General features: G+C 66.5%; 54 protein-coding genes, 1 tRNA gene and 1 pseudogene. 37 read left to right on the forward strand and 19 right to left on the reverse strand.

Annotated elements, in window-relative coordinates:
• Positions 1-114: 114 nt before the first annotated feature.
• Positions 115-423 (forward strand): hypothetical protein, encoded by a 309-nt coding sequence (locus DL899_RS19420; protein ID WP_162685575.1) that lies wholly within the window; start codon positions 115-117, stop codon positions 421-423.
• 342 nt (positions 424-765) lie between these two features.
• Here the strand turns inward: DL899_RS19420 and DL899_RS12900 are convergent.
• Positions 766-842: transfer RNA gene (locus tag DL899_RS12900), tRNA-Arg, on the reverse strand.
• A gap of 139 nt (positions 843-981) precedes the next feature.
• On the opposite strand from DL899_RS12900, the gene DL899_RS12905 reads away from it, so the two are divergent.
• The 8 genes and pseudogenes from DL899_RS12905 to pnp all read left to right on the forward strand — a co-directional run bounded on the left by DL899_RS12905 (position 982) and on the right by pnp (position 8401).
• Positions 982-2010, forward strand: a complete 1029-nt coding sequence (locus DL899_RS12905) for a LacI family DNA-binding transcriptional regulator (RefSeq protein WP_111734774.1) — start codon at positions 982-984, stop codon at positions 2008-2010.
• Positions 2011-2119: 109 nt separating this feature from the next.
• A pseudogene (locus DL899_RS19890) lies at positions 2120-2514 on the forward strand (NAD(P)-binding domain-containing protein); the annotation flags it as partial.
• A gap of 90 nt (positions 2515-2604) precedes the next feature.
• Positions 2605-3057, forward strand: a complete 453-nt coding sequence (locus tag DL899_RS19895; protein ID WP_239494703.1) for an NAD-binding protein — start codon at positions 2605-2607, stop codon at positions 3055-3057.
• 103 nt (positions 3058-3160) lie between these two features.
• Positions 3161-4273: a calcium-binding protein gene (locus tag DL899_RS12915; RefSeq protein WP_111734775.1), complete on the forward strand. Its 1113-nt coding sequence runs from the start codon at positions 3161-3163 to the stop codon at positions 4271-4273.
• 151 nt (positions 4274-4424) lie between these two features.
• Positions 4425-4694 (forward strand): 30S ribosomal protein S15, encoded by a 270-nt coding sequence (gene rpsO, locus DL899_RS12920; protein ID WP_111734844.1) that lies wholly within the window; start codon positions 4425-4427, stop codon positions 4692-4694.
• A 145-nt stretch (positions 4695-4839) separates the two neighbouring features.
• Positions 4840-5538 carry an ArsR/SmtB family transcription factor gene (locus DL899_RS12925; RefSeq protein ID WP_111734776.1) on the forward strand — a complete coding sequence of 233 codons (699 nt, stop codon included), beginning with the start codon at positions 4840-4842 and terminating at the stop codon, positions 5536-5538.
• Between the two features lie 81 nt (positions 5539-5619).
• Positions 5620-6063: a YqfO family protein gene (locus DL899_RS12930; protein WP_239494701.1), complete on the forward strand. Its 444-nt coding sequence runs from the start codon at positions 5620-5622 to the stop codon at positions 6061-6063.
• A gap of 205 nt (positions 6064-6268) precedes the next feature.
• On the forward strand, positions 6269-8401 hold the full coding sequence (pnp, locus tag DL899_RS12935) for a polyribonucleotide nucleotidyltransferase (protein ID WP_111734777.1): 2133 nt from the start codon (positions 6269-6271) through the stop codon (positions 8399-8401).
• Between the two features lie 54 nt (positions 8402-8455).
• Here the strand turns inward: pnp and DL899_RS12940 are convergent, their stop codons facing one another.
• A complete protein-coding gene (locus DL899_RS12940; protein WP_111734778.1) occupies positions 8456-10051 on the reverse strand; it encodes a GMC family oxidoreductase in 1596 nt (531 codons plus the stop codon).
• A gap of 57 nt (positions 10052-10108) precedes the next feature.
• The gene (locus DL899_RS12945; RefSeq protein WP_111734779.1) at positions 10109-10567 is read right to left on the reverse strand and encodes an Lrp/AsnC family transcriptional regulator; all 459 of its coding nucleotides are present in this window, start codon (positions 10565-10567) and stop codon (positions 10109-10111) included.
• 150 nt (positions 10568-10717) lie between these two features.
• On the opposite strand from DL899_RS12945, the gene ald reads away from it, so the two are divergent.
• From ald to DL899_RS12995, 10 genes are all read left to right on the forward strand, one after another.
• Positions 10718-11836 (forward strand): alanine dehydrogenase, encoded by a 1119-nt coding sequence (gene ald / locus DL899_RS12950; protein WP_111734780.1) that lies wholly within the window; start codon positions 10718-10720, stop codon positions 11834-11836.
• 182 nt (positions 11837-12018) lie between these two features.
• Complete coding sequence (hutI, locus tag DL899_RS12955; protein ID WP_111734781.1) at positions 12019-13209, forward strand: imidazolonepropionase; 1191 nt, start codon at positions 12019-12021, stop codon at positions 13207-13209.
• Positions 13206-14741, forward strand: a complete 1536-nt coding sequence (gene hutH / locus DL899_RS12960) for a histidine ammonia-lyase (protein WP_111734782.1) — start codon at positions 13206-13208, stop codon at positions 14739-14741. Before hutI ends, hutH begins: the two co-directional genes overlap by 4 nt.
• A 37-nt stretch (positions 14742-14778) precedes the next feature.
• Entirely contained in the window at positions 14779-15573 is a 795-nt protein-coding gene (hutG, locus tag DL899_RS12965) for an N-formylglutamate deformylase (RefSeq protein WP_111734783.1), read from the forward strand.
• Entirely contained in the window at positions 15570-17240 is a 1671-nt protein-coding gene (gene hutU, locus DL899_RS12970) for a urocanate hydratase (RefSeq protein ID WP_111734784.1), read from the forward strand. Before hutG ends, hutU begins: the two co-directional genes overlap by 4 nt.
• A gap of 85 nt (positions 17241-17325) precedes the next feature.
• On the forward strand, positions 17326-17769 hold the full coding sequence (locus tag DL899_RS12975; RefSeq protein ID WP_111734785.1) for a DUF1810 domain-containing protein: 444 nt from the start codon (positions 17326-17328) through the stop codon (positions 17767-17769).
• A 197-nt stretch (positions 17770-17966) separates the two neighbouring features.
• Entirely contained in the window at positions 17967-20024 is a 2058-nt protein-coding gene (locus DL899_RS12980; protein WP_111734786.1) for a hydantoinase/oxoprolinase family protein, read from the forward strand.
• Positions 20021-21757: a hydantoinase B/oxoprolinase family protein gene (locus DL899_RS12985; protein WP_111734787.1), complete on the forward strand. Its 1737-nt coding sequence runs from the start codon at positions 20021-20023 to the stop codon at positions 21755-21757. The genes DL899_RS12980 and DL899_RS12985 overlap by 4 nt, the downstream gene beginning before the upstream one ends.
• An 87-nt stretch (positions 21758-21844) precedes the next feature.
• Positions 21845-22957 (forward strand): DUF2793 domain-containing protein, encoded by a 1113-nt coding sequence (locus DL899_RS12990; protein WP_111734788.1) that lies wholly within the window; start codon positions 21845-21847, stop codon positions 22955-22957.
• A gap of 126 nt (positions 22958-23083) precedes the next feature.
• Positions 23084-25570: a calcium-binding protein gene (locus tag DL899_RS12995; RefSeq protein WP_111734789.1), complete on the forward strand. Its 2487-nt coding sequence runs from the start codon at positions 23084-23086 to the stop codon at positions 25568-25570.
• A 15-nt stretch (positions 25571-25585) separates the two neighbouring features.
• Here DL899_RS12995 and glmM read toward each other — a convergent pair whose 3' ends face one another.
• Positions 25586-26926: a phosphoglucosamine mutase gene (gene glmM, locus DL899_RS13000; protein ID WP_111734790.1), complete on the reverse strand. Its 1341-nt coding sequence runs from the start codon at positions 26924-26926 to the stop codon at positions 25586-25588.
• Positions 26927-27095: 169 nt separating this feature from the next.
• Between glmM and smpB the strand changes: the two genes are divergently transcribed.
• Positions 27096-27572, forward strand: a complete 477-nt coding sequence (smpB, locus tag DL899_RS13005) for an SsrA-binding protein SmpB (protein WP_111734791.1) — start codon at positions 27096-27098, stop codon at positions 27570-27572.
• Positions 27573-27585: 13 nt separating this feature from the next.
• On the opposite strand, the gene DL899_RS13010 is transcribed toward smpB, so the two are convergent.
• Positions 27586-27912 carry an AzlD domain-containing protein gene (locus DL899_RS13010; protein WP_111734792.1) on the reverse strand — a complete coding sequence of 109 codons (327 nt, stop codon included), beginning with the start codon at positions 27910-27912 and terminating at the stop codon, positions 27586-27588.
• The gene (locus DL899_RS13015; RefSeq protein ID WP_111734793.1) at positions 27909-28616 is read right to left on the reverse strand and encodes an AzlC family ABC transporter permease; all 708 of its coding nucleotides are present in this window, start codon (positions 28614-28616) and stop codon (positions 27909-27911) included. Before DL899_RS13015 ends, DL899_RS13010 begins: the two co-directional genes overlap by 4 nt.
• A gap of 59 nt (positions 28617-28675) precedes the next feature.
• Here DL899_RS13015 and DL899_RS13020 point away from each other — a divergent pair, with 59 nt between their 5' ends.
• The 4 genes from DL899_RS13020 to DL899_RS13035 all read left to right on the forward strand — a co-directional run bounded on the left by DL899_RS13020 (position 28676) and on the right by DL899_RS13035 (position 32057).
• On the forward strand, positions 28676-29560 hold the full coding sequence (locus DL899_RS13020) for a formate dehydrogenase accessory sulfurtransferase FdhD (protein WP_420820981.1): 885 nt from the start codon (positions 28676-28678) through the stop codon (positions 29558-29560).
• Positions 29557-30201, forward strand: a complete 645-nt coding sequence (gene mobA, locus DL899_RS13025) for a molybdenum cofactor guanylyltransferase MobA (protein WP_111734795.1) — start codon at positions 29557-29559, stop codon at positions 30199-30201. The genes DL899_RS13020 and mobA overlap by 4 nt, the downstream gene beginning before the upstream one ends.
• Positions 30198-30689, forward strand: coding sequence for a molybdopterin-guanine dinucleotide biosynthesis protein B (gene mobB, locus DL899_RS13030; RefSeq protein WP_111734796.1), 492 nt, complete (start codon positions 30198-30200; stop codon positions 30687-30689). The genes mobA and mobB overlap by 4 nt, the downstream gene beginning before the upstream one ends.
• 81 nt (positions 30690-30770) lie before the next feature.
• Positions 30771-32057 (forward strand): molybdopterin-binding protein, encoded by a 1287-nt coding sequence (locus DL899_RS13035; RefSeq protein WP_111734797.1) that lies wholly within the window; start codon positions 30771-30773, stop codon positions 32055-32057.
• Positions 32058-32203: 146 nt separating this feature from the next.
• On the opposite strand, the gene DL899_RS13040 is transcribed toward DL899_RS13035, so the two are convergent.
• On the reverse strand, positions 32204-33466 hold the full coding sequence (locus DL899_RS13040; protein WP_111734798.1) for an RsmB/NOP family class I SAM-dependent RNA methyltransferase: 1263 nt from the start codon (positions 33464-33466) through the stop codon (positions 32204-32206).
• 71 nt (positions 33467-33537) lie between these two features.
• On the opposite strand from DL899_RS13040, the gene DL899_RS13045 reads away from it, so the two are divergent.
• Complete coding sequence (locus tag DL899_RS13045) at positions 33538-33714, forward strand: DUF1674 domain-containing protein (protein WP_111734799.1); 177 nt, start codon at positions 33538-33540, stop codon at positions 33712-33714.
• 68 nt (positions 33715-33782) lie between these two features.
• Here the strand turns inward: DL899_RS13045 and dapB are convergent, their stop codons facing one another.
• A complete protein-coding gene (gene dapB / locus DL899_RS13050) occupies positions 33783-34601 on the reverse strand; it encodes a 4-hydroxy-tetrahydrodipicolinate reductase (RefSeq protein ID WP_111734800.1) in 819 nt (272 codons plus the stop codon).
• An 87-nt stretch (positions 34602-34688) separates the two neighbouring features.
• Between dapB and rbfA the strand changes: the two genes are divergently transcribed.
• The 4 genes from rbfA (at position 34689) to DL899_RS13070 (ending at position 37379) form a co-directional block, all read left to right on the forward strand.
• Complete coding sequence (gene rbfA, locus DL899_RS13055; protein ID WP_111734801.1) at positions 34689-35084, forward strand: 30S ribosome-binding factor RbfA; 396 nt, start codon at positions 34689-34691, stop codon at positions 35082-35084.
• A 4-nt stretch (positions 35085-35088) separates the two neighbouring features.
• The gene (locus DL899_RS13060; protein WP_111734802.1) at positions 35089-35832 is read left to right on the forward strand and encodes a phosphodiester glycosidase family protein; all 744 of its coding nucleotides are present in this window, start codon (positions 35089-35091) and stop codon (positions 35830-35832) included.
• A gap of 61 nt (positions 35833-35893) precedes the next feature.
• Positions 35894-36814: a tRNA pseudouridine(55) synthase TruB gene (gene truB, locus DL899_RS13065; protein WP_111734803.1), complete on the forward strand. Its 921-nt coding sequence runs from the start codon at positions 35894-35896 to the stop codon at positions 36812-36814.
• Position 36815: 1 nt separating this feature from the next.
• Positions 36816-37379, forward strand: coding sequence for a DUF1643 domain-containing protein (locus DL899_RS13070; protein ID WP_111734804.1), 564 nt, complete (start codon positions 36816-36818; stop codon positions 37377-37379).
• A gap of 141 nt (positions 37380-37520) precedes the next feature.
• On the opposite strand, the gene DL899_RS13075 is transcribed toward DL899_RS13070, so the two are convergent.
• Positions 37521-38771 carry a glycerate kinase type-2 family protein gene (locus DL899_RS13075; RefSeq protein ID WP_111734805.1) on the reverse strand — a complete coding sequence of 417 codons (1251 nt, stop codon included), beginning with the start codon at positions 38769-38771 and terminating at the stop codon, positions 37521-37523.
• A 113-nt stretch (positions 38772-38884) separates the two neighbouring features.
• Between DL899_RS13075 and crcB the strand changes: the two genes are divergently transcribed.
• From crcB to DL899_RS13115, 8 genes are all read left to right on the forward strand, one after another.
• Positions 38885-39262 carry a fluoride efflux transporter CrcB gene (gene crcB, locus DL899_RS13080; protein ID WP_111734806.1) on the forward strand — a complete coding sequence of 126 codons (378 nt, stop codon included), beginning with the start codon at positions 38885-38887 and terminating at the stop codon, positions 39260-39262.
• Positions 39259-40305, forward strand: a complete 1047-nt coding sequence (locus tag DL899_RS13085) for an RluA family pseudouridine synthase (protein WP_111734807.1) — start codon at positions 39259-39261, stop codon at positions 40303-40305. The genes crcB and DL899_RS13085 overlap by 4 nt, the downstream gene beginning before the upstream one ends.
• Complete coding sequence (locus tag DL899_RS13090) at positions 40302-40985, forward strand: HAD-IA family hydrolase (RefSeq protein ID WP_111734808.1); 684 nt, start codon at positions 40302-40304, stop codon at positions 40983-40985. The genes DL899_RS13085 and DL899_RS13090 overlap by 4 nt, the downstream gene beginning before the upstream one ends.
• Positions 40982-41698, forward strand: a complete 717-nt coding sequence (locus tag DL899_RS13095; RefSeq protein ID WP_111734809.1) for an ATP12 family chaperone protein — start codon at positions 40982-40984, stop codon at positions 41696-41698. The genes DL899_RS13090 and DL899_RS13095 overlap by 4 nt, the downstream gene beginning before the upstream one ends.
• A 223-nt stretch (positions 41699-41921) precedes the next feature.
• Positions 41922-42941 (forward strand): amino acid ABC transporter substrate-binding protein, encoded by a 1020-nt coding sequence (locus tag DL899_RS13100; protein ID WP_111734810.1) that lies wholly within the window; start codon positions 41922-41924, stop codon positions 42939-42941.
• Positions 42942-43077: 136 nt separating this feature from the next.
• The gene (locus DL899_RS13105; protein WP_111734811.1) at positions 43078-44346 is read left to right on the forward strand and encodes an amino acid ABC transporter permease; all 1269 of its coding nucleotides are present in this window, start codon (positions 43078-43080) and stop codon (positions 44344-44346) included.
• A gap of 1 nt (position 44347) precedes the next feature.
• Entirely contained in the window at positions 44348-45670 is a 1323-nt protein-coding gene (locus tag DL899_RS13110) for an amino acid ABC transporter permease (protein WP_111734812.1), read from the forward strand.
• A gap of 15 nt (positions 45671-45685) precedes the next feature.
• Positions 45686-46477, forward strand: a complete 792-nt coding sequence (locus DL899_RS13115) for an amino acid ABC transporter ATP-binding protein (protein ID WP_111734813.1) — start codon at positions 45686-45688, stop codon at positions 46475-46477.
• Positions 46478-46555: 78 nt separating this feature from the next.
• Here DL899_RS13115 and DL899_RS13120 read toward each other — a convergent pair whose 3' ends face one another.
• From DL899_RS13120 to DL899_RS13165, 10 genes are all read right to left on the reverse strand, one after another.
• The gene (locus tag DL899_RS13120; protein ID WP_111734814.1) at positions 46556-47047 is read right to left on the reverse strand and encodes a SixA phosphatase family protein; all 492 of its coding nucleotides are present in this window, start codon (positions 47045-47047) and stop codon (positions 46556-46558) included.
• Entirely contained in the window at positions 47044-47676 is a 633-nt protein-coding gene (locus DL899_RS13125; RefSeq protein ID WP_111734815.1) for a ferredoxin, read from the reverse strand. Before DL899_RS13125 ends, DL899_RS13120 begins: the two co-directional genes overlap by 4 nt.
• Positions 47673-48536: an acetylglutamate kinase gene (argB, locus tag DL899_RS13130; protein ID WP_111734816.1), complete on the reverse strand. Its 864-nt coding sequence runs from the start codon at positions 48534-48536 to the stop codon at positions 47673-47675. The genes DL899_RS13125 and argB overlap by 4 nt, the downstream gene beginning before the upstream one ends.
• Positions 48537-48584: 48 nt before the next feature.
• Positions 48585-49094, reverse strand: coding sequence for an RNA pyrophosphohydrolase (locus tag DL899_RS13135; protein WP_111734817.1), 510 nt, complete (start codon positions 49092-49094; stop codon positions 48585-48587).
• Positions 49091-51103, reverse strand: coding sequence for a M3 family metallopeptidase (locus tag DL899_RS13140; RefSeq protein ID WP_111734818.1), 2013 nt, complete (start codon positions 51101-51103; stop codon positions 49091-49093). Before DL899_RS13140 ends, DL899_RS13135 begins: the two co-directional genes overlap by 4 nt.
• Positions 51104-51155: 52 nt before the next feature.
• The gene (locus DL899_RS13145; RefSeq protein WP_111734819.1) at positions 51156-52208 is read right to left on the reverse strand and encodes a HesA/MoeB/ThiF family protein; all 1053 of its coding nucleotides are present in this window, start codon (positions 52206-52208) and stop codon (positions 51156-51158) included.
• Entirely contained in the window at positions 52208-52663 is a 456-nt protein-coding gene (dut, locus tag DL899_RS13150; protein WP_111734820.1) for a dUTP diphosphatase, read from the reverse strand. The genes DL899_RS13145 and dut overlap by 1 nt, the downstream gene beginning before the upstream one ends.
• 52 nt (positions 52664-52715) lie before the next feature.
• Positions 52716-53912: a bifunctional phosphopantothenoylcysteine decarboxylase/phosphopantothenate--cysteine ligase CoaBC gene (coaBC, locus tag DL899_RS13155; RefSeq protein ID WP_111734821.1), complete on the reverse strand. Its 1197-nt coding sequence runs from the start codon at positions 53910-53912 to the stop codon at positions 52716-52718.
• 70 nt (positions 53913-53982) lie between these two features.
• Complete coding sequence (locus DL899_RS13160) at positions 53983-54756, reverse strand: ChaN family lipoprotein (protein ID WP_111734822.1); 774 nt, start codon at positions 54754-54756, stop codon at positions 53983-53985.
• A complete protein-coding gene (locus tag DL899_RS13165) occupies positions 54753-55631 on the reverse strand; it encodes an RNA polymerase factor sigma-32 (RefSeq protein ID WP_111734823.1) in 879 nt (292 codons plus the stop codon). Before DL899_RS13165 ends, DL899_RS13160 begins: the two co-directional genes overlap by 4 nt.
• Positions 55632-55738 lie beyond the last annotated feature (107 nt).

Below are 55738 nucleotides of genomic sequence, written 5' to 3' on the forward strand. Positions count from 1 at the left end.
TCAGCGCCGTGTTGTACGAAGGCCAGTTCCTGGTCTTGTACTTCGTAGGTGACCAACTGCTCATGACAGCCAGCTATCACGCTGGATTCAAACAGTGAATCCCTCAGCCAATTTGTGCAACAAAGCCGTGACAAGGGCCGCTTTCTGGCGCTGATCGCGGCGGGGCACACCCCGGCGGGAACGGTTCCCCATGCGGGAACCGGAAAACCTGTGCCGTACGTGACGCCGGGCGACATTGCAGCGTTTCGCCGGCGTTTCATGACATCCAGCATGATGGAGAGGGAGTTTGGTCTTCACAAGCGAACCTGTCTCGCCCGGCTGAGAGCGGCCGGTGTTACCCCCTTTTCCCCCGACGGTCAGGATTACGGCTTTCTGTACGAGCGTCAGGACGTGGAGAAGGTGCTACGCTCCGTCGATTCGTGACCCCGGATGTCCCAAGAGCATTCGTGACTGCGCCTGACCGCCCTTCAATGGGACGTGTCGTCCGAGCAAGATCAGGCCCCCGAGCCTGCCGGCCGAAATCGCAGAAAGCAACTATTGTCGAAAGTCGCGGTGTCATGGCCGAATGATACTGACTTCGCCGCCCCCCCTAACTGTGTGAAGTGGTCAAGAAGGCCCCAGAAAAAAGCGTTCGTAAGAACTTAACGCAGATTCCATGAAGGTAGAACTTCCAGGAAGAATATCTCTTGACAGCCTATGCGCATGCTTATGCTTTCGTTTGCGCACTCATCTGCTTATTTTGACTCCATATTTTTCAGGTGGTTTTGGCGACCCCGGCAGGATTCGAACCTGCAACCTGCCCCTTAGGAGGGGGCTGCTCTATCCAGTTGAGCCACGGGGCCGCGTGCGCCCCTCTTTAGCGGCAGTGTTGCGGCTTGTCATCGCCGAGTTCCGCTTTGACGTCAGGAAATTCGCAACGCTTGAACTGGTATCGGTGTTTGCGATAACGCTTGATCATATTCGCTGAAGGACGATCCCGCCTTGGCCAAACCTGTCAACCGCCCCCTGACCCTGCGCGATGTCTCCGAGGCGTCAGGCGTTTCCGAAATGACCGTCAGCCGGGTGCTGCGCAATCGCGGCGACGTTTCGCAGGCTACGCGGGAGAAGGTGCTCGAGGCCGCAAGGGCGCTGGGCTATGTGCCCAACAAGATCGCCGGCGCGCTGGCGTCGAACCGGGTGAACCTGGTGGCGGTGGTGATTCCGTCGATTTCCAACATGGTCTTTCCCGAGGTGATGAGCGGGATCAGCGACGCGCTGGAGGAAACCGCCCTGCAGCCGGTGGTGGGGATCACGGGTTATAGCCCGGAAAAAGAGGAAAAGGTTCTCTACGAGATGCTGTCGTGGCGGCCTTCGGGGGTGATCGTGGCCGGGCTCGAACATTCCGAGGGCAGCCGGGCGATGTTGCAGGCTGCTGGTATCCCGGTGGTCGAGATCATGGATGTGGACGGCACGCCGATCGATTCGGTGGTCGGCATCTCGCACCGGCGCGCGGGTCGAAAGATGGCGCAGGCGATCCTCAAGGACGGTTACGAACATATCGCCTTTCTCGGCACGAAGATGGCGCAGGACCACCGGGCGCGCAAACGCTTCGAGGGGTTTACCGAGGCGCTGGCCAAGGCCGGGGTCGAGATCGAGGACCGCGAATTCTATTCCGGCGGTTCGGCGCTGGCCAAGGGGCGCGAGATGACCAAGGCCGTTCTTGAGCGTTCGCCCGACCTGGATTTCTTCTATTATTCCAATGACCTGATCGGCGCGGGTGGGCTGCTTTACCTGCTTGAGGCGGGCTATGACATCCCCGGCCGGATGGGGCTGGCCGGGTTCAACGGGCTGGACCTGTGCAAGGGGCTGCCGCGCGAACTGGCGAGCATGGATTCGTGCCGCTACGAGATCGGGCGCAAGGCGGCCGAGATCATCGCCGGCCGGGTCGACGAGGACGACGGCGAAGCCGAGCCAGAGCGTATCGTTCTGGAGCCGACGATCAGCCACGGGGATACGCTGCGGCGAAGGTAGCCGCAAAGACGCCATTTCTGTCGCAGATGGAACAGACCCTCTCGCCGGTTTCTGACCGGTTTCGGGAAATGGCGCCATGCCTCGCAACACCCAGGGAGAGGGACAGGGAATGAAGGTCGGATTCATAGGTCTGGGAAATGTCGGCGGCAAGCTGGCCGGCTCGCTGCTGCGCAACGGTATCGACTTGTCGGTGCACGATCTTGACGCGGGGCTGGTCGGCAGTTTTGTCGAACGCGGGGCCAAGGTGGGCGACAGCCCTGCCGAGATGATGCGCGCGTGCGATACGGTGATCACGTGCCTGCCGCCGTGCTGGACGAGATGCTGCCCGAGGTCGGGCCGGACAAGATCTGGCTGGAAATGTCCACTACGGAAGAGGCCGAGGTGCGCCGCCTGGGCGCCGAGGTGATCGCGCGCGGTGGCACGGCGGCCGATTGCCCGGTTTCGGGCGGGTGCCACCGCGCCGATACCGGCAACATCTCGATCTTTGCGGGCTGCGATCGCGCCAGTTTCGAGCGTGTGTTGCCGCTGTTGACGGTGATGGGGCGGCGCGTGCTGCATACCGGCGATCTTGGCACCGCCTCGACCCTGAAGGTGATGACCAACTACCTGGCCACCGCCAACCTGCTGACCTGCTGCGAGGCGCTGGTGACGATGAAGGCCGCCGGTATCGACCTGGCCACGACCTATGACGCCATCGCCATCAGTTCCGGCACCTCCTTCGTGCATGAGACCGAAAGCCAGGTGATCCTGAACGGCAGCCGCAACATCAATTTCACCATGGACCTGGTGAAAAAGGATATCGGCCTCTTCCAGGAGATTGCCGATCGCGCCGGCGTGCCGCTGGAAATATCGCCGCTGATGATCGAGATATTCAGGGACGGCATCAGCCGCTATGGCGAACGGGCGCAGTCCGACGATATCATCCGCCGGCTGGAAGAGGCGACAGGGCTGAACATCACTGCGCCCGGCTTTCCTGCCGAGATGACGGATGACGAACCCGAAGAGCCGGGATACGAGGTCATCCCCCACGGGCGCACCGCGTCGTAGGCCTGCCCGCCGCAACTGTATGTTAACCCTGCCGCCCCGATTCTGTTGATTTCGGGAGTGCGGTCCTGCCAAAATCCGACTGGGGAATTGTGGGATCGGTGCGATGCTTATGCTGGTGGGCATGATGGGTATGTTGGCCGTCGGGGCCGTCGCCTTTATGGGTGCGGATGACGAAGATGAAGCTCTTGCCCGCGGTTCGGTCGAGGGCGAAGCCGGCAATGGCGCGGATGCGGCCGGTGGCGGGATGACCGATGTCGGCGCGTTGCTGGACGGCGGGCCGGAAATGCCCGCGGCAGGCATGGATCAGACCGCGGACGGACCCGCCGCCGGCCCTGACCAGGGTGACGACACGCAAGGCGCCGTCGGGGACGGGGACATTGATGCCACGGACGATGCCGGCCAGGATGCGGACCCCGAAACATCCGTTGACTGGGGCATCACCACCGGCGGCGATGAGGACGACACCCTGACTGGCACCGGGAGCAATGATTTCCTGGTCGCCTATGGCGGTGACGACATGGCGTCCGGCGGTGAAGGCACCGACCAGATCGAGGGCGGCGAAGGTGACGACAGCCTGTTCGGCGAGGCCGGCGACGACACTCTGCACGGACAGGAGGGCGATGACCTGGCCGAGGGCGGCAGCGGCGATGATGACCTATACGGCCATGGCGGCGACGATACCCTGCTGGGGGGCGAAGGCGATGACAGCCTTGCCGGCGGCATGGGCGATGACATGGCGGATGGCGGTGCGGGCGATGACGCGGTACATGGCTATTACGGCAACGACACGCTGACTGGCGGTGACGGGGCGGATACGCTATTCGGCGGGTATGGCGACGATCTGGTGAACGGGCTTGGCCCCGACGGAGAGGATGACGGCATGACTGATTACCTGAACGGTGGCGACGGGGCAGATAACATCATCGCCGGGGCGGCGGATGTCGTGACCGGCGGCGCCGGGGCCGACACCATGCTGCTGGGCGGCGATACCGGCACCGGCCCGGTGATCGAAATCATGGATTTCGTTTCCGAAGAGGACAGCCTGCTGATCGAGTATGACCACAATGGCGAGATGCCCGAGGTCGATCTTGTCCGCGACGAGGATCAAGAGGGGCTGTTTCGGGTTCTGCTCGACGGGGCAGAGGTGGCATTGGTGCACAGCGCCGGAGGAATGGGCCTTGACGATATCGCGCTGGTACCGCGCGGCGTGATCTGACGCACCGGGCGCGGGATTTTCCCTTTCCATTTCGTGCGATTCCTCCTATACGCGCCCATCTGCCGCAGAGTCGGCTGATATCTCCCACAGGACCTTGCTGGACGACATCCCGGCTTGTGCCCTTCACATCTGTTCCGAAAAGGAGACCCCGATGTCGATCACTGCCGAAGAAAAGGCCCGCGTCATCAAGGAATACGGCACCAAGGAAGGCGACACCGGTTCGCCCGAGGTGCAGGTTGCGATCCTGACGTCGCGGATCACCACGCTGACCGAGCATTTCAAGATCCACAAGAAAGACAACCACGGTCGCCGTGGTCTGCTGATGCTGGTGGCCCAGCGCCGCAAGCTGCTGGATTACCTGAAGGGCAAGGATGAGGGCCGTTACCAGGACCTGATCAAGCGCCTCGGCATCCGCCGCTAGGAATTTCGATCCGGATGGATCGGGAAGCGCCCGCCTCGGACAGAGGCGGGCGTTTTGTTGTTGGGGGGATCGGCCTGGAACCTTTCGCCCACGACCGCATCGTTCCTTGTGGGCGCGGGGGCGATATGGCGGTATCATTGCTATCATGACCGTTGAACCGAGGCTGGATATCATTGGCGCGGCGCTGGCCGATCCCAGCCGCACGCGCATATTGTGCGAGCTGATGGGCGGGCGGGCGTTCACCAACAAGGAACTGGCCTGCGCCGCCGGTATCGCGCCGCAGACCGCAACCGCGCATCTGAAGCAGCTTGAAGCGGCCGGCCTGACGGTATCGTTGCGCAGCGGGCGGCATGTCTATCACCGGATTGCCGGCGCGGAGGTCGCTGCCGTGCTGGAACGGCTGGCCAGCCTGTCACTCACAGATCACCTGGCCCGGCCGGGGAGCGCTGGCGCGGACACACGCCTGGCGCGCAGCTGTTACAACCACATCGCCGGGCGACTTGGTGTCCTGATGTCAGACCGCTTGATTGCCACGGGGGTATTGAGCGTTACGGGCGATGCCGTAACGCCCGGGCCGCGGTATGGAGAATTCCTCGGCGATATCGGGATAGAGCCCATTCGCGGGGCAAAATCCCCGGCGAAACTCTGCCTCGACTGGACGGAACGGCGGCATCATATCGCCGGCCCGCTGGCCACGGCAATTCTGCAAAGGGCGCTGGAGGCCGGGTGGCTGGAACGCCGCACCGGCAGCCGTGCCCTGACCGTCACCGACAGCGGTTTCGCGGCGCTCGATCGCTGGTTCGGTATTGCTGGCGACGAACTCGGCTCCGTTCACGCCGTGTGAGTTCGACCGATAGCGAACCGTCTTTCCCCTCGGGAGGGAGTTTCCGCGCTAGTGATGGCGGGCAACCAGACGGGGGATGCCATGCCGCTGCCACAGCTGAAGAACGACAGGTTCATTCCCGAAGGAGGGCTGAGGATCGTCGTGCAGGTACCGGATGCGCATGTTCAACGGATCATCGACGCAGTTCTCACTGCCGCCCCGCTTCGATATGGCGGCTATGACCGCGTGATTTTCAGGACAGCACCGGGCATCCAGCAATTCAGGTCATTGGGCACCGGGCGCAACGTGGCGACCGAAACAGCGGTCGAGGTGCCCTGCGCAGAGCTTTCGTTCTTTATCGCCCGCGATGACGCCGCGACGGTGCAGGTTCTCAAGGCGGTCTATGCGGCCCATCCCTATGAGGAGCCGCTGATCCATGTCATCCCGTGCCTGCGCACGCTGCACATCCACGGACTGGACGAGGACAACCCCAACCGGTTCTGGAACCGGGAACCAGAGGACTGGGTGCCTGAACCGCACCGTTAGCCGTCCGGTCCTATCCGTGAGCCGCGCGACTGCGAAACATCGCCGCTTTCAATTGTGGCCAATCTCCTCTATAGGGGCGCATCCGAGACGTGATGCCCCTGACCCCGGGCGCATGAACAGGATAAGGGGTCGGCGGCAATGGGGCCGCCATTGAAACGGAGGACTTGGGATACGCCCAAGAGTGCCTCCAGACAGGAAACGACATATGTTCAACGAAGTTAAGAAGACCATGCAGTGGGGCGAAGAGACGCTCACACTGGAAAGCGGGCGTGTCGCCCGACAGGCCGATGGTTCGGTCATCGCCACCCTGGGTGAAACCACGGTCATGGCAGCCGTGACCTTTGCCAAGGAACCCAAGGAGGGGCAGAGCTTTTTCCCCCTCACTGTCCACTACCAGGAAAAATACTATGCTGCGGGCAAGGTGCCCGGCGGCTTTTTCAAGCGCGAGGCGCGTCCGACCGAGAAAGAGACGCTGACCGCGCGCCTGATCGACCGGCCGATCCGGCCGCTGTTCGCACCCGGTTTCAAGAACGAAGTGCTGGTGATGTGCACCGTGCTGAGCCACGACCTGGTCAACGACCCGGATATTGTGGCGATGATCGCGGCCAGCGCCGCGCTGACCATCTCGGGCGTGCCTTTCATGGGGCCGATCGCCGGCTGCCGTGTCGGGTACTCGGATGGCGAATACATCCTCAACCCCGAGGTCGAGGACATGCACCAGCTGCGCCTCAATCCCGATCAGCGGCTCGACCTGGTGGTCGCCGGTACGCGGGATGCGGTGATGATGGTCGAATCCGAGGCTTACGAGCTGTCCGAGGAAGAGATGCTGGGCGCCGTCACCTTTGCGCATGAGCAGATCCAGCCGGTGATCGACCTGATCGTGTCGCTGGCAGAGGAATGCGCGAAGGAACCCTTTGACTATTCCCCGCCGGATTACAGCGAGCTGTTCGAAGCGGTCCGCGCAGCGGGCGAAGAGGGGATGCGCGCGGCTTATGCAATCCTCGACAAGCAGGAACGCCAGACCGCCGTTGCCAACGTCAAGGCCAAGGTCATCGAGGCGCTGAGCGAAGAGCAGCAGGCAGACGCCAACCTGTCGGCGGCGCTGAAAAAGCTCGAGTCGACGGTTCTGCGCGGTGACGTGGTCAAGTCGGGCAAGCGGATCGACGGCCGCGCACTGGACGAGGTTCGCCCGATCGTGTCGGAAACCGGCCTGCTGCCGCGGACCCACGGTTCGGCCCTGTTCACCCGTGGCGAGACGCAAAGCCTGGTGGTGACCACGCTGGGCACTGGCGACGATGAACAGATCATCGACGCGCTGCACGGTAATTTCCGCTCGAACTTCCTGCTGCACTACAACTTCCCGCCCTACTCGGTGGGTGAGGCGGGGCGCGTTGGCCCTCCGGGCCGGCGTGAGGTTGGGCATGGCAAACTGGCCTGGCGTGCGTTGCAGGCGGTTCTGCCGGCGCCGACCGATTTCCCCTATACCATCCGTGTGGTCAGCGAGATCACCGAATCGAATGGCTCATCCTCGATGGCCTCGGTTTGCGGCGGTTCGCTGTCGATGATGGATGCGGGCGTGCCGCTCAAGGCGCCGGTTGCCGGCGTTGCGATGGGCCTGGTTCTGGAAGAGGATGGCTCCTACGGTATCCTGACCGACATCCTGGGCGACGAGGATCACCTCGGCGACATGGATTTCAAGGTTGCGGGCACCGAAAATGGCATCACCTCGCTGCAGATGGACATCAAGGTCGCGGGCATTACCCCCGAGATCATGAAGAACGCTCTGGCGCAGGCCCGCAATGGCCGCTTGCACATCCTGGGCGAGATGGCCAAGGCGCTGACCGAGGCTGGTGATTTCTCGGTTCACGCACCGCGCATCGAGACGATGACCGTTCCGACCGACAAGATCCGTGAAGTGATCGGTTCGGGCGGCAAGGTGATCCGCGAGATCGTCGAGGTTTCGGGCGCCAAGGTCGACATCAACGACGATGGCGTCATCAAGATTGCATCGCCCAACGGCGACGCGATCCAGAAGGCGTATGACATGATCCACGCCATCGTGGCTGAGCCCGAAGAGGGGCACATCTACAAGGGCACCGTGGTCAAGATCGTCGATTTCGGCGCCTTCGTGAACTTCTTCGGCAAGCGCGACGGGCTGGTGCATGTCAGCCAGATCGAGAACCGCCGCCTGAACCACCCCTCGGACGTTCTGAAAGAGGGCCAGGAGGTCTGGGTCAAGCTGCTGGGCTTTGACGACCGCGGCAAGGTGCGCCTGTCGATGAAAATGGTCGACCAGGAAACCGGCGAAGAGATGAAGAAGGAAGACGCAGAGGACTGAGTTTGTGGTCAGTCCTGACGCTATTTGGCCCCGGCGGAAACGCCGGGGCCTTTTTCATGCCCGGTTGCGCGCGTCCTCCAAAATCATGTCGGCGGCCTTTTCCGCGATCATGATCGTGGGCGCGTTGGTGTTGCCGCTGGTGATGGTCGGCATAACCGAGGCATCGACCACGCGCAGGCCGTCGACCCCGCGCAGGCGCAGGCGCGCATCAAGCGGGGTGTTGTCCTCTGCCCCCATTCGGACGGTGCTGACCGGGTGAAAGATGGTGGTGCCGATGTCGCCCGCGGCGCGGACAAGCTCCGCATCCGACCGGGCGTCTGAACCCGGCATGATCTCGGTGGGCGCGAAGTGCTGCATCGGCTCTTGTTCGATGATCCGGCGGGCAAGGCGGATCGACGCCGCGGCAACCTGTCTGTCCCCTTCGGTTGACAGGTAGTTGGGGGCGATGACCGGCGCGGTCTGCGGGTCGGGTGATGCGATGGAGACATGCCCGCGCGCCTCGGGGCGCAGGTTGCAGACGCTGGCGGTGATTGCAGGGAAATTGTGCAGCGGCTCGCCAAAGGCGTCGAGCGAAAGCGGCTGAACATGGAACTCCAGGTCGGGCGTGGCCAGTTCCGGCCGTGACTTGGCAAAGGCGCCCAACTGGCTGGGTGCCATCGCCATGGGGCCGGAACGCTTGAATGCGTATTCCAGTGCGATGGCCATCTTCCCCCAAAGCGAGTTGGCCATGGTGTTGAGCGTCTTGGCGCCCGACAGCCGCCACGCGCAGCGCAGTTGCAGGTGGTCCTGCAGGTTGCGGCCGATGCCGGGAATGTCGCGCACGACGTTGATGCCGTGTTCGTGCAGCAGCTCACCGGGTCCCAGCCCCGACAGTTGCAACAGTTGCGGGCTGCTGATCGCCCCGGCGGACAGGATCACCTCAGCCCGGGCGCGTGCGGTCCGGCGTTCGCCGTTATGCGAATACTCGACCCCCACGGCGCGGCCAGCCTCAACAATGATGCGCTGTGTATGGGCATGGGTTTCCACCTTCAGGCCCGGCCCGGTGCCCGCGCGCAGGAACGCCTTGGCGGTGGTCATGCGCCAGCCGTTGCGCTGGTTGACCTTGAAATAGCCGACGCCCTCGTTGTTGCCGGTGTTGAAGTCCGTTGTCGCGGGCAGCCCGGCGGCCACGGCGGCATCGCGCCAGTGGTCGAGCACGTTCCAGTGCAGGCGCATGTTTTCCACCCGCCATTCACCGCCTTCGCCGTGATGTTCTGACGCGCCGTCGACGTAATCCTCTGATCGCTTGAAATAGGGCAGAACGTCATCCCAGCCCCAGCCGGGCAGGCCCATCTGACGCCAGCCGTCATAATCGGCGGCCTGGCCCCGCATGTAGATCATGCCGTTGATGGCGCTGCACCCGCCCAGCACCTTGCCACGGGGGTATAGCAGCGAGCGGCCGTTCAGGCCGGGTTCTTCGGCGGTGCGAAAACACCAGTCAGTGCGCGGGTTGCCGATGCAGTAGAGATACCCGACAGGGATATGCACCCAGTGATAATTGTCGCGCCCGCCGGCCTCTAGCAGCAGCACGGAATGCCCCGCCCGGCTAAGGCGGTTGGCCAGAACGCAACCGGCGCTGCCGGCACCTACGATGATGTAATCTGTTTCCATGACGGCAATTTGACCGCAGCCGGATGGGTTGGCAAGTGGATCGGTGTTGTCCGCCGCTCAGAGAGGCAGGGCAGTGGTGCTGGAAACGGTGCGCAGTGAAAAGCTGGACTGCATCTTGGCCACGCCGGGCAGGCGGGCAAGGTGCTGGCGGTGGATGCGGGCGAAATCCTCGGTGCTGTCGGCCACGACCTTGAGGATGTAATCCGCCGCGCCGGCGGTGTGGTGGCATTCCAGCACGTCGGGGATGCGGCGCACAGCCTTCTCGAACGCTTCGAGCACGTCATCGGCCTGGGTCGAAAGGGTGATCTCGACAAAGATCGTCGCCGAAACCCCCAGCTTGTGCGAATCGAGCAGGGCGACGTAGCCGCGGATGTAGCCGTCTTTTTCCAGCCGGCCGACACGGCGGTGGCAGGCGCTGGCGGACAGGTTCACCGCCTCGGCCAGGTCGGCGTTGGAAATCCGGCCGTTGCGCTGAAGCACCGACAGCAGGCGACGGTCTGTTGCATCGAGTGTCATATTCGCAATAATCTTCGATAACTACAGTAGTACCTCGAAGAACCCGCGCAGATTTGTCAAGGAGAGGGAGAATATTTCAACCCAATTCCGTTCGGGTTGGGGCATTCTGGCCCAATGATTATGACAACATGCCACAGGGAGGAACGGCGCATGAAGATCGGATGCCCGACAGAAATCAAACCGCAGGAATATCGTGTCGGCCTGACGCCCAACGCCGTGCGCGAAGCGGTGGCGCATGGTCATCAGGTGATGATGCAGGCCGGCGCGGGCGAAGGTGCCGGCTTCACGGATGCGACCTATGAGGCCGCCGGTGCCCGGATTGCCGAGACCGCCGAAGAGGTATTCGCCGAGGTAGATATGATCGTGAAGGTCAAGGAACCGCAGGCGGTCGAACGCAAGATGCTGCGCGAGGGGCAGGTTCTGTTCACCTACCTGCACCTGGCCCCCGACCCCGAACAGACCAAAGACCTGCTTGCGTCGGGCTGTACCGCCATCGCCTATGAAACCGTGACCGACGCGCGCGGCGGGCTGCCGCTGCTGGCGCCGATGTCAGAGGTGGCGGGCCGGCTGGCGCCGCAAAGCGGGGCCTGGGCGCTGCAAAAGGCCAATGGCGGCAGCGGTGTGCTGATGGGCGGTGTGCCCGGTGTGCGCCCGGCCAACGTGGCGATCATCGGCGGCGGCGTCGTCGGGGCGGCGGCGGCGCGGGTGGCTGTCGGCATGGGGGCCAATGTCACCGTGCTGGACCGGTCGGTGCCGCGGCTTTCCTATCTCGATGACGTGTTCATGGGGCGGCTGACGACGCAGTATTCCGACGCCGCCGCGCTGGAGGAGCTGATCCCGCGGATGGACATGGTGATCGGCGCGGTGCTGATCCCGGGGGCGGCGGCGCCCAAGCTGATTCGCCGCAACCAGCTGACGCAGATGAAGCCGGGATCGGTGCTGGTCGACGTGGCCATCGACCAGGGCGGCTGTTTTGAAACCTCGCGCCCGACCACCCATGCCGAGCCGATATTCGAGATCGACGGCGTGGTGCATTACTGCGTGGCGAACATGCCGGGCGCGGTGGCGCGGACCTCGACCCAGGCGCTGGGCAACGCGACGATGCCGTTCATGCTGGCGCTGGCGGACAAGGGCTGGAAACAGGCCTGTGCTGACGATCCGCATTTGTTGGATGGCCTCAACGTGCATGCCGGGCAGCTGACCTATTACGCGGTGGGCAAGGCGCTGGGCATCGACGTGATTTCACCCCAAATGGCGATCAGGGCTTAGCCCGGCATACCGGTGCGGGCGGGCTGAGACTTCCCTCCCGTCTATGTGCGCCCGGCGCCGGGTTTTGGCCGCTCCCTTCGGGGGCGGTCTTTTTTTGTCGCGACGTTGGCGGGCATCTTGCCTTGGTTGATATTATGTGCATACATAATAATCAGTAAGGGACCGATCGAAAGGCGCTGCCGATGCTGTTGCGGAATGCAAGTGTTGCCACCATGGCCGGGGATGCGCCCTATGGGCTGATCGAGGGCGCGGCGGTTTCGATCGACGTCGGCAAGGTGCGCTGGGTCGGGGCCGAGTGTGACCTGCCCCCCGCGCTGGCCGAGGCCGGCGAGGACATGGAGGGCCGGCTGATCACCCCGGCGCTGATCGATTGCCATACGCATGTTGTCTTTGGCGGCGACCGCGCGGGCGAGTTCGAGATGCGCCTCGAAGGGGCGAGCTATGAAGAGGTGGCGCGCGCCGGTGGCGGCATCGTGTCGACCGTGCGGGCCACGCGCGCCGCGTCCGAGGATGCGTTGCTGACTGACGCATTGCGGCGGGTCGATGCGCTGATCGCCGAGGGCGTGAGCGTGATCGAGGTCAAGTCCGGCTATGGGCTGGATATCGAGACCGAGCTCAAGATGCTGCGCGTCGCGCGAAGAATTGCCACCGTGCGCGATATCTGGGTCAGGACCACCTTTCTGGGCGCCCATGCCGTGCCCGAGGAATATAAAGGCCGCAACGCCGCCTATATCGCCGAGGTCTGCCTGCCCGCGCTAGAGGCCGCGGCCAAGGCCGGGCTGGCCGATGCGGTCGACGCCTTTTGCGAGGGCATCGCCTTTTCGGTCGAAGAGATCGCCCCGGTCTTTGATCGCGCCAGAAAGCTGGGCCTGCCCGTCAAACTGCATGCCGAACAGCTCAGCAATATCGGCGGCACCCGGATGGCGGCGGAATACGGCGCGCTGTCGGCGGATCACGTCGAATACGCTGATGCGGGTGACGCGGCTGCGCTGGCGAAATCGGGTAGCGTGGCGGTGTTGCTGCCGGGGGCCTTCTATACCCTGCACGAAACGCAGGTGCCGCCGGTTGCGGCATTCCGCGAACATGGCGTGCCGATGGCGCTGGCCACCGATTGCAATCCCGGATCGTCGCCCATGACATCACTGCTGCTGGCCATGAACATGGGCTGCACGCTGTTCCGCCTGACCCCCGAAGAGGCGCTGGCAGGCGTCACGCGCAACGCGGCAAAGGCGCTGGGGCTGGACGATTGCGGGGTGATCGCGCCGGGCAAACGCGCCGACCTGGCGATATGGGATGCGGAACGCCCAGCAGAACTGGCCTATCGCATCGGCTTCACCCCGCTGCATCGGCGGATTTTCGGAGGTGTGGAATGACCGAGGTTCTGACGCCCGGCTGCGCGACGCTCGACCAGCTGGAACGTATCTGGCGCGAGGGGCGCGCGGCGACGCTTGATCGTTCGGTGCAGCCGGATGTCGAGGCGGCGGCCCAACTGGTGGCGTGCGCAGCGGCGGGTGAAGAGGCCGTCTACGGCGTCAACACCGGTTTCGGCAAGCTGGCCAGCGTCAAGATCCCGCCCGAGCAGACCGAGGCGCTGCAACGCAACCTGATCCTCAGCCATTGCTGCGGGGTGGGCGAGCCGCTGGCCGAGGACGCGGTGCGACTGATGATGGTGCTCAAGCTCTTGTCGCTGGGGCGCGGGGCCTCTGGCGTGCGCTGGCAGACGGTGCGCCTGATCGAAGAGATGCTGGCGCGCGGGGTAATCCCGGTGGTGCCCGAACAGGGGTCGGTCGGCGCCTCGGGCGACCTGGCGCCGCTGGCGCATCTGGCGGCGGTCATGATCGGCGCGGGCGAGGCAATGATCGGCGGCCAACGGATGGACGGTGCGGCGGCGTTGGCGCAGGCGGGGTTGGAGCCTGTCGTCCTGGGCCCCAAGGAGGGGCTGGCGCTGATCAACGGCACCCAGTTTTCCACCGCCCTGGCGCTGATCGGGTTCTGGCAGGCATGGCGCAACGCCACCGCCTGTATCGTGACCTCGGCGCTGTCGACGGATGCGATCATGGGGTCCACCGCGCCCTTGGTGGATACCATCCATACCCTGCGCGGCCATCCCGGCCAGATCGAGGCCGCCCGCGCGCAGCGCGCGCTGATGGAGGGCAGCGAGATCCGCGAAAGCCACCGCGAAGGCGACAGCCGCGTGCAGGACCCTTATTGCATCCGCTGCCAGGCGCAGGTCAGCGGCGCGGCCATCGACCTGTTGCGCCAGGCCGGCAGGACGCTGGAAATCGAGGCCAACGCCGTCACCGACAACCCGCTGGTGTTGGTGGCCGAGGGGCGCATCGTGTCGGGCGGGAATTTCCATGCCGAACCGGTCGGCTTTGCCGCCGACCAGATCGCCGTGGCGCTGGCCGAGATCGGCGCCATCGCCCAGCGGCGCGTGGCGCTGATGGTCGATCCGACGCTGAGCTTTGATTTGCCGCCGTTCCTGACGCCCGAGCCGGGGCTGAATTCCGGCCTGATGATCGCCGAGGTGACGACCGCCGCCCTGATGAGCGAGAACAAGCACCTGGCCAATCCCTGCACCACCGATTCGACGCCGACATCCGCCAACCAGGAGGACCATGTCAGCATGGCGGCCCATGCCGCCCGGCGGCTGGGGCGGATGAACGCCAATCTCAACACCATCCTGGGGGTCGAGGCGATCTGCGCCGCGCAGGGCATCGGATTCCGTGCGCCGCTGGCGACCAGTGCTGCCCTGCAACGCGCGGTGGCGCGGTTGCGCGAGGCGGTGCCGGCGCTGGCCGAGGATCGCTATCTCGCCCCCGACCTGGCGGCGGCGGCGGCACTGGTGCGTGATGGAGCCTTGGCCGGCGCGGCTGGGCTCGAGATGAAGCTGGGAGAAGTGTGATGGATCAGCCTTGCTCAATGACGAAACAGGTGCGCCCATGACCCCCGTCGAGGTGATCCGCGGCGACGGGCCGGTGGTGCTGGGCATGCCGCATACCGGGCTGCATGTTCCCGACGACATCCGGGCGCGGCTGAACCCGCGCGGGCGCGGGCTGGACGATACCGACTGGAATATCCACAAGCTTTATGAGGGGTTGCTGCCCGGCGTCACCGTGGTGCGCGCCACCTTTCACCGCTACGTCATCGACGCCAACCGCGACCCGTCGGGCGTTTCGCTTTATCCGGGGCAGAACACCACCGGGCTGGTGCCGCTGACCGATTTCGACGGCGAACCGATCTGGGAGACCCCGCCGACTGAGGCCGACATCATCGCCCGGCGGCAGGCGTTTCATGCCCCCTATCACGCCGCGCTGGAGGCCGAACTTGCCCGTGTGCAGGCACTCCACGGGGTGGTGGTGCTGTACGATTGCCACTCGATCCGCTCGCATATCCCGTTCCTGTTCGACGGCACGTTGCCCGATTTCAACATCGGTACCAATGACGGGACGACCTGCGCGCCAAAGGTGGCCGAGGCAGTGGCCGGGATCGCAGGGGCAGCCGAAGGGTTCAGCAGCATCCTGAACGGGCGCTTCAAGGGCGGCTGGACCACCCGCCATTACGGCCGACCCGCCGAGGGACGCCACGCGATCCAGATGGAACTGGCGCAATCGACCTACATGCACGAGGCGGCGCCGTGGGAATACGACCACGATCGCGCCGACCGCCTGCGCCCGCATCTGCGCACGATACTGGAAAGCCTGGACAGGCTGGCCCGCCAAGGAGAGCTGACATGACCAACCCCCGCCACAACACGCGTGACATCTATCCAGATACCGGCCCCGAGATCTCGGCCAAGTCCTGGCTGACCGAGGCGCCGATGCGGATGCTGATGAATAACCTGCACCCCGACGTGGCCGAGAACCCGCATGAGCTGGTGGTCTATGGCGGCATCGGTCGCGCCGCCCGCACATGGGAGGATTTCGACCGCATCGTCGACACGCTCAAGGGGCTTGAAGATGACGAGACCTTGCTGGTGCAGTCGGGCAAGCCGGTGGGCGTGTTCCGCACCCATGCGGATGCGCCGCGGGTGCTGATCGCCAACTCCAACCTGGTGCCGCACTGGGCGACCTGGGACCATTTCAGCGAACTCGACCGCAAGGGGCTGATGATGTACGGCCAGATGACGGCCGGCAGCTGGATCTATATCGGCAGCCAGGGCATCGTGCAGGGCACCTTCGAGACCTTCGCCGAGGCCGGGCGACAGCACTATGACGGCAACCTCAAGGGGCGCTGGATCCTGACCGGCGGGCTGGGCGGCATGGGCGGCGCGCAGCCGCTGGCGGCGGTCTTTGCCGGGGCGTGCTGCCTGGCGGTTGAATGCGACGAAACCCGCGCCGAATTCCGCAAGCGCACCCGTTATGTCGACGAGATAACTCATTCGCTGGACGAGGCGCTGGGGATGATCGACCGCTGGACCAAGGCGGGCGAGGCCAGGTCGGTCGCGCTGATCGGCAACGCCGCGGATGTCTTTCCCGAGTTGGTCAGGCGCGGGGTCAAGCCGGACATCGTGACCGACCAGACCAGCGCCCATGACCCGGTGCATGGCTACCTGCCGCAGGGCTGGACCGTGGCGGAATGGCGGGCGAAGCAGGAAACCGACCCCAAGGCGGTGGAAAAGGTCGCCCGCGCCAGCATGAAGGTGCATGTGCAGGCAATGGTCGATTTCTGGAACGCCGGCGTGCCGACGCTGGATTACGGCAACAACATCCGGCAGGTGGCGCTGGAAGAGGGGCTGGAAAACGCATTCGCCTTTCCCGGCTTCGTACCGGCCTATATCCGCCCGCTTTTCTGCCGCGGGGTGGGGCCGTTCCGCTGGTGCGCGTTGTCGGGTGATCCCGAAGATATTTACCGCACCGACCAGAAGATGAAGGAGCTGTTCCCCAACGACACCCACCTGCACCAGTGGCTGGATATGGCGCGTGACCGCATCGCCTTTCAGGGCCTGCCGGCGCGGATCTGCTGGATCGGCCTGGGCGAGCGGCACAAGGCCGGGCTTGCGTTTAACGAGATGGTGCGCAAGGGCGAGCTGAAGGCGCCGGTGGTGATCGGGCGCGATCACCTCGACAGCGGATCGGTGGCCAGCCCCAACCGCGAGACAGAGGCGATGAAGGACGGATCGGACGCGGTCAGCGACTGGCCGCTTTTGAATGCGCTGCTCAACACCGCCAGCGGGGCGACCTGGGTCAGCCTGCATCACGGCGGCGGCGTCGGCATGGGCTTTTCGCAGCATTCCGGCATGGTGATCTGTTGCGACGGCACCGAAGACGCCGACCGCCGCATCGGGCGGGTGCTGTGGAACGACCCGGCAACCGGGGTCATGCGCCACGCCGATGCCGGCTATGAGATCGCCATCGACTGCGCGCGCAAGCACGGGTTGAACCTGCCGGGGATCCTTGGGTGATCCGCAAAGTCATCATACCCGTCCGGGGCCTGACCCGGGACCCCGCTGCTGGACAGGAGGCCCCGGATCAGGTCCGGGGCGTGATGTGAGCCTTGAGCGGTTCATAGAGGCGCAGGCGCGCATCTGGCCCGCCCCGCTGGAAGAAATCCGCCGCGGGCAGAAGGTCAGCCACTGGATGTGGTACGTCTTTCCGCAGTTGCGCGGGCTGGGGCGGTCGGGAACGGCGCAACACTATGGCATTGCTGATCTGGACGAGGCGCGCGCCTTTCTGGCCCATCCGGTGCTGGGGCCGCGCCTGCTGGAGATCGGGCGGGCGATGTTGGCGCATGCCGACCGGCCAGCCGAGGATATCCTTGGCCCCGTGGATGCGCTCAAGCTGCGATCCTGCGCCACGCTCTTTCGTGCCGCGGGCGGCGCAGAGGACGTGTTTGGCGCGCTGATTGATGCGTTTTTTTCTGGCACGGAATGTCGATTGACGAAAGACTTGCTGCATCAGGGCGGCAAGGCATCCGGTGTGGACGCCGGATGACCAAAAAGACTCAAACACCCAAAGGAGGTAGACCAAACGAAACGACGTGATTTCATCAGGGCCGGGGCGCCTGCAACGCAGCGATGCCGGGGCTGCCGACTGGGATGCCCTCGGCGGTGTTCTGACCGGCGCGCATGCGTTGACTTTCGCCGCCCTGTCGACAACGCTTTGACGGCAGGGACCAGGAAGGGCGAGCAATGCCGCAGGAAAGATCGGGGCAGGTGGTCGGGGTGGATGTGGGCGGCACCTTTACCGACCTGTTGCAGCTCGATCAGACGACCGGCGCGGTGCGGCTGGCCAAGGTGCCCAGCACCCCGGAAAACCAGGCCCACGGCGTGCTGGATGCGCTGCGGGCGGCCGAATGCGAACTGGCCGCGCTCGACCTGATCGTGCATGGCACCACCACCACCACAAACGCGATGCTGGAACGCAAGCTCAGCCGCACCGGGCTGATCACCACGGAGGGGTTCCGCGACGTGCTGGAACTGGGCCGGCGCACGCGGCCGCAGGCCTATGGCATGACCGGGCATTTCGAGCCGATCATCCCGCGCGACCTGCGCGTCGAGGTGCCAGAGCGGATGGACGCCGCCGGGCGCGTGGTGGAAGCGCTCGATGAAAAGGCAGTGCTGGCCGCTGCGCAGGAGTTGCTGGCGCAGGGTTGCGAATCGGTGGTGGTGCATTTCCTGCACGCCTATGCGAACCCCGCGCACGAGCTGCGCGCGGGCGAGGTGCTGGCGGATGCCTGGCCAAACGGCCATGTCACGCTTGGCCATGCCATCCTGCAGGAAAGCCGCGAGTTCGAGCGCGGTGTGACCGCGGCGATCAACGCATCGGTGCAGCCGATCCTGGAACGCTACCTTTCGCGGCTGGCCGACCGGCTGGCCGAGGGGGGGTATGAGCGCGACGTTCTGGTGATGAACGGCAATGGCGGCATGGTGTCTTCGCGCTTTGTCGCGCGCGAGGCCGCCAAGACGGTGATGTCGGGGCCGGCCTCGGGCGTGATGGCGGCGGCCTATACCGGCCGGGTGGCGGGCATGCCCGACCTGCTGACCTATGACATGGGCGGCACCTCGACCGATGTGGCGCTGGTGCGCGGGGCCGAGCCGGCGGTGTCGAACGAGATCGAGATCGAATACGCCATGCCGATCCATGTGCCGATGGTCGATGTGCGCACGGTGGGCGCCGGCGGCGGGTCGATCGCGCGGGTGAACTCTGCCGGGCTGTTGCAGGTGGGGCCGGAAAGCGCCGGCGCTGACCCCGGGCCGGTCTGCTATGGCCGGGGCGGGACAGAGCCGACGATATCGGACGCCAACCTGCTGCTGGGCCGGCTTGATCCGGGGCGGTTGGCGGTTCGGGGCGGGGTGACGCTGAAGACGGTCGAAGAGGTCTTTGCCGAGCGGCTGGGCCAACCCCTGGGCCTGTCGGCGGTTGATGCGGCGCAGGCGGTGATCGAGGTGGCCAACACGCGCATGGCGGGCGCAATCCGCATGGTGTCGCTGTCGCTGGGCGCCGATCCGCGCGACTTTGCGCTCTTTGCTTTTGGCGGCGCCGGGCCGCTGCACGCCGCCGCGCTGGCGCGGGAACTGGGCGTGCCAAGGGTACTGGTGCCCAGCCGGCCGGGGATCACCAACGCCATTGGCTGCGTGGTGGCCGATCTGCGCCACGACTATGTGCAGACGATCAACACCCCGCTCGATGTGCTGGCAGAGGGGCGGCTGGCCGAAATCTATGCCGCGCAGCGGGCCGAGGGCGAACGCCAGATCGCGCGGGAGCGTGTGGAAATCCGCGGGGTTCGCCACCTTTACAGCGTCGACATGCAGTTCGCCGGGCAGACGCACCTGCTGCGGGTGGATCTCGACAGCCCCGATGTGGACAACGCCACCCTGCGCGCGCAATTCGAGGCGGCGTATTTCGCGCGCTTCCGGGTGCGGCTGGATGATATCCGCGCGCAGGTGGTCAACGTCAATTGTTCGGTCATCGGGGCGCGGGTGCCGCTGGACCTGTCGACGCTGATCGACCCGGAGGGGCGCAGGGCAACGATTGATGAGGCCCGCACCGGAACGCGCGCGGTACGGTTCGGGGCCGGAACGCTGGAAACCCCGGTCTATTGGCGCGATCACCTGCCGCTGGATTTCACGCTGCAAGGCCCGGCCATTGTCGAGCAGATGGACACCACCGTGCTGATCGGGCCGGACGATCAAGCGACCGGTGACGCGCATGGCAATATCGTCATTCATGTGGGGGGCGCGACATGAGCCTTGACCCCGTCACCCTGTCGGTCATCCAGGCCGGGCTGCAACAAGTCTGTGACGAGATGGACCTGGCGTTTTCTCGGGCGGCCTTTTCGCCGGTGATCGCCGAGGCGAATGATCGGTCCGACGGTATCTACAGCGCGCAGGACGGGGCGTTGATCGCGCAGGGCGCGGGCGGGCTGCCGGTCTTTGTCGGGACGATGCAGTATTCCACTGCGACGCTGATCTCCATGATTGCCGAGGGGCGCGCCGGCGCGCCGGAGCCAGGCGACATCTATATCGTCAATGACCCCTATTTGGGCGGCACGCACCTGATGGACGTGCGCTTTGCCCGGCCTTATTTCCGCGCCGGGCGGTTGTGGTGCTGGCTGTCCAATACCGGCCATTGGCCAGATACCGGCGGCGCCGTGCCGGGCGGGTTTTCGGCCTCGGCCACGGCGGTCGAGCAAGAGGGGCTGCGCCTGCCGCCGGTCAAGCTGTTCAAGCGCGGCGAGATGGACCGCGAGATCTATGCTATCATCTGTTCCAACATCCGCGTGGCCGACCAGCGCATCGGCGACGTCAAGGCGCAGGCGGCGGCGCTGGAACTGGGGGCAGGCCGACTGGATGCGCTGCTGGACCGCTACGGCGATGACACCGTGGAAGAAGCCATAGACGAGCTGCGCCACCGCGCGGCGGCGCAGATGACGGGTTTCGTCGCCACCATTCCGCCCGGCCCGCACCAGGCGGTGGCCTGGGTCGACAGCGACGGCGTGGTGAACGAGCCGCTGGCGATCCGGCTGGTGGTGACGCGCAACGGCGACGTGCTGGAGTTCGATTTCACCGGTTCCAGCCCGCCTTGCGCGGGGCCGATGAACTCGGTCCGGGCGACGACGCTCAGCTCGGTCTACCTGGCCATGCGGCACATCTTTCCCGAGGTGCCGATCAGCGCCGGTGCCTTCGAGCCGCTGAAGGTGACGGGGATCGAGGGCACATTCCTGGATGCGCAGTATCCGCGCCCGGTGTCGGGCTGCGCCGCCGAGGTCAGCCAGCGCATTGCCGAGGCGGTTTTCGCCGCGCTGGTTGATGCGATCCCGGATCGCGTCACTGCCGCGCCGGCGGGTACCTCGGGCAATTTTGCGCTGGGCGGGCACGACCCGGAACGCGGGCGCGATTTCGTCATGTACCAGCTTTCAGGTGGCGGCTATGGCGGCTGGGCGGGGGGTGATGGCATCTCCAACGGCTGTTCCACCATAGGCATTTCCAAGGCACCGCCGGTCGAGATCATGGAACAGGCCTTTCCGGTGCTCTACCGCCGCTACGCGCTGCGCGAGGGGTCGGGCGGGGCCGGGCAGCATCGCGGCGGTTTCGGCCTCGATTACGAGGTGGAGCTGCGGCGCGGCGATGCCAAGGCCAGCTTCGTGATGGATCACGGCCGCTTTGGGCCACAGGGCGTACTGGGCGGTGGCGATGGCGCCGTCAACGAGGTCACGGTATGGCGCGGGGGCAAGCCCTATACCCCGGCGCACCTGTCCAAGGAACAGGACATCCCCCTTGCCCCCGGCGACAGGGTGCGGGTGAAGACCCCCGGTGGCGGCGGCTATGGCGACCCGTTGCAGCGCGATCCGGCGCTGGTGGCGCGCGACGTCGCGCTGGGGCGCTACGGCGCGGCGCAGGCCGAGGACCTGTTCGGCGTGGTGCTGGGCGCTGGTGGTGCGGTTGATGCATCCGCGACGACGCGGCGGCGGGCGCGCTGAGGCACCGCAACGCACGCCGGTGTCAGTCATCGGTAACGTATTGCCCCCTAGACCCGTGCGGCCATTTGCCCACGGGAGTCGTCAACAATGTCCGAAGTTTCCGCCCGCCTCGATCTGCCGCTGATCCAGCCCTCGCAGGCCCAGAAACACGTCACCCACAACGAGGCGCTGCAGATGCTCGACGGATTGGTGCAGGCGGTGCTGGAGGAAACCGGCGCAAATACCCCGCCGTTTGAGCCTGTCACCGGCCAGCTGTTCGCGCTGGGCGCCAACCCCAGCGGTGACTGGGCCGGGCAGGCGGGGCGGCTGGCGCTGCGCATCGCGGATGCCTGGCTGTTCATCGCGCCACAGGACGGCTGGCGCGCCTGGGACAAGGCATCGGCGCAATACAAGGTCTGGCAGGGCGGGTCATGGGCCGAGATCGTGCCGGACCTGGCCAACCTCGCCGGGGTTGGGGTCGGCACCGGCTGGGACGCCACCAACCGGCTGGCCGTGGCCGCCGAGGCGAGCCTTTTCACCCATGCCGGCGCCGGTCATCAGATGAAGGTCAACAAGGGCGCGGCGGGCGATACCGCCTCGGTTCTCTTTCAGTCGAACTGGACGGGGCACGCCGAGATGGGGTTGGCGGGCGATACCGTCTTTTCGATCAAGGTCAGCGCGGATGGTTCTGCCTGGCACGAGGCTCTGCGTGCCGACGCTGCCGCGCAAAGCCTGACGATCCCGTTCCAGGTGGACGGCACGGCGGTGCAACAAGGCCGCGGGGATACCACGCCGGGGCGGCTGATGCGCGCCGATTACGGCTATGGCCCCGGCAACCTGCTGGGCACGGTCGGCCAGTCGGGGGGCGTGCCCACCGGCGCGGTGATCGAGCGCGGAACCGGCGTGAATGGCGATTATGTCCGCTTTGCCGACGGTACGCAGATCTGCACCCATGTTCTGGATATTCCCGCCACCAACACCGCGCAGGGGGCGATGTACGTCTCGGCCTCCGACGCGGTCTGGACCTTTCCGACCGCGTTTGCCGCCGCGCCCTGCGTCAGCGGCGTGCCGGCGGGCGCGATGGCGACGGCGGCGTTCCTGACCGCCCCGGCCACCGCGCCGGGCGATCCGGCAACCGGCTATCGCTGCCGCGCCTGCGCCACGGCCAGCGACACGACCGCGCGCAGCTATTCCCTGTTGGCGGTGGGGCGCTGGTTCTAAGCACGCCATCCTTGCAAGTTCGCTTCAACTTGATGGGTTTTTTCACCTTCCCGCCGTAATGAGCGCCCGCCCGGCACCGGTTTTGCATACCATACTCGCCCCCGGAGTATTCGAGGGGGGTGAAAGATGCGGTTTCAGGGGCGGGGTCGAATCACAGCCGGGCAGGAAACGCTGAATTTCGGCATAAGCGATCTGGAGGTCGTCGATGGCCCTTCCCGGCCGGTGCTGGTGTCGGTTTCGGGGCCGGAGGGCGGGCTTGCCTCTTTCTCGCTTCAGGCTGGCGGGCTGCCGCGGCTGCAAGACCAGGTGTTCTTTGCCGGCAACCAGGTGACGGGCACGGGGCATGATCTGATCGTTTCCCACCACGGCGACACGGTTGAACTGATGGTCACCGGGCTGCAGACGGGCGGGCTTGCCTGTTACGGGCTGAACAGCAACGGCAATTTCGGCGCGACCTTTGCCATGCAGGGCGCTTTGCTGGGTGCCGCGCCGGCGGTGGCGGCGACGACGCAGGGTGGGCAGGTGGTGCTGGCCGATCCCGAACTGCCCGGGTTCTGGTTGTATGGAACGGGGCAGGAAAACAGCCTGTCCGGGGGCCTCCATGTCGCCGACAGCGCCCAGACCCATGCCGACGCGGTGGGCGCGATGGCGGCGCTGCGGGTGGACGGGACGGATATCGTGGTGGTGGCCAGCACATCCGAACACGGCGTCACCGCCTATGCGCTGGGGGACGCGTCGCCGGCTGCGGGCGGCAGCGTCGGGCCGGATGATGGGCTGGGCATCATGGTGCCGACCGACATCGCCGTGGCCGAGATGGCGCAGGGCAGCTATGTCATCGTCGCCTCGGCGGCGGCGCAGGGGGCGTCCGGCGCGCTGAGCGTCATGGCGGTGGATGCGCTGGGCGGGCTGACGCCGACCGATCATGTGCTCGATACCCGCGAGTCGCGCTTTGGCGATGCGACGCATGTCGAGGCCCTGACACATGACGGCCATACCTATATTGTTGCCGCCGGCGGCGATGGCGGTGTGACGCTGCTGCAGCTGATGCCGGGGGGGCGGCTGGTGCATCTCGATAGTATCGCCGGCAGCATGGATGCGGGGCTGGACGATGCGACCGCGCTGGAAATCGCGGTGGTCGGCGAGGTGCTGCAGGTCTTTGTCGCGGTCGAGGGCGAGGCCGGCATTTTCATGCTGAGCGTTGATCTGGCCGGGCGCGGCGCGGCGCTGGCGGCGGGCGACGGCGGCGACACGCTGACCGGAACGGCGGCTGACGACATCCTGATGGATGGCGCCGGCACCGACCGGCTGGACGGGAGCGCAGGCGCCGACCGCTATGTGCTGATCGGCGACGGACAGGCTGACACCATCGCCGGTTTCGACCCGGATGAGGACGTGCTCGACCTGTCCGGTTTGCCGTTTCTCTATGATCCGGATGCGCTGAACATCGTTGCCACCGACACCGGCGCGGTGATCACCCACCGGGACGAGACGATTGTGCTGCTCAGCGCGACAGGCGGCCCGCTGGACGTCGATGCCGTGCGCGCGACGGTGGAGGTGCGGATCAACCATGCCGTTTCCCCGCCTTCCACGCTCCCTCCGGAAGAACCAGATGATGACGGGGTTGGCACCGAAGGGGCCGACCTGATCGAGGGCACGGATGGCGCTGATACGCTGACCGGGCTTGGCGGCGGCGACACGCTGATCGGGCTCTGGGGCGATGACATGCTGCTGGGCGGGGCGGGAAATGATGACCTCAACGCCGGTCGCGGCGACGACACGGTCGACGGCGACGACGGCGATGACGACCTGCGCGGTGGCGATGGCGCCGATACGCTGGTGGGCGAATGGGGTGACGACCTGTTGGACGGGGGTGCGGGGGACGACGACCTGAACGCCGGACGCGGGAACGATACCGTTCACGGCGGGGCCGGCCATGACAGCATCTTTGGGGCCGGCGGGGCGGATCTGTTGCTGGGCGAGGATGGCGACGACCTGATCTATGGGCAGGGTGAAAACGATACCGTTGATGGCGGGGCGGGCCACGATACGCTGAACGGCGACCTAGGCGATGATGCCCTGTCCGGCGGGGAAGGCGACGATTTCATCTTTGGCGGCGACGGCAATGATGTGCTCGACGGTCAGGACAACAACGACCGGCTATATGGCGATGGCGGTAGCGACACGCTGGCCGGTGGCGGTGGGGCGGACTGGCTGGATGGCGGCGACGGTGACGACTGGCTGGATGGCGGGGCAGGGGCCGACACGGTGCTGGGTGGTGCGGGCGATGACGTGCTGGTCGCCGGTGGTGCCAATGACTGGCTGAACGGAGGCGCGGGCGAGGATACGCTGACCGGCGGCGACGGGCGCGATACCTTCGTGTTCCTGTCCGGTGACGGGGTCGACCACTACACTCATTTCGGCACCGCCATCGACCGTATCCTGATCGACCCGGACTGGATCATCCCCGGCGCCAGGTTCAGCGATTACGTCAAGGCCTATATCCGCCTGACCGATGACGGCGCGATCATCGATTTCGGCAATGGCGATGTGGTCGTCATCGACGACCTGACCCTGTCGGGAAACGCCGCCGGCGCGTTCGGGGTCTTCTGGTAGGGGCGCGTGCCGGGTTCAGCTTTCCGCGCGCACCGCCGCCACCACGGATGACAGCACATCGTCCAGCAGCTTGGGCTCAATCGCCTCGGCCATGACCCGGATCAACGGCTCGGTGCCCGATTTGCGGATCAGCAGACGCCCGTCGCTGCCCAGCCGGGTTTCGCCTGCCGCGATGGCCTCTTGCACGGTATCGGCGGCAAGCGGTTTCTTGCCCGCCTCGTAGCGGACATTGACCAGCTTTTGCGGCACGGGCCGAAACACCCGCGCCAGCTGGCTGGCCTTTTGCCCGGTTTCCACCATGCAGGCCAGAAACTGCAGCGCGCCGATCAGCCCGTCGCCGGTGGTGGCATAGTCGGTCATCACGATATGGCCCGACTGTTCACCGCCCAGGTTGTAGCCGCCCGCGCGCATCGCCTCGACGACATAGCGGTCGCCGACCTTGGTGCGGCAAAGCGCGATGTCCTTGTTCGCGAGGTGCCGTTCCAACCCGAGATTGGACATAACCGTCGCCACCAGCGTGTTGCCGGAAAGGCGGCCCTCTTCGGCCCAGCGGGTCGCGATCAGCGCCATGATCTGGTCGCCGTCGGCAACCTGGCCCCGCTCGTCGACCAGCACCACGCGGTCGGCGTCGCCATCAAGACATATGCCGATATCAGCGCGGGTCTCGACCACCTTCTGCGCCACTGTCTCGGGGTGGGTCGAGCCGCAGCCCCGGTTGATGTTGTGCCCATCGGGCGACACGCCGATGCTGATTACCTCTGCGCCCAGTTCCCACAGCACGTCCGGCGCGCAGCGATAGGCGGCGCCATTGGCGCAATCCACCACGATGCGCAGCCCATCCAGCTGCCGGCGCGAGGGAAAGGTGCTTTTTGCGTATTCCACATAGCGCCCGCGCGCGTCGTCGAACCGCTTGGCGCGGCCGATCCGTTCGGGCGCCGCCGGTTCGATACCGTTCTTCATCAGCGCCTCGATGCCGGCCTCGTCCTCGTCCGACAGCTTGAAACCGTCGGGGCCGAACAGCTTGATCCCGTTGTCGTGGGCCGGGTTGTGGCTGGCCGAGATCATCACGCCGACATCGGCGCGCAGGCCGTGGGTCAGATAGCCAACCGCCGGCGTCGGCACCGGCCCCAGCAGGAACACGTCCATTCCGGTCGAGGTGAACCCGGCGGTCAGCGCGTTTTCGATCATATAGCCCGACAGCCGCGTATCCTTGCCGATGACCACCCGGTGTTCGTGATGGTCGCGGCGGAAATAGCGCCCCGCCGCAGCCCCCAGCCGCAGTGCCGTTTCGGCCGTCATCGGCCAACTGTTGGCGCGGCCGCGAACGCCATCGGTTCCAAATAACTTTTCGGACATGAAAGTTGCCTTTTGCTGGTCCAACGACATGTTGAAGCCCGTTGCCACATTGATTATCGGCTGCGCCTGTGCGTGTCCATCGCGGCGCCGCCGGCTTGCGTGGGATTTCGCCGATTCGCACCCGCCCGCCGTGCTGGACAGCGGCTGTGGCCCCGGATAGGAAGCGCCGATGGCAAAGGCAAAGGACAATCCGAACTACAAGGTCGTGGCCGAGAACCGGCGCGCGCGGTTCGACTATGCCATCGAGGACGATATCGAATGCGGCATCATCCTGATGGGGTCAGAGGTCAAGTCCCTGCGCCAGGGGTCATCCAATATCGCCGAAAGCTATGCCGCCGTCGAGAATGGCGAACTGTGGCTCGTCAATTCCTATATCGCGCCCTACGAACAGGCTAGGACATTCGGCCACGAGGAACGCCGCCGGCGTAAGCTGCTGGTGTCGAAAAAGGAACTGGCGCGGCTGTGGAACGAAACCCAGCGCAAGGGCATGACGCTGGTGCCGCTGGTGCTGTATTTCAACCATCGCGGCATCGCCAAGATCAAGATCGGCATCGCCAAGGGCAAGAAAACCCACGACAAGCGTGAAACCCAGGCCAAACGCGACTGGAGCCGCCAGAAACAGCGCTTGCTCAAGGAACATGGCTGACCGCGTGTGTGGCCTATCCGGCCAGGTAAAGCCCCAGGTAAAGCGCCGCCCCGCCGGTAATGACCGAGATCAGAACGTTGCGCGTAAGGAACCCCGCGGCGATGGTTACCATCGCCGCGGCCATGCGCGGCGCATCGAAGCTGCCGCCGGTCGCGGCGGGCCACAGCACCAGCGGCGCTACCAGCCCCGGCAGTACCGCCACGGCGGTATAGCGCAGGTGTCTGAGCAGCCATTCGGGCAACGGCCGGTTGCCGATCAGCCCGATAAAGACAAACCGCAATCCATAGCTGCCCAGTGCCAGCAGCACGATCACCAGCCACAATTCCGCGCGGTCTATCATGGTGACCCTCCCGTGCGGCGTTCGACTTCGGCACCCGTGGCCATGGCCAGGATGCCGGCGACGAGCAGGCCAAGGTTGTAGGGCAGGAACGCAAACGCCAGTGCGACCGTGATCGACACCAGCGCCGCCGCCAGGTGTGCCGGGGTGCGCACCATCGGCGTGATCAGTGCCAGGAACGTGATCGGCACGGCAAAATCGAGCGCAAAACTGTCCGGGATCGACCCGCCCAGCAGCGCGCCGACCAGCGTGCAGAGATACCACATCGGGATCACCGGGGCGACCGTGCCGAAGTAATAGGTCAGGCGCTGCGCGAGGTTCCAGTGCCTGTTCTGTTCGTATCGCAGCACCGACAGCGCATAGCTTTGATCGACGATGAAATAGGCCACCAGCGCCCGCTGCCACAGCGGCGCGGCCCCCAGGTATGGCGTGATGGAGGCCGAATACATCGCCATGCGCAGGTTCACCGCCAGCGCCGAGACCAGCACGATCACCGTCGGCGCCTGATCGACCAGCAGTTGCAGCGCGGTCAGCTGCGCCGCCCCGGCGATGACGAAGATGGAAAAGCTCATCGTTGCCGCGATTTCGAGCCCGGCTTCGGTCGCCACCACGCCGAACAGCAACGCGAAGGGCCCGATAACGAGAATGAAGGGCGCCGCATCACGCGCCCCTTTCCAGAAGATGGAATTGGTGGTTTCCGTCGCCATGCAGAGCCCCTAGATTGGCGGCACCGCGTTCCCCTATCGCGCCGCGGGAGGAGTTGCAATTGACGAAACCCGATGACATCCCCGCCTATATCATCGCCCCCGACCCGGACGCGCCGCGCCTGACCCGCGCGCTGACCGGGGTCGATCATGAGGGCCGCGCCTGCGACATCAGCGTTGTCGAGGAACGCCCGCTGACGATCTTTCTCAACGGGCACGAGATCGTCACCGCGATGACCATCGGCGATTATCCCGAATATCTGGCGCTGGGGTTTCTGCGCAACCAGGGCATGCTGGCGGCAGACGAGACGGTGACCGGCGTCGACTATGACGAGGATCTCGAAACCGTCGTGGTGCGCACCCAAAGCCAGACCACCTATGAGGAAAAGCTGAAGAAAAAGACCCGCACCAGCGGTTGCGCCGTGGGCACGGTCTTCGGCGACATGATGGAGGGGCTGGACAAGGTCAGCCTGCCGCCGCTGGAGGTGCGCAGCTCCGACCTTTACCGCCTTGCCTCGGTCATCAACCGGACGCCGTCGCTTTACCTGCAGGCCGGGGCGATTCATGGCACCGTGCTGTGCCAGGGCGACCGCCCGCTGGTCTACATGGAGGATGTCGGCCGCCACAACGCCGTCGACAAGATCGCCGGCTGGATGTTTTCCGAACGTGTCGGGGCGGATGACAAGCTGCTGTACACCACCGGGCGGCTGACCTCGGAAATGGTGATCAAGACCGCACTGATGGGCATTCCCGCGCTGGCCTCTCGGTCGGGCTTTACCGCCTGGGGGGTCGAGATCGCGCGTCAAGTGGGGCTGACGCTGATCGGGCGGATGCGCGGGCGGCGCTTCGTCTGCCTGTCAGGGGATGAACGCCTCGTGCGCGACGTCGACCCTGACAGCATCCCTGAAGAGGATAAGAAACACCGCCGCAAGGGGGCCCCGGGATGAGCGCGCCGCTGGGTGTCATCCTGGCCGGTGGGCGGGCCACGCGGATGGGCGGTGGCGACAAGGGGTTGCTGGCGCTGGGCGACAGCACTGTCCTTGATCATGTGATCGACCGGCTGACGCCGCAGGTGGCGGCGATGGCGCTCAGCGCCAATGGCGACCCGGCGCGCTTTGCCCGGTTCGGCCTGCCGGTACTGCCCGACCCGCTGCCCGATTTCCCCGGCCCGCTGGCTGGTGTCCTGGCCGGGCTCGACTGGGCGGCGGCCGAAGGGGCGGAAACGATCGTGACCGTGGCCGCGGATACACCGTTTTTTCCCCGCGACCTGGTTGCCCGCCTGCAAGGCGCGGCAGAGGGGCAGACGCATCCGCTGGTGCTGGCCGCCACCCCGCGCGGCGAGGGTGAGCGCACCAAATCCATGCGCGGCGGCAGGCTGATCCGTCACCCGACCTTTGGCCTGTGGCCCGTCGCGCTGCGCGACGACCTGCGCGCCGCGCTGACAGACGGCCTGCGCAAGGTGGTCATGTGGACCGAGCCGCATGGCGGGCGCGAGGCGGTGTTCGACGACCCCGGCGAGCCCTTCTTCAACGTCAACACGCCTGCCGATCTGGATGCGGCGCGCGCCAGGCTGGAGCGCGCGGAATGAAGGTTTTCGGCGTCGTCGGCTGGAAGAACTCCGGCAAGACCGGGCTGGTGGAACGCCTGGTGACAGAGATCGCCGGGCGCGGCATTTCCGTCTCGACCGTCAAGCACGCGCATGTGGCGTTCGACATCGACCAGCCCGGTACCGACAGCGACCGTCACCGCCGCGCCGGCGCGCGCGAGGTGCTGATCTCGTCGCCGCGCCGCTATGCCCTGATGCACGAGGTGCGGGGCGAGGCCGAATTGCCGCTGGCACAATTGCTGGAACGCCTCGCCCCGGTCGACCTGGTGCTGGTCGAGGGCTACAAGCGCGAACCGCACCCCAAGGTCGAGGCGCACCGCGCCGTCACCGGCAACCCGCTGATCGCGCCGGATGACCCAACCGTGCGGGCGGTGGCCAGTGACATGGCGCTGACGCTCGACCGGCCGGTTTTCAACCTCGACGCCACCGCCGAGATCGCGGATTTCATCCTGCGCGAGGTCGGGCTCTGACCCACCTCTGCGGATGGCCGGACGATTGAACCTGGCGACCAGCGATGCCATGCTGCCCGCGACAGACCCAAAGGAAGGCCGATGACCGAACCAGCAGACCGGAAACAGCCCGAACGCCTGCGCCCGCCGCCCCTGCGTGACGACTGCTTCGCGCTGCCCGCCGGGGTCGACTGGACGCCGGTCGATACCGCGCTGGCAATGCTGCGCGAGCGGCTGTCGGTGGTCGCGGGGTCAGAGGTTCTGCCGCTGGGGCAGGCGCAGGGCCGGGTTCTGGCCGAACCGGTGGTGGCGCGTCGCGCCAACCCGCCCCAGCCCAATTCCGCCGTCGATGGCTATGGTTTTGCCCATACCGCGCTGGGCGCGGGCGACCAGGTGCTGCCGCTGATCAAGGGGCGGTCGGCGGCAGGCGTGCCCTTTGCCGGCACCGTGCCCGAGGGCTATGCGCTGCGCATCCTGACCGGCGCGGCGCTGCCCGAAGGTGTCGATACCGTGATCATGGAAGAGGATGTGAGCCTGGGCGATGGCGAAATCGCCTTTCGCGGCGGGCTGAAACCCGGCGCCAACACCCGACGCGCCGGCGAGGATGTCGAGGCGGGCGAAACCGTGCTGCATCCGGGCCGGGTGCTGACGCCCGCCGATCTGGCGCTGTGCGCAGCGGTGGGGGTAGCCGAGCTGTCGGTGCGCCAGCCGCTGAGGGTGGCGGTGATTTCGACCGGGGATGAGCTGGTCGAACCCGGACAGCCGGCGCGCGAGGGCCAGATATTTGATGCCAACCGGCCAATGCTGATCGCGCTGCTGCGCGACTTGGGCTTTCACCCGATTGACCTGGGGCGGGTCGCCGATGACCGCGACAGCCTGCGCGCGGCGTTCGACCGGGGCGCGACAGAGGCGGATGCGATCCTGACCTCGGGCGGCGCATCGGCGGGGGACGAGGACCATGTTTCGGCCCTGCTCAACGAGGCGGGCGCGATGGCGGAATGGCGCATCGCGCTGAAACCGGGGCGCCCGCTGGCGCTGGGGGTGTGGAACGGCACCCCGGTCTTTGGCCTGCCCGGCAACCCGGTGGCAGCGATGGTGTGCACGCTGATATTCGCGCGCCCGGCGCTGGGGCTGCTGGCCGGTGAGGGCTGGCGAGAGCCGCAAGCGTTCGAGGTGCCGGCAGCGTTTTCCAAGTCCAAGAAGCCGGGGCGGCGGGAATACCTGCGTGCACGGATCAGGGACGGGCGGGCAGAGGTGTTCCACTCCGAAGGGTCGGGGCGCATCAGCGGGTTAAGCTGGGCCGAGGGGCTGGTCGAGCTGCCCGACGGCGCGGCCGTGATCGGGCCGGGCGACCCGGTGCGCTATATCCCTTACGGGAGTTTTCGCTAGGGCGCAGCGCGCCTGAACGATGGGGTCATTCGACCGGCCCGCTAGCGGGCCGGGCATGCGCCCGCCCGCCCCACGGCGGGCGCATTCGCGCCCACCCGGTCGGCCGCATGCAGCCGCATCACGGCCCGATAAACCCTAACCGGCTATCAGCCCGGCAGCCGCAGCACCGCCATGTAAAACCCGTCCATGCCGCCCGCATCGGGCCAGTAATCGGGGCGCAGGCGTAATCCGCCCTCTTCGGTGATCCAGGCAGGGTCTACCCCGGGCAGGTCCAGCGCGGCGGGGTCGGCCACAAGCCCCGGATGGCGGGCAAGCGCGGCCTCGACCTGGCATTCGCCCTCGTCCGGCAGCAGCGAACAGGTGCAGAAAACCAGCCGCCCGCCGGGCCGCAGCAGCGTAAGCGCGTGGTCGATCATCCGTTCCTGCAACGCGAAGAGCGTGGTGAACTCGGACCCGTCGCGCGCATGGGGCAGGTCGGGGTGGCGGCGGATGGTGCCGGTGGCCGAACAGGGCGCATCGACAAGGATGGCGTCATAGGGGCCGTCGTCGTGGGTCAGCGCATCGGCGGTGATGCAGGTGGCGTTCAGCCCCGTGCGCGCGAGGTTCTCGCGCACCCGGTGCATCCGCTTGTCGGAAATGTCGAGCGCCATCACCTCGGCCCCCGCGGCGGCGAGTTGCAGCGTCTTGCCCCCCGGCGCGGCGCACAGGTCCAGCACACGCTCACCGGGCTGGGGCGCCAGCAGGCGCGCGGGCAGCGCGGCGGCGGCATCCTGCACCCACCAGGCGCCCTCGTCATAGCCCGGCAGGGCCGACACCTGCCCCGCATCCGACAGCCGCACAGACCTCGTGGGCAACAGCACCCCGCCCAGTCGTTCGGCCAGGGCGGCGGGATCGTCGCGCGCGGTCAGGTCCAGCGGCGCGCCGGCGAAATGGGCCTTTTCCATCGCGCTTACCGCGCCCTTGCCCCAAGCGGCGACCAGCGGGTCACGCAGCCATCCCGGCAGGCGTGGAATGCGCAGGTCGTTCCAGCGGCGCAGGTCCTCGTCCGCGACCTTTCGCAGGACCGCGTTGACCATCGCCCGCCGCTTGGGCTGGGAAACCATCTCCACCAGGTCATCGACCACCCCGTGCGCCGCGCCGCCGGTGCACAGCTCGACCGTGCCCAGGCGCAAGAGGTTCAGCAGCGGCAGCGGCGGGCGTTTGCGCAGGTGGCGCAACAGGATGCGGTCGGCGCGGTCGATCCCGCGCAGCGTGTCCAGCGCCAGCCGGCGCGCGGTGGCGCGCTCTGACGGGGGCATGTCGGCAAAGGCGGGTCGGGCGGTGAGATCGGACAATAGTTCGCCGCGTTCCACCACGCCGGCGATCAGGCGCAGGGCCGCGCGTCTTGCGGGGCGTTTCTCTGATGACATGGGGCGCGGGTCCTTGGCCTTGGCTCGGGCGAGGGCTATATCAGGAGCCGAAGCTGGAAGGAAGCCGAGCCATGGATAGCGATAAGAAAGATCTGCCGCCCGCCGCCCTGCGGGCACTCGCCGAGGCCGAGGAACGGCGCCGGAATGCGCCCCAGCCCGATTTGCCGCCCGAGTTGGGCGGGCGCGAGGGGCCAGAGCCCGTGCGCTATGGCGATTGGGAGAAAAAGGGCATCGCGGTCGATTTCTGACCGCCTGCCGCCGCACCCGGCCGCGCTGGCGGATCGGGTATTTTCAACCAGAAAGAAGCCTGCCCCGGTCAGGCGCCGGTCAGGCCCAGAACGTCGAGCATGTCGTATTCGCCGGGCTTTTTGCCCTGGCCCCACAGCGCGGCCTTGAGCGCGCCACGGGCAAAGATCGCCCTGTCCGTGGCGACATGGCGCAACACGATCCGTTCGCCCTGGCCGGCAAAGAGCACGTCATGTTCGCCCACGATGTCGCCACCCCGGATGGCGTGAAAGCCGATAGGTCCACGCTCGCGCTTGCCGGTGATGCCTTCGCGGGCGCGGTCGGAAACCCTGTCTAGCGCCACGCCGCGCCCCTCGGCCGCGGCCTCGCCCAGCATCAGCGCGGTGCCGGAGGGGGCGTCGACCTTTTGGTTGTGGTGGGCCTCGATCACCTCGATGTCGAAATCCTCGTCCAGTGCGGCGGCGACTTGCCGCGTGATCTGCACCAGCAGGTTGACGCCAAGGCTCATGTTGCCGGCGCGCACGATGGTGGCGTGACGCGCGGCGGCGCTGATGCGGGCCAGGTCGGCCTCGGTCAGCCCGGTGGTGCCGATAACGTGCACGCAGCGCGCCTGCGCCGCCAGCGCGGCGAATTCGACCGTTGCCGCCGGCGCGGTAAAGTCGATCACCGCATGCGCGTGGGCGATCGCGTCAAGCGCGTCGTCGGTGACCGCCACGCCAAGCGGCGCGCCGCCCATGGCGGTGCCCACGTCCTGCCCGATCCAGTCATGCCCGGGCCGTTCGATCACGCCGGCCAGCCGCGCGCGGCCGCTGTCGCAGATCGCCCGTATCAGCATTTGCCCCATCCGGCCCGAGGCCCCTGTCACCACAATGCCCGGCAGATCGCTCATTTCCCGTTGCTCCCGCTTTGTTCGCCCCTTCCCTAGCGCAGCCATCGCCGCTTGGCAAAACCCTGTCGAAGGCTTAGATGCAGGGGCATGGCGAAACGCAATTTCCATGACGGCCCCGGCCCCTCGCAACGGCAGCTTCGCGTTGGCGAACTGATCCGGCGCACATTGTCGGAAATCCTGGCGCGTGGTGACATCCACGACCCCGAGCTGAACCGGCTGTCGGTAACGGTGGGCGAGGTGCGCACATCGCCCGATCTGAAGGTCGCCACCGCCTATGTTCTGCCGTTGGGCGGAACCGGGCGCGAGGACGTAATCGCCTTGCTGGCGCGCAACCAGGGGCCGCTGCGGCGAAGCATCGGCCGCAAGCTGTCGCTGAAATACGCGCCCGAGCTGCGCTTTCGCATCGACGAGACCTTTGACAAGCTGGACGAAACCCGCCGCCTGTTTTCGCAGGAAACCGTGCGTCGGGATATCGAGGACTAGCGCGATGCGCGCCCTGGTCCTGCTGCTGTTGTGGGCGTTACCGGCGCTGCCGGCGGCGGCGATGGAGTGCGGGGCGGTGACGCATGAGGGCGCGGATTTCACCGTTTGCCGGGCGGATACCGCGCAGACCGACCTGCGCCTGTTCCTCAACGATCCCGAAACCGGGGCGCCGGTGGGCAGTTTCACCAACCTGCGTTCGATGCTGGCGCGCGACGGGCTGGTGCTGGGCTTTGCCATGAATGCCGGCATGTATCACCAGGATCGCCGCCCGGTGGGGTACTATATCGAAGATGGGGTCGAGCTTGCGCCGCTGATCCGTTCGGCCGGGCCGGGGAATTTCGGGATGCTGCCCAACGGCGTCTTTTGCATCGGCGACGGCTGGGCGCGGGTGTTCGAGACCGAACGCCTGGTGCGTGAACGCCCCGCCTGCCACTTTGCCAGCCAGTCGGGGCCGATGCTGGTGATCGACGGGAAACTGCACCCGCGTTTTCTGCCCGACAGCGACAGCCGCTATGTGCGCAACGGTGTCGGCACGTCGGAGGATGGCAGCACCGTGTGGTTCGCGATCTCGCTCGCGCCGGTCACGTTCCACCGCTTTGCCACGCTCTTTCGCGATGCGCTGGGTGCGCCGCAGGCGCTCTATTTCGATGGCAATATCTCGCGTCTCTATGCGCCGGGCATCGGGCGGCACGATGGCGGCTTTCCGATGGGGCCGATGGTCGGCGTGGTCGAGAAGGCGGGCGATTGACGCGCCGCTCCGGTCTTGCTAGCTCGCAGACTTCATTCCAAACCCGAGGGCACCAAGAGGTATGGCACGCAAACGCAAGGGCCGCGACATTTCCGGCTGGCTGGTCGTTGACAAGCCCGCGGGCATGACCTCGACCGCGGTGGTGAACAAGGTGCGCTGGGCGCTGCAGGCGAAAAAGGCGGGCCATGCCGGCACGCTCGACCCCGAGGCGACGGGTGTCCTGGCGGTGGCGCTGGGCGAGGCGACCAAGACCGTGCCCTACATCACCGACGCGCTGAAGGCGTATGAATTCGGGGTGCGGCTGGGTCAGGCCACCAACACTGACGACGCCGAGGGCGAGGTGATCGCCACATCTGACCAACGCCCTACCGACGACGAGATCAAGGAGGCGCTGAGCGCCTTCGTCGGTGAGATCATGCAGGTTCCGCCGAAATATTCGGCGGTCAAGATTGATGGTCAGCGCGCCTACAAGCTGGCGCGCGCGGGCGAAGTGGTCGAGATCGCGGCGCGCCCGCTATGGGTCGAGGAACTGGTGATGACCGACCGGCCCGACGCCGACCATGTCACGCTGGAAATGACCTGCGGCAAGGGCGGGTATGTGCGCGCCATCGCTCGCGATCTGGGGCAGGCGCTGGGGTGCTACGGCCATGTCGTCTGGCTGCGGCGGGTCTGGTCGGGGCCGTTCGACGCCGAAGAGGGGCTGAGCATCGACCAGATCGACAGTCTGGCGCAGACGCCCGAACTGGACGCGCATCTGCGCCCGCTCGAGGACGGGCTTGTCGACCTGCCCCGCGTCGTGGCCACGGACGAGGGTGCGGCGCGGCTGCGCAACGGCAACCCCGGCATGGTGATCGCGAAGGACGTGGAATACGGCGACGAGTGCTGGGCCGCCCACAAGGGCCGCGCCGTGGCGGTCGGCCGCTTCAAGGCGGGCGAGCTGCACCCGGCGCGCGTCTTTGTCACCAGCCCGGCGGAGGGCTGAGATGGCCGCGCCCGAGGACCGTCATGACCCCGGCGGCAAGGTTCGCCTGCGCCTGCCCGAGGGCGTGAGCGGCGAGGCGGCGTTTTCCCCCTGTGGGCGGTATCGCCAGACGCTGATCCGTGATTGGACGCAGCCGGGTGCGGCATCCCGCGCGGTGCTGTTCGTCGGCATGAACCCGTCGGTTGCGGCGGCAGAGGTGTCTGACCCGACCTGCCATCGCGAGCTGACCTTTGCCCGTGGCTGGGGGTTTACCCGGTATCTGAAGGGGAACGTTCTGGACTGGCGGGCGACATCACCGGGCGACATCCCGCACGACCCGGATGAGGCCCGCAGCCCGGCCAACATCCCGGCGCTGCTGGCGATGGCGGATGAGGCCGAGATCGTGGTGATGGCGTTTGGTAAGCTGCACAAGCGATTCGCGCCGCTGGTGGCGGAAACGGTCGCCGCGCTGGCGGCCAGCGGCAGGCCGCTCAGGTGTTTCGGGCTGAACCAGGACGGCTCTGCCAAGCATCCGCTTTACCTGCGCAAGGACACGCCGCTGCGCGATTTTCCGTATTCGGGCTGAATGGCGCGCCTTGACTGACTTTTGGCAGCCTCCGGCATGTGCCCGCCCGCCCCATGGCGGGCGCATTCGCGCCCACCCGGTCGGCGGCATGCCTCTGTCACTCAAGCAGCCGGGAATTGCGACTATCTGAATAGGCGTGCCTCAGCCAGGCGGTTCGATCAGGATGGCGCGGAAATCATTGACGTTGGTCAGTGTCGGGCCGGTGACGACCTGCGCGCCGATACGCCCGAAATAGCCATGCGCATCGTTGTCGGCCAACGCGGCGGCGGCATCCGCGCCAAGCGACAGCGTGTCGGGCCCGATCATCGCGCCGGCCACCTCTGCCGCGCCGTCCACGCCGTCGGTGTCGCAGGCGATGGCGTGGATGCCCGGTGCGCCCTTTAGTGCCGATGCCAGCGCCAGCGCGTATTCGGCATTTGGCCCGCCGATGCCGTCGCCGCGGCGCGTCACTGTCAGCTCGCCCCCCGACAACAGCAGCACCGGGGCGTCGCCGGGGGCCAGCCCGGCCTGCACATTGCGCGCCAGTTCGGCGTGGGTGGCGGTGACCTCTCGTGCCTCGCCTTCCAACGCATCGCCCAGGATGCGCACGCTGCAGCCCGCCTCGCGTCCCAGTTCCGCCGCCGCGTCCAGCGATTGTGCCGGTGCGGCTATGACGCGGTTTTCCACCCGTGACAGCCGCCTGTCGCCCGGCTGGACCACGCCCGAGGGCGCATCCAGCACCGCCCGCACCGAGGCCGGCATGGCGATGGCGTGGCGGTACAGGATGGTGCGCGCCTCTGTGGGGGTGCTTGTCTCGCCCACGGTCGGGCCGGAGCCGATATCGCCGGCGTTGTCGCCCGGCACGTCCGAGATCATCAGCGCCAGCATCCGCGCGGGCCAGGCAGCGGCGGCCAGTTGCCCGCCCTTTACCCGGCTGAGATGCTTGCGCACGGTGTTGATCTGTCCGATCGGTGCGCCCGAGGCCAGCAGCGCCGCATTGATCGCGCGCTTCTCATTCAGTGTGATCGCGCCCGCCGGCTGGACCAGTAGTGCAGAGGCGCCGCCGGATATCAGCGCCAGCACGAAATCCCCTTCGCCCAGCCCGTCGAGCAACGCCAGCATCCGCCGGGTCGCGACCAGACCGGCCTCGTCCGGGACCGGGTGCGCGGCCTCGACGATTTCGACACCCCGGCAGGGGCGGGCATGGCCGTAGCGGGTGATCACCAGCCCCTCGCAGGGGCCCCAGGCGGCCTCGACCGCTTCGGCCATGCGCGCACTGGCCTTGCCCGCGCCCACGACCACCACCTGCCCCGATGGCCGATCAGGCAGGTGGCGGGCGAGGCTGCGCATCGGGTCGGCCACCGCGACGGCGCGATCGAAGAGGCTGCGCAACAGGCGCGGCGGGTTCAGCATGTTCCGGCGCTCCGGTTTGTTCTGGGCGACACTAGCGCGCCAACGGGCGGGTCAGAAGCCCCGATCCCACGGCCAGCTTGACAAGTCGGGGGCGGCGCGCGACAGACGCGGCCATGCTGACGAACTTAACCCAGGTCGCCATTGGCGGCGCGATCGGCGCTTCGGCGCGATATCTGACGTCGGTTGCGACGATGCGGCTTTTGGGCCCCGGCTTTCCCTGGGCGACGCTGACGGTGAATGTTGTGGGGTCTTTCCTGATGGGGGTGCTGGTGGTGACGCTGGCCCATAGCGGGGGCACCCGGCTGGCGCCGCTGCTGATGACCGGCCTTTTGGGCGGGTTCACGACCTTTTCGGCGTTCTCGCTTGATGCGATGACGCTGTGGGAACGCGGGCAGGCGGCGCAGGCGGGGCTTTATGTCGTGGCCTCGGTCGGGGTGTCGCTGGCGGCGATCGTGCTGGGCATGGCGCTGATGCGGGCGGTGGTGCAATGAGCGGTGTCGAAACCCTTACCATTGCCGAAGACGACGCCGACCAGAGGCTGGATCGCTGGTTGCGGCGGCGCTATCCGCACCTGTCGCAGGGGCGGATCGAAAAGATGTGCCGCAAGGGCGAGCTGCGGGTGAACGGCGGGCGCGTCAAGGCGTCGACGCGGCTGGAGACCGGCCAGCAGGTGCGCATCCCGCCGCTGCCCCCTGCCGGTGCCGCGCCGGCCGTGCGCACGACCCCGCAGGTGTCGCAGGCGGATGCCGACATGATCCGCGCGGCGGTAATCTATCGTGACGACCACATCATCGCGCTGGACAAGCCGCCGGGCCTGCCGGTGCAGGGCGGAAGCGGCCAGCTGCGCCATGTCGACGGGATGGCCGATGCGCTGCGGTTCGGCGCGGACGAGCCGCCGCGCCTTGTGCACCGGCTGGACAAGGACACCTCGGGCGTGCTGCTGATGGCGCGATCGCGCGCTGTGGCGGCGCGGCTGACTGCCGCCTTTCGCGCCCGCGACACGCGCAAGATCTACTGGGCGGCGGTGGCCGGCGTGCCGGCGCCGCGCATGGGCACGGTGCGGTTCGGGCTGGTCAAGGCGCCCGGCCACGGGGCCCAGGGCGAGGGCGAAAAGATGCGCTGCCTGCACCCGAACGAGGTGCAATCGACCCCCGGCGCCAAGCACGCCACCACCGATTACGCGGTGATCGAGGCGGCGGGCCGACGCGCGGCCTGGGTTGCGCTGGTGCCGGTCACCGGGCGCACCCACCAGTTACGCGCGCACATGGCCGAGATCGGTCATCCCATTGTCGGTGACGGCAAGTATGGCGGATCGGGCCAGGAAAACCTGGGCGACGGCTGGGGCGCGCAGCTGGGCGGCGAGGTCAGCCGCAAGCTGCACCTGCACGCCCGTGCGCTGACGCTGACCCATCCGGTGACCGGCGCGCGCCTGCGCCTGGTGGCGCCGTTGCCCGCCCACATGGTGCGCACCTGGGACCTGTTCCAGTGGCAGCCGTCAGAGGCGCCCGAGGACCCGTTCGAGGATCTGTCATGACCGGCGCACTCAGGCTGGTGGTGTTCGATGTCGATGGCACGCTGGTCGACAGCCAGGCCGACATCGTCGCGGCGATGACCCACGCCTTTGACTGTGCCGGGCATCCGCCGCCCGCGACCGAGGCGGTGCTGGGCATCGTCGGGCTGTCGCTGGACGTGGTGATGGCGCGGCTGGCGCCGGCGCTGACCCCGGCGGACCATGCGGCGATGGTGGACTGGTACAAGGAGGCCTATATGGGCCTGCGTGCACGGGCGGGTGCGGCGGAGTCTTCGCCGCTATACCCCTATGCGACCGAGGTGCTGACGGCGCTGCACAGCCGGCCCGAAACTCTGCTGGGGGTGGCTACGGGCAAGTCGCGGCGCGGGCTGGACAAGTTGTTGCAGGGGCATGATCTGGGGCATTATTTCGTGACGCAGCAGGTCAGCGATCATCACCCGTCGAAACCGCACCCGTCGATGCTGGAGGCGGCGCTGTCGGATGTCGGACTGGACACCGACGCCGCGGTAATGGTGGGCGATACCACCTATGACATGGAAATGGCGGCGGCGGCCGGGCTGCCCTTTATCGGGGTGGCGTGGGGCTATCACGAACCGTCCCGGCTGACCAATGCGGCCGCCATACTGGAGGATTTCCGCGAGTTGCCGGATATCCTCGACCGTATGTGGGGAGAGGCGCCATGAGCGGCCTGAAGGCCAAGAGGTTCTGGAAAGAGGCGAGCGTCGTTTCCGATGGCACCGGCTATACGGTCGAACTGGACGGCCGCCCCGTGCGCACCCCGGCCAAGGCGGCGCTGAGCATGCCCACCCGCGCCCTGGCCGATGCGGTGGCGGCGGAATGGGACGCGCAGGAGGACGAGGTGCGCCCGGCCTCCATGCCGGTGACCCGCGCCGCCAACGCCGCCATCGACAAGGTGCGCGTGCAGTTCGACGAGGTCGCCGCGATGATCGCGGACTATGGCGACAGCGACCTGTTGTGTTACCGCGCCGAGGCTCCGCAGGAACTGGTGCGCCGTCAGGCCGAGGCCTGGGATCCGCTGCTGGAATGGGCCGAGCGGCGCCACGGTGCGCGGCTGGTGCCGGTGACCGGGGTCATGCACGTCCCGCAGGATGCACAGGCGCTGCGTGCCCTGGCACGGCAGGTCGAGGCGATGGACCCCTTTCGCCTTACCGCGCTGCATGACCTGGTGGCGCTGTCGGGGTCGCTGGTGATCGGGCTGGCGGCGGTTGAGGATTTCGCTGACATGGAGACACTATGGCGACTGTCGCGGATCGACGAGACCTGGCAGGAAGAGCAGTGGGGCATCGACGAAGAGGCCAGCGCACGCGCGGCCACGAAAGAAAAAGAGTTTCGCAACGCGAAACGGTTTCACGATCTTGCGCGGCCCATCAACTAGGCAGCTACAGGTGGGGTAAAGGTCAGGAAACTCTGTGATTTGCCCATGCGTTTTCGTGATCGGGGGGTTGACTGGGCGTGATGAATGAACACAAACTCGACGACACTGGAGGGGGCCGCCCCGGTCTTTGAAGGGCGGTTTTCCGGGAATAACGCTATTTGCAGGGCGACAGGCGCTGCACCAAACCGCCCTGTAATGGGTGGATAATCAGGAAGAGGTAAACATGAAACGATCCGTATTCATTGGCGCGCTGAGCCTGGCCGGTCTGGCGGCGGGGGCCGCTGCTGCGGGCACGCTGGACGACGTCAAGGCGCGCGGCAAGCTCAACTGCGGCGTGACCACGGGCCTTGTGGGCTTTGCTGCACCCGATGCCAACGGTGTCTGGGGCGGCTTCGACGTTGCCGTGTGCCGGGCTGTCGCTGCGGCGGTCCTGGGCGACGCCACGGCGGTGGAATTCGTTCCCACCACCGGCAAGACGCGCTTTACGGCGCTTGCCTCGGGTGAGATCGACATGCTGGCGCGCAACACCACCTGGACGTTCTCGCGCGATGTTGATCTCAAGTTCGAATTCATTGGCGTCAACTATTATGACGGTCAGGGCTTCATGGTTCCCGCCTCGCTTGGTGTGACCTCGGCCAAGGAACTCGACGGTGCCACCGTCTGCATCCAGACCGGCACCACGACCGAGCTCAACCTCGCGGACTTCTTCCGCAAGAACAACATGAGCTACGAGCCGGTTCCGATCGAGACCAACGCCGAAGGCCAGCAACAGTACCTTGCCGGCGCCTGCGACACCTACACTACCGACCGTTCGGGCCTGGCCTCGACGCGCGCCGCCTTTGAAAACCCGAAGGATCATGTGATCCTGCCTGAAACCGTCTCGAAAGAGCCGCTGGGGCCGCTCGTGCGTCATGGCGACAATGAATGGGGCGACGTGGTGCGCTGGACGCTCAATGCGTTGATTGCGGCCGAGGAATATGGCGTGACCAGCGCCAACATCGCCGACATGGCCGCAGCTGCGGGTGACAACCCCGAGGTCAACCGGATGCTGGGCACCGAGGGCAACCTTGGCGAGATGCTGGGCCTTGACGGCCAGTGGGCCGTTCGCGCCATCTCTGCCGGTGGCAACTACGGTGAGATCTTTGAAAAGAACATCGGCGAGAATACCCCGATCGGTCTGGCGCGCGGGTTGAACGCGCAATACACCGATGGCGGGCTGCTTTACTCGCCGCCGTTCCGCTAAGATAAAACAGACGAAGGGGCGCGGAGAATTTCGCGCCCCTTCGGGTTCCGCGCTGGCGGGACAAATTGCATCGGCCCAAGGCGCCAAAACGAGCGCCACGAATAATCAAAACGGGCTGAACAACGGGGACCATCAGATGACATCAATGACCGACCCTCGGGACGAGTCGTTCCGGCTGTCGATGCTGATCTACGATACCCGGTATCGTGCGGCCACCATCCAGGTAATCGCGCTGATCAGCTTCCTGATCCTGATCGGCTGGATCATTTCCAACACAGCGCAAAACCTAAAGGACCTGGGCAAGGAGCCATCCTTTTCCTTTCTGTTCGAGCCGGCAGGTTATGACATCAACCAGCGCCTGATCGACTATCACTCGCAAAGCCCGCATCTGCGCGCCGCTCTGGTCGGTCTGCTGAACACGCTGCTGATCGCGGTGATGGGATGCGCCGCCGCGACGATAGTCGGTGTCCTGGTCGGTGTGCTGAGGCTGTCGCGCAACTGGTTAGTCGCCAAGATCATGACATTCTATGTCGAGATGTTCCGCAATGTGCCGGTACTGTTGTGGATCGTCCTTTTCATGGCGATCCTGATCGAGTCGCTTCCGTCGCCGCGCGATTTTCGCGGCGAGACACCCGAAGCAACGATGCAGGTCTTCGATTCGGTCGCCATCACCAACCGCGGCGTCTATATTCCCGAACCGCTATTCTCGCGCAGCCTGGGCGATCTGCACATGTTCGGCAATGGGGCGCTGAGTTTTGATATCAGTCTCGATTTTCTGGCTGTCATCGCGGTGCTGGTCGCGGGGTTCTTTGTTTCGGGGCGGATCAAGTCACGCGCCGATGCGATACAGAACAAGACCGGCGTGCGCCCGACCACCTGGTATCTGCGGCTGGGCGTGGTGGTGATACCGCTGGTCGTTCTGCTGGTGGCGCTGGGCTTTCACCTTGGTTACCCGGCGCTCAAGGGTTTCAACTTCCAGGGCGGGACGTATATGCGCAACTCGCTCATCGCGTTGTGGCTGGCGTTGTCGCTTTATACCGCTGCCTTCATTGCCGAGATCGTTCGCGGGGGTATCCTGGCCATCAGCCACGGCCAGACCGAAGCCGCCGCCGCGCTGGGCCTGCGCCAGCGCCGAATCATGAGCCTTGTCATCCTGCCGCAGGCGCTGCGGGTGATCATTCCGCCGCTCATCTCGCAGTATCTCAACCTTACCAAGAACTCTTCGCTGGCCATCGCTGTCGGGTACATGGACCTTACTGGCACGCTGATGGGGATCACTCTCAACCAGACCGGGCGAGAGCTGGAAACAGTGATGATGGGCATGCTGATCTATCTGGCGATCTCGCTCAGCATCTCGCTGGTGATGAACTGGTACAACAAGCGCGTCAAACTGGTGGAGCGGTGACATGAGCGACACACATGCCCAAACCGTGCGCTTCGTGCGCGATACCATGCTGCCCGAACAGGCGCCGCCCGCCACAGCGGTCGGTGTCATAGGCTGGCTGCGGGCCAACCTGTTCTCGGGCTGGTTCAACAGCATCCTCACCATCATCGCGCTTGGGTTCATCTATCTGGTGCTCAGCATCGTGGTGCCCTGGCTGGTATCGCCCACATGGGACGCTGCGTCGCTGACCGAATGCCGGGGAATCCTGAAAGAGATGGGCAGCGAGGGCCATTTCGGCGGCGCCTGCTGGGGTGTGATCCGCGACCGCTGGGTTCAGCTGTTGTTCGGGTTCTATCCCAGCCATCTTTACTGGCGCCCGATCCTGGCACTGGTGCTGCTGGCGGTGGCGTTGGCGCCGGTGCTGTTCGGTGAACACGTGCCCAAGCGGCTGATCTGGTTCAGCGCGATCTACCCCTTCATCATGCCATGGCTGCTGTGGGGCGGTTCGGTCTGGACGCCGATCATGGTAGCTGCCGGTCTGGCCGTCGGATACGTCGCCTATCGGCTGATTGCGGTCACGGGGGGCACGCTGTTGGCCCTCGTCGCCGGGGTCGTCGCGGCGATGGTCTGGTGGCTCTTTCTGCTCGGGCCGGTGTCGGGTGGTTTCGACTCGATCATCCCGCTGGGGCTGGAGGGGGTCGAAAGCCGTGACTTCGGCGGCTTCATGCTGTCGCTGACCATCGGCATCGTCGCCATCGCCATATCGCTGCCGCTGGGCATCGTGCTGGCGCTGGGGCGGCAGTCTGACCTGCTGATCCTCAAGTCAATCTGCGTCGGCTTCATCGAGTTCATCCGCGGGGTGCCGCTGATCACGCTGCTGTTCGTGGCTTCGACGCTCTTGAACATCTTCATGCCGCCGGGGACGAATTTCGACATCATCCTGCGGGTGATCATCATGGCGACGCTGTTTGCCTCTGCCTACATGGCCGAGGTCATTCGCGGCGGCCTGGCGGCGCTGCCACGTGGCCAGTACGAAGGCGCCGACAGCCTGGGGCTGAACTATTGGCAGGCGCAGCGGCTGATCATCATGCCGCAGGCGCTGAAGATCTCGATCCCCGGTATCGTCAGTACCTTCATCGGGCTGTTCAAGGACACCACGCTGGTGTCGATCATCGGCCTGCTGGACCCGTTGGGTCTGTCGACCGCGATCCGCGCCGACTCGGCCTGGAACGGCATTGTGTGGGAGCTTTACGGCTTTATCGCGCTGCTGTTCTTCATCTGCTGCTTCAGCATGTCCCGTTATTCGATGTACCTGGAGCGCAAGCTCCGGACAGGCCACAGGTAGGAAAGGACTGCTTCCATGTCTGAACTGATGACAGAACGCAAGGTCGACCGCTCGCAGCTCAAGGTCTCTGACGAGGTCGCGATCGAGATCACCGGCATGAACAAGTGGTTCGGGACTTTTCACGTGCTGCGCGACATCGACCTGACGGTGAACCAGGGCGAACGCATCGTCATCGCCGGCCCGTCCGGGTCCGGCAAGTCGACGCTGATCCGGTGCATCAACGCGCTGGAGGAACACCAGAAGGGCAAGATCGTCGTTGATGGGACAGAACTGACCTCGGACCTCAAGAACATTGACAAGATCCGCCGCGAGGTGGGGATGGTGTTCCAGCACTTCAACCTGTTCCCGCACCTGACGATCCTGGAAAACTGCACGCTGGCGCCGATCTGGGTGCGCAAGGTCCCGCGCCGCGAAGCGGTCGAGACGGCGATGCATTTCCTGGAAAAGGTCAAGATCCCCGAACAGGCCGACAAGTACCCCGGGCAGTTGTCGGGCGGTCAGCAGCAGCGGGTGGCAATCGCGCGCAGCCTGTGCATGAAGCCGCGGATCATGCTCTTTGACGAGCCCACATCGGCGCTCGACCCCGAGATGATCAAGGAGGTGCTCGATACCATGATCGAGCTGGCCGAAGAGGGCATGACCATGCTCTGCGTCACCCACGAAATGGGTTTCGCCCGGCAGGTCGCCAACCGGGTCATCTTTATGGACCAGGGTCAGATCGTCGAGCAGAACGAGCCCGAAGAGTTCTTTAACAACCCGCAGAGCGAACGCACCAAGCTGTTCCTCAGCCAGATCCTGGGGCACTAGAGCGGGGCAAACCATCTTGGCGTTGCCCGGCCCGCTTGCGGGCCGGGCATGCGCCCAACCCGGTGCGATACGCTCCCGTTACCCGGTCAGCTCTCGCGGGATGATGAACTCTATCGCCCGGCCTTTGCCGGTGCCGATCCCGGACCAATCCACAACATCGAATTCGGCCACCAGCGTGGCCCCGGTGGGATAGTCGAAGAACCGCGGATGCGGCGGTGCGTCGGCGACGAGGTTTTGCGCCAGCCAGCCGATGCCGGGGTTGTGGCCGATCATCAACACGGTCTCCCCCTGTGCGCGGTGCAGGATGGCCCACATCTGTTCTGGCCCGGCTTCGTAGAGCGCGGGCAGCAAGCGCCCGGCGCAGTCGAGTTTCAGCCGCTCGAAGGTCTCGCGCGTGCGGGCGGCGTCCGACACCAGCGCGACATCGGGCAACAGGTCATGGGCGCGCAGCCAGTCCCCCAGCATCCGCGCGGATGACCGCCCCCGGCCATTGAGCACGCGGTCGTGGTCGTCGAGCGTGGGATCGTCCCAGCCCGACTTGGCGTGCCGCATCAGGACCAGCCGTTTCATCGAAAGGCCCGCATGTGAAAGGCGGATTGTGCCTCGACCCGGCCATGGCGCTGCCCGACCGGACAGGCCCGCCGCACCGGGCAGCCCCGCGTCAGGCAGTCGTTGCCGGGGCGGTCCAGGTCGGTCTTGCAGCCGGCTACGTCATAGGTGCCGGTGGCAAAGGCATCGACCGGGCAGGCGGTCAGGCAGGGCTTGTCGTCGCAACTGTCGCACGGGCTGGGCGAGGGGGGTGGCACGTCGATCCGTTCAGCCAGTCCCAGCGCCCCGCGATAGGACAGCCAAAGCCCGGCTTCGTCATGCACGAACAGCCCCACGGGCGACGAATGCGCCCGCCCGCTGGCCACCGCCCAGCGGGTAAAGGGCTGATACGGCGGGCTGCCAAAGGGAAAGAACGCCTGCACGCCCAGCTCTGTGGACAGGTCGCCCACCACCCGCGCCGACCAGCGGTCCAGCGGGTCGGGTTGCCCGTCGCCATATTCCGGCGCGGCGGTGAAGGTGTCCCAGAAACCGGGTTCCAGCGGCCCAAGCAGCACCAGCGACGCCACGCCCTGAGGTAATTCGTCGTGAACCACGCCCATCACCGCAAGCTGCCTGGCAGCGGCGGCATGGCGGATCGCCTCCAGTGTCATCCGGCCCGGATCAGCGAGCCGGCGCCGTGCTCGGTAAAGAGTTCCAGCAGCACCGCGTTGGGGGCGCGCCCGTCGATGATGACCACCGCGCGCACGCCGCCTTCGATCGCGGCCAGTGCGGTTTCGGTTTTGGGGATCATGCCGCCGGCAATCACGCCGTCGCGGATCATGGCGTGTATCGTGGTCGAGGACAGTTCCGTCAGCAGCCGGCCCTCGGCGTCCTTGACCCCCTCGACATCGGTCAGCAGCAACAGCCGGTCGGCCTTTAGCGCGGCAGCCACGGCGCCGGCGGCGGTGTCGCCGTTGATGTTGTAGGTCTCGCCATTCCGCCCCGCACCCAACGGCGCGATGACGGGGATTGCATCGTCGGCAAAGAGCGTGTGCAGGATCGCGGGGTCGACCTCTGACGGCTCACCCACCAGCCCCAGCGTCGGGTCGGCGGGATCGCAGATGATGAGGTTGGCGTCCTTGCCCGACAGCCCCACCGCGCGCCCGCCCTCGCGGTTGATGGCCTGCACGATGCGCTTGTTGACGCGGCCCGAAAGGACCATCTCGACCACTTCGATTGTGGCCTCGTCCGTCACCCGCTTGCCGTTCACGAAATCCGACTTGATCTGCAGCCGGTCGAGCATCTGGTTGATCATCGGTCCGCCGCCATGGACGATCACCGGGTTAACACCGACCTGGCGCATCAGCACCACGTCGCGGGCAAAGCTTTCCATGCCGGCGTCGCTGCCCATCGCGTGCCCGCCCAGCTTGATCACCACAACGGCACCGTCATAGCGCTGCAGATAGGGCAGCGCCTCGTTCAGTGTCCGGGCGGTGGTGATCCAGTCGCGGTTCATCTTTCTGGTCTTCATCCCTGGTCCCTCGCTGGGGATCGCTTATCCCCGCTAACGGCGGCCGCATCAAGGGGCTTGGCGGTCGCCCCCTTCCGGGCGCAGATGCGGCAGAAAGGCCTCCAGCACCTGTTCGTAAAGCGCGCGCTTGAACGGAACGATGGAGGCGATCAGCTCTTCGGGCGGCAGCCAGCGCCATTCAGAGAACTCGGGATGATCAGTGCTGATGTCGATATCGCCATCCCGGCCCATGAACCGGGCCAGGAACCATTTCTGTTCCTGCCCGCGAAAACGCCCGTTCCAGACCCGCGGCACGATGTCGGCGGGCAGGTCATAGGCGATCCAGCCCTCGGTTTCGGCCTCGATGCGCACCAGGTTGGCGGTGACGCCTGTTTCCTCGCACAGCTCGCGCAGGGCGGCGTCGCGGGGGGATTCGCCCTTGTCGATGCCCCCTTGCGGCATTTGCCAGGCGGGCATTTCGGTGTCGATGCGCTGGCCGACGAACACGTCGCCATCGGTATTGGCCAGCATCACCCCCACGCCCCGGCGATAGGGCAGCGCCCTGGTGTCGCCGCTCATGCCGCCAGCCCCCGGCCCCTGAGCAGCGCCTCGACCCCCGGCAGCCGCCCGCGGAACGCGCGGTAAAGCGTATCCGCCTCGGCCGTGCCGCCGACTGAGAGGATGTGTTTTTCCAGCGCGCTGGCCATTTCCGGGTCAAAGGCACTGCCTGCCTCGCCAAAGGCGGCAAAGGCGTCGGCGTCCATCACCTCGGACCACATGTAGCTGTAATAGCCGCTGGAATAGCCATCACCGGAAAAGACATGGGCAAAGTGCGGCGTGGCGTGGCGCATGGTGATGGCGTGCGGCATGCCGATTTCGGCCAGCACCTCTGCCTGCCGCGCCATCGGGTCGGCGGGTGCGGGGCCGTCGTGGAAATCGAGGTCCACCAGCGCCGAAGCGACGTATTCGACCGTTTCGAACCCGGCATCGAAATTGGCTGCGCCCAGCACCTTTTGCAGCATCTCGCGGGGCATGGGTTGCCCGGTTTCGGCGTGGGTGGCGAAGCGTTCCAGCACCTCGGGCACCTCCAGCCAGTGTTCGTAAAGCTGGCTGGGTAGTTCCACGAAATCGCGCGCCACGTTGGTGCCCGACAGCGATTCATACGTCACGTCCGACAGCATCTGGTGCAGTGCGTGGCCGAATTCGTGAAAGAGCGTGCGCGCCTCGTCATAGCTTAGCAGCGCGGGGGTGCCCTTGTTGAAGTTGCAGACATTCAGCACCACCGGGCGCACCGTTTCCGGTGTCCGGGCCTGGCCCTGCAGCGTGGTGCACCACGCGCCAGAGCGTTTCGAGGCGCGCGCGAACCAGTCGCCGATGAAGACCGCCATGTGGCGGCCCTCGCGCGTGACCTCCCACGCGCGGCAGTCGGGATGGTAGAGCGGCACGTCTATGGGCCGGAATTCCAGCCCGAACAGGCGGTTAGCACAGTCAAACGCCGCCTCGATCATCCGGTCGAGTTGCAGGTAGGGTTTGAGCGCGGCCTCGTCGAAATCATGCTCTTCCTGGCGGCGCTTTTCGGCATAATAGCGCCAGTCCCAGGGTTCCAGCGGGCCGTTGATGCCATCGGCCTGCATCATCTGTGTCAGCGCCTGCGCGTCGGCCTCGGCCCGGGCGCGGGCGGGTTTCCAGACGGCCATCAGCAATTCGCGCACCTTGCCGGGGGTCTTGGCCATTTCGGTTTCCAGCTTGTAGGCGGCAAAGCTGTCATAACCCAGCAGCCTGGCGCGCTCTTCGCGCAGGGCCAGGATCTCGGCCGCGATCGCGCGGTTGTCGTGCTCGCCGCCGCCAGCGCCGCGCGAGACAAAGGCGTTGAAGGCCCGTTCACGCAGGTCGCGGCGTGGCGAGAATTGCAGGAACGGCACCACCAGCGACCGCGACAGGGTGATGGCCGGGCCATCCAGCCCCAGTTCCTGCCCCGCTTGCCGTGCGGCGGTGATCAGGAAATCGGGCAGGCCGTCCAGGTCGTTCTCGCCCAGTTCCATGTGCCAGCCGGCCTCGTCCGCCAGCAGGTTCTGGGTGAAGGCGGTGCCAAGCTCGGCCAGCCGCGCCATGATCTCCTTCATCCGCGCCTCGGCCTGGCCGGTCAGTGCCGCGCCGGCACGCAGGAACCGCCGCCGGGTGAGCATCAGCAGGCGGGCCTGCTCGGCGGTCAGGTCAAGGGTGTCGCGCGCCTGCCAAAGCGCCTCAATCCGCGCGAACAGCGCCTTGTCGGCGTGGATGTCGGAGCTGAAGGCGGCCAGTTTCGGGCTGACCTCGCGTTGCAGGCGCTGGCGGTCGGGGTTGGAATCCGCGCTTGCCACCACGAAGAACACCGACAGCACCCGGTCAAGCGTCTTTCCCGCCGTCTCGAACGCGGCGATGGTGTTGGCAAAGCTCGCCGGTTCGGGGTTTGCGGAAATCGCCGCCACCTCGGCCCGCGCCTGCGTCAGCGCCGCGTCGATGGCGGGGGCGAAATGGGCGTCTTTGATGCGGTCGAACGGGGCGATGGCAAAGTCGCCCGACCAGGGCTCAAGCAGCGGGTTGGTCACGTTGGAAATCTCCTTATTCCTGTGCGGGCATGGTGGTGTCGGGTCTTGGTGGTCAACCCTGCCCGCCACAGATGGGGCAATCGGGGCGGCGTGCCAAGGCGATCTTGCGGGTTTCACCGTACAGCGCGTCGTGGATCAGCATCTCGCCCCGCAGCGGCGCTCCCGCCCCGGTCAGAACCTTGATCGCCTCGGCCGCCATCATCGCGCCCAGCACGCCCGGCAGCGGCCCCAGCACCCCGGCCTCGGCGCAGGATGGCGCCAGCCCCGGCGCGGGGGCCTCGGGGAATATGCACTGGTAACAGGGCGAGCCCTTGGCGGTGTCAAAGACGCTGAGCTGCCCCTCCCACTGCGACATGGCGCCAGAGATCAGCGGCAGCCCGGTGGCGTGGGCGGCGGCGTTGACCAGGTAGCGGGTTTCGAAATTGTCGGTGCCGTCCAGCACGAGGTCATATTCGGAAAACAGCGTCTCGGCGATATCCGGCGTCAGGCGGCGGCGATAGGGGCGCACCACGACGGCGGGGTTTTGTGCCACCATCGCGTCGGCAGCGGATTCCACCTTGGGCCGGCCGATATCGGCGGCGCGGTGGATGACCTGCCGCTGCAGGTTCGAGTTCTCGACAATGTCGTCGTCGATCACGCCGATGGTGCCCACCCCCCCCGCCGCAAGGTAGAGCAGCGCAGGCGACCCCAGCCCGCCAGCGCCGATCACCAGCACGCGGGCCTTTTTGAGTGCCTTTTGCCCCGGTCCGCCGATTTCGCGCAGGACGATGTGGCGGGCATAGCGTTCCAACTCGGCATCGCCGAACAGCCGATCGGGCGTCTTTGCCGTTTCGGTTTTTGCGCCGGTCTGCCGCGCCTTTTGTCTGAGCACGCGCAGCACCGCGCCATAGGCTATCGCGAGTGCGGCAAAGCCACCCACCATCAACCACAGTGCCGGGCTATCGCCCGTGGCCTGGCGCAGCGCATGGCCATCGGGCAGCGTCAGTTGCAGCACCACGACACCGGCCCACAACAGCCCGACCATGCCCCAGCGCAGCCCGCGCGGCGCACCCAACAGCGCGCCTGCGCCCCAAAGCAGCGCCGCCAGCCCCAGAACGAGCAGCATCAGCTCGTTCCCGTCGAGCCAAAGCCGCCGCTGCCGCGCGCGGTGTGGTCCAGCGCCTCGGCAGCCTCGAACGTCGCCTGCACCACCGGCGCAACGACCATCTGGGCGATGCGCATGCCGTGTTCGATACGAAAGGGGGCATCGCCCGCGTTCATCACGATCACCCCCAGCGGGCCGCGATAGTCGCTGTCGATGGTGCCGGGGCTGTTGGGCAGGGTGATGCCGTGTTTCAGCGCCAGCCCAGACCGCGGGCGAATCTGCACCTCAAAGCCGGCGGGAATTTCCAGCCGCAGCCCGGTGGACACCAGCATCCGCGCACCCGGCGCCAGGTCAACGCCGCCCCGGTCGGGAAAGTTGGCGCGCAGGTCGGCGCCCGCGGCGCCGGCTGTCGCATAGGCCGGCAGGCCCAGCGCGCGGTCTGCGTCATCCTCCCACAGGATGCGGACGCTCACCATGCCGTGGCCTTCCGCGCTGCTCTGCCTGCCTGCATCCGGGGTGGCCTGCCGGTCATGCCAGTGCCCCGGCGATGCGGTCGGCCAGCCGTCGGGCGACCTCGTCCTTGGTCATGCGCGGCCAGTCCTCTGCCCCCTCGGCGGTGATCAGGGTTACGGCGTTTTCCGCCCCGCCCATGATGCCGGTGCCGGGGCTGACATCGTTGGCCAGTATCCAGTCGCAACCCTTGCGCGCGCGCTTGGCGTTGGCGTTGGCGATCACGTCGTCGGTCTCGGCGGCAAAGCCCACGACCAGCGCCGGGCGCCCGGCCTTAAGCGCTGAAACCGTGGCCAGGATGTCGGGGTTCTCGGCAAAGTCCAGCGCCGGCGCGCCGCCGCCGGGGCTTTTCTTGATCTTGCTGTCAGAGGCGCCTGTGACCCGCCAGTCGGCCACGGCAGCGGCAAAGACGGCAGCGTCGGCGGGTAGTGCCGCGTTCACCGCGTCCAGCATCTGTTGCGCGGTTTCCACCTGCACCGCCTCGACGCCCTCGGGCGGGGGAACGCTTGCCGGGCCGGTAACGAACACCACCTGCGCGCCCAGCGCCGCCAGTGCCCGCGCGATGGCCGTGCCCTGCGCGCCCGAGGACCGGTTGGCGATATAGCGCACCGGGTCGATGGGTTCGTGCGTGGGGCCGGAGGTGACGATCACCCGCCGCCCGGCCAGCGGCCCGGCGCCCAGCGCGGCCTCGATCGCGGTGACGATTTCCAGCGGCTCGGCCATCCGGCCGGGACCATGTTCGCCGCAGGCCATGTCGCCCTCGTTCGGGCCGACGGTGCGGATGCCGTCACCGGCCAGCGTGGCGAGGTTGCGTTGGGTGGCGGGGTGCTGCCACATGCGCACGTTCATCGCCGGGGCCAGCAGCACCTGCGTATCGGTGGCGAGCAGCAGCGTCGACGCCAGGTCGTTCGCCAGCCCGGTGGCCATCTTGGCCATCAGGTCGGCGGTGGCGGGGGCCACGACGACCAGGTCGGCGCTCCGGCTGAGCTCGATATGGCCCATCTCTGCCTCGTCGGTCAGGTCGAAGAGGTCGGAAAATACCTTTTGCCCGGCCAGCGCCGAGACCGACAGCGGCGTGACGAACTGCGCCCCGGCGCGGGTCAGCACCGGCGTGACCGCCGCGCCGCGTTCGCGCAGGCGGCGGATGAGGTCAAGCGCCTTGAAGGCGGCGATGCCGCCGCCGATGATCAGAAGAATGCGTTTTTCTGCCAGCATCTTGGCCCCGCTTCGCCCCGGTTTCGCCGGGGCAGAGACTAGGCCCAGCCCGCAGGCGTGACAAGGCCGGTCAGTTGAACGCCTCGCACGGGTCGTCGCGCGCGGGGGCGGGTGCGGAGATCACCTCGTCAAAGCTGCCGGGCAGGGGGTGGCCATCCTCGGCCTGGCCGATGGCGATGACGTCCAGTCCCGGGGCGGCACGCGCCAGCAAGGCCGGTACGCCCCAGTCGCGCCGCGCATGGCCGTTGCCGGTGATCACCACCACCGGCCCGCCGGTGGCGTCATGGGCGGTGATGGCGGCGCGGACCAGCATCGCATCGCGCAGGCGTTGCACCCGCACCATGCCGGGCAACAGGGTTTCGGGCAGGGCGTCGCAATGGGCGCGCATCTGCAGCGCTTCGCGCGCCGCCTGCTGATCGGGCGGCGGGGGCGCGTCCAGGCTGAACCGGGCGGTGTCTTCCTGGCCGATCAGGGTGTCAAAGCCCTGCTCCATAGCCACGCGCGCGGTTTCGCGCGTCACCCCAGCGCCGAAAATGCGCGCCTGCGGTGCGGCGGCGAAAATGGGGAAATACATCGAAAAATCGGGCCAGCCGGTATCGTCCCACCCCAATGCGGCGCGCAGCGTGTTTTCGGCCGCCCGGTTGGCGGGCGTTATGGCGGCGGCCTGTTCGGGCGTCAGCATCTCGAACACCAGCGCCGCGGGCGCGATGGCGGCCACGCGCGCGGCCTGTTCGGCGTGGTGGGCGGGGTTGTCGTGGATTTCGCCGATGATCACCACATCCTGCGCCGCGACAGAGCGGGCAAGGCAGATCAGGCAGGCGGTCAGGGATAGCAGGGCCTTCATGCGAGAAGGTTCTGCACCTCCGCGCCGTGACGTTCAAGGTGACTGCGCAACTTGACGAACGCCGCCGCCTCGATCTGGCGCACGCGTTCCTTGCTGAGGTTCAGCTCCTTGCCCAGGCTTTCCAGCGTGCGCGGCTCGTCGCGCAGCTTGCGTTCGCGCACGATGAAGCGTTCGCGCTTGTTCAGCCGCGCCATCGCCTGGCTCAGCCAGCCGCGCAGCGCGTCGAGGTCGTGATCCTTTTCGAACAGCTCTTCGGCGCGCGCGCTCTCGTCCTCGATCGTGTCGATCCATTCGCGGCCTTCGTCCTCTGACGACTGCGTGGCGTTGAGCGAGAAATCAGAACCCGACAGCCGGCCCGACATCATCTCGACATCACGCAGGGGCACACCCACCTCGTGCGCGATCATTTCGCGCAGCTGGTGGCCATCCAGCTCTTCGCCCCGCGCCATCGCCTCTCGCTCGATGCGGGCCTGGACGCGGCGCAGGTTGAAGAACAGCGATTTCTGGCTTGAGGTCGAACCGGTACGCACCATCGACCAGTTGCGCATCACGTGGTCCTGCACCGACGCCTTGATCCACCACACCGCATAGGTGGAAAAGCGCACGCCGCGGTCGGGGTCGAACTTGTCGGCGGCCTTCATCAGGCCCAGCCCGGCCTCTTGTATCAGGTCGTTCATCGGAGCGCCGTAGCGTTTGTATTTGGACGCGACCGAGATCGCCAGCCGCATGTAGGCGTTGATCAGCCGGTGCAGCGCCGCCTCGTCGCGCCGGTCGCGCCACGCATAGGCGAGTTCGCGTTCGGTTTCAGCGTCGAGAAGCTCGGCCTTCATCGCGGTGCGTCGCATGTCCGTGGTCTGAAAGGCGTCTAGCGGCATATCCTACCCCCGTCTTTCATCCGGCTGGCCGGGCGGGCGGCTGCCCGCTCTTTATCTCGACCGTCACAGGATGATACGGACTTGGGGTGTGTGCGGACGCACTCTAA

Origin of the sequence: Roseovarius amoyensis (assembly GCF_003260265.1) — a bacterium.
Lineage (GTDB): Bacteria > Pseudomonadota > Alphaproteobacteria > Rhodobacterales > Rhodobacteraceae > Roseovarius > Roseovarius amoyensis.

Coding starts and splice junctions, on each gene's coding strand:
- coaBC (WP_111734821.1), bottom strand. CDS start 53,912: ATGCTGGCAGAAAAACGCATTCTTCTGATCATCGGCGGCGGCATCGCC.
- DL899_RS13095 (WP_111734809.1), top strand. CDS start 40,982: ATGAGCGGCCTGAAGGCCAAGAGGTTCTGGAAAGAGGCGAGCGTCGTT.
- DL899_RS13070 (WP_111734804.1), top strand. CDS start 36,816: ATGGCCGCGCCCGAGGACCGTCATGACCCCGGCGGCAAGGTTCGCCTG.
- DL899_RS13010 (WP_111734792.1), bottom strand. CDS start 27,912: ATGATAGACCGCGCGGAATTGTGGCTGGTGATCGTGCTGCTGGCACTG.
- DL899_RS12985 (WP_111734787.1), top strand. CDS start 20,021: ATGAGCCTTGACCCCGTCACCCTGTCGGTCATCCAGGCCGGGCTGCAA.
- DL899_RS13160 (WP_111734822.1), bottom strand. CDS start 54,756: ATGAAGGCCCTGCTATCCCTGACCGCCTGCCTGATCTGCCTTGCCCGC.
- hutI (WP_111734781.1), top strand. CDS start 12,019: ATGCTGTTGCGGAATGCAAGTGTTGCCACCATGGCCGGGGATGCGCCC.
- hutG (WP_111734783.1), top strand. CDS start 14,779: ATGACCCCCGTCGAGGTGATCCGCGGCGACGGGCCGGTGGTGCTGGGC.
- DL899_RS13165 (WP_111734823.1), bottom strand. CDS start 55,631: ATGCCGCTAGACGCCTTTCAGACCACGGACATGCGACGCACCGCGATG.
- glmM (WP_111734790.1), bottom strand. CDS start 26,926: ATGTCCGAAAAGTTATTTGGAACCGATGGCGTTCGCGGCCGCGCCAAC.
- DL899_RS12980 (WP_111734786.1), top strand. CDS start 17,967: ATGCCGCAGGAAAGATCGGGGCAGGTGGTCGGGGTGGATGTGGGCGGC.
- DL899_RS19895 (WP_239494703.1), top strand. CDS start 2,605: ATGACCAACTACCTGGCCACCGCCAACCTGCTGACCTGCTGCGAGGCG.
- DL899_RS12940 (WP_111734778.1), bottom strand. CDS start 10,051: ATGGAAACAGATTACATCATCGTAGGTGCCGGCAGCGCCGGTTGCGTT.
- dut (WP_111734820.1), bottom strand. CDS start 52,663: ATGGTGAGCGTCCGCATCCTGTGGGAGGATGACGCAGACCGCGCGCTG.
- DL899_RS13060 (WP_111734802.1), top strand. CDS start 35,089: ATGCGCGCCCTGGTCCTGCTGCTGTTGTGGGCGTTACCGGCGCTGCCG.
- DL899_RS12995 (WP_111734789.1), top strand. CDS start 23,084: ATGCGGTTTCAGGGGCGGGGTCGAATCACAGCCGGGCAGGAAACGCTG.
- DL899_RS13040 (WP_111734798.1), bottom strand. CDS start 33,466: ATGTCATCAGAGAAACGCCCCGCAAGACGCGCGGCCCTGCGCCTGATC.
- DL899_RS13105 (WP_111734811.1), top strand. CDS start 43,078: ATGACATCAATGACCGACCCTCGGGACGAGTCGTTCCGGCTGTCGATG.
- DL899_RS13110 (WP_111734812.1), top strand. CDS start 44,348: ATGAGCGACACACATGCCCAAACCGTGCGCTTCGTGCGCGATACCATG.
- hutU (WP_111734784.1), top strand. CDS start 15,570: ATGACCAACCCCCGCCACAACACGCGTGACATCTATCCAGATACCGGC.
- mobA (WP_111734795.1), top strand. CDS start 29,557: ATGAGCGCGCCGCTGGGTGTCATCCTGGCCGGTGGGCGGGCCACGCGG.
- DL899_RS12945 (WP_111734779.1), bottom strand. CDS start 10,567: ATGACACTCGATGCAACAGACCGTCGCCTGCTGTCGGTGCTTCAGCGC.
- rbfA (WP_111734801.1), top strand. CDS start 34,689: ATGGCGAAACGCAATTTCCATGACGGCCCCGGCCCCTCGCAACGGCAG.
- argB (WP_111734816.1), bottom strand. CDS start 48,536: ATGAAGACCAGAAAGATGAACCGCGACTGGATCACCACCGCCCGGACA.
- DL899_RS13090 (WP_111734808.1), top strand. CDS start 40,302: ATGACCGGCGCACTCAGGCTGGTGGTGTTCGATGTCGATGGCACGCTG.
- ald (WP_111734780.1), top strand. CDS start 10,718: ATGAAGATCGGATGCCCGACAGAAATCAAACCGCAGGAATATCGTGTC.
- mobB (WP_111734796.1), top strand. CDS start 30,198: ATGAAGGTTTTCGGCGTCGTCGGCTGGAAGAACTCCGGCAAGACCGGG.
- DL899_RS12930 (WP_239494701.1), top strand. CDS start 5,620: ATGCCGCTGCCACAGCTGAAGAACGACAGGTTCATTCCCGAAGGAGGG.
- DL899_RS12925 (WP_111734776.1), top strand. CDS start 4,840: ATGACCGTTGAACCGAGGCTGGATATCATTGGCGCGGCGCTGGCCGAT.
- DL899_RS13125 (WP_111734815.1), bottom strand. CDS start 47,676: ATGACACTGGAGGCGATCCGCCATGCCGCCGCTGCCAGGCAGCTTGCG.
- smpB (WP_111734791.1), top strand. CDS start 27,096: ATGGCAAAGGCAAAGGACAATCCGAACTACAAGGTCGTGGCCGAGAAC.
- dapB (WP_111734800.1), bottom strand. CDS start 34,601: ATGAGCGATCTGCCGGGCATTGTGGTGACAGGGGCCTCGGGCCGGATG.
- DL899_RS13015 (WP_111734793.1), bottom strand. CDS start 28,616: ATGGCGACGGAAACCACCAATTCCATCTTCTGGAAAGGGGCGCGTGAT.
- truB (WP_111734803.1), top strand. CDS start 35,894: ATGGCACGCAAACGCAAGGGCCGCGACATTTCCGGCTGGCTGGTCGTT.
- DL899_RS13045 (WP_111734799.1), top strand. CDS start 33,538: ATGGATAGCGATAAGAAAGATCTGCCGCCCGCCGCCCTGCGGGCACTC.
- DL899_RS12915 (WP_111734775.1), top strand. CDS start 3,161: ATGCTTATGCTGGTGGGCATGATGGGTATGTTGGCCGTCGGGGCCGTC.
- rpsO (WP_111734844.1), top strand. CDS start 4,425: ATGTCGATCACTGCCGAAGAAAAGGCCCGCGTCATCAAGGAATACGGC.
- DL899_RS13135 (WP_111734817.1), bottom strand. CDS start 49,094: ATGAGCGGCGACACCAGGGCGCTGCCCTATCGCCGGGGCGTGGGGGTG.
- DL899_RS13075 (WP_111734805.1), bottom strand. CDS start 38,771: ATGCTGAACCCGCCGCGCCTGTTGCGCAGCCTCTTCGATCGCGCCGTC.
- DL899_RS13120 (WP_111734814.1), bottom strand. CDS start 47,047: ATGAAACGGCTGGTCCTGATGCGGCACGCCAAGTCGGGCTGGGACGAT.
- pnp (WP_111734777.1), top strand. CDS start 6,269: ATGTTCAACGAAGTTAAGAAGACCATGCAGTGGGGCGAAGAGACGCTC.
- hutH (WP_111734782.1), top strand. CDS start 13,206: ATGACCGAGGTTCTGACGCCCGGCTGCGCGACGCTCGACCAGCTGGAA.
- DL899_RS13100 (WP_111734810.1), top strand. CDS start 41,922: ATGAAACGATCCGTATTCATTGGCGCGCTGAGCCTGGCCGGTCTGGCG.
- crcB (WP_111734806.1), top strand. CDS start 38,885: ATGCTGACGAACTTAACCCAGGTCGCCATTGGCGGCGCGATCGGCGCT.
- DL899_RS13035 (WP_111734797.1), top strand. CDS start 30,771: ATGACCGAACCAGCAGACCGGAAACAGCCCGAACGCCTGCGCCCGCCG.
- DL899_RS13115 (WP_111734813.1), top strand. CDS start 45,686: ATGTCTGAACTGATGACAGAACGCAAGGTCGACCGCTCGCAGCTCAAG.
- DL899_RS13145 (WP_111734819.1), bottom strand. CDS start 52,208: ATGCTGCTCGTTCTGGGGCTGGCGGCGCTGCTTTGGGGCGCAGGCGCG.
- DL899_RS13085 (WP_111734807.1), top strand. CDS start 39,259: ATGAGCGGTGTCGAAACCCTTACCATTGCCGAAGACGACGCCGACCAG.
- DL899_RS12990 (WP_111734788.1), top strand. CDS start 21,845: ATGTCCGAAGTTTCCGCCCGCCTCGATCTGCCGCTGATCCAGCCCTCG.